Below are 42,777 nucleotides of genomic sequence, written 5' to 3'. Positions count from 1 at the left end.
GCTCGCGGGGTGGGGGCTTTTTTTTTGTAACTCGCCCCTGCCGCCGGGGGGGGTGTGGCGCCCGCCCCACCCCCCCCGGGCGGGACAGCCGAAAACGTGGGAAGGCAGCAAAGCGCAGCGGACCGGCGGGACGGGCGACCACGTGGGAATAGGCCATACACTCGTTTGCCGTGGATACGACCCTTCAGGACCCCCTAGTGGGTCAGCTGCTCGACGGCCGCTACCGCGTCCAGGCGCGCATCGCCGCAGGGGGTATGGCTACGGTCTACCAAGCCATGGACACCCGGCTGGACCGTCTGCTCGCGCTGAAGGTGATGCACCCGACACTTGCGACGGACGGGGCGTTCGTCGACCGCTTCATCCGCGAGGCGAAGTCCGTGGCGCGGCTGTCGCATCCGAATGTGGTGGGCGTCTTCGATCAGGGCACGGACGGGACGTACGTCTATCTGGCGATGGAGTACGTCGCCGGCTGCACGCTGCGCGATGTGCTGCGCGAGCGCGGCGCCCTCCAGCCGCGGGCCGCGCTGGACGTCCTGGAGCCGATCCTGGCCGCTCTGGGGGCCGCGCACCGCGCCGGTCTGGTGCACCGCGACATGAAGCCGGAGAACGTCCTGATCGGCGATGACGGCCGGGTGAAGGTGGCCGACTTCGGGCTGGTGCGGGCGGTGGACACGCACACCACCGCCTCGACGGGATCGGTCCTGGGGACCGTCTCGTATCTCGCCCCGGAGCAGATGGAGCACGGCACCGCGGACGCCCGGGTCGATGTCTACGCCTGTGGTGTGGTGCTCTACGAGATGCTGACCGGCGGCAAGCCGCACAACGGCGGCTCCGTGGCGCAGATCCTCTACCAGCACCTGCACGAGGACGTGCTGCCGCCTTCTGGGCTGGTGCCCGGTCTCGCGCCGCAGCTGGACGAGCTGGTGGAGCTGGCCTGTGCCCGTGATCCGCAGCAGCGCCCGCAGGACGCGGTGGCGCTGCTGTCCCGGGCGCAGGAGGCCCGTGCGCAGCTGACCGACGCCCAGCTGGATGTCGTGCCGCCGCAGGCCCACGAGGTGCCCGCGGGCGGCCTCGGCGCCGGGGTGGGCGACGGCTCGGAGCGTACGGACGTGATACCCCGCGTCGAGGGCGTACAGCCGCCGCTGCCGGGGACGGACGAGGCGGAGCTGAACCGCACCAGCCGGCTGGAGGTGCCGCCGTCGGAGCAGACGACCCGGCTGCGTCCGGTGCCGGCGCCCGAGGAGCCCCGTCGCGGGCTGCTCCAGCGGCGCAAGCTGGCCACGGTCATCGCGGCGGTGCTGCTGCTCCTCGGGGTCGGCACGGGGGTCTGGTACATCAACTCCGGCCAGTTCACCAGCGTCCCGGCGGTGCTGGACATGCCGCAGGCCAAGGCCGAGCGAACGCTGCGGGACGAGGGGCTGGACGTGAAGGTGGTGCGCGACTTCAGCGCGAACGTGGACCGCGGCCATGTGATGAAGACGCACCCGGCCACCGGCAAGCAGATCCGGGGGACGGGCACGGTCACGATCACCGTTTCCCGGGGCCCGAACATCGTCGCCGTCCCGGACCTGTCCGGCACCCCGGTCGCGGACGCCAAGCGCAAGCTGCGCGACCTCGGGCTGAGGCCGGGCACCGAGCGGCGTGAATTCAGCGACGATGTGGCCAGGGGCTCGGTGATCCGTACGGACCCGGCCGCGGGCAGCAAGCGGCATCCCGATACGGCGGTGGGGCTGACCATCAGCCGGGGCGCCGAGGTCCAGGTGCCCGGTGTGCTCGGCAGCGAGCGGGCGGACGCCGCCGAGACGCTGCGGGCGGCGGGCCTGCGGGTGCGCTTCGCCGACGAGCCGGTCTTCTCCACCCAGGACAAGGGCACCGTCGCCCGGCAGACGCCGGCCGAGGGCAAGAAGCTGGGCAAGGGCGACACGGTCACCCTCACGCTGTCCAAGGGCCCGGAGATGGTCCCGGTCCCGGATGTCACCGGCAAGAACGAAGAGGACGCCAAGAAGCAACTGACGGATCTCGGCTTCCAGGTCGAGGTGGACAAGCCGTTCCTGTTCCCGCAGGACGAGGTCGACTCGCAGTCCGTGGAGGCAGGCAAGAAGGCGCCGAAGGGCGGCACGATCACCATCAAGATGAAGGGCGCGCTGTAGCCGGTGCGGCGGGGCCGCGCGGTCCGGCGGACGGCGGCCCCGCCGCACCTGGCACCCTGGGAGGGTGAGTACCTCCCCCTCCTTGAAGAGTGACGGGCAGCGCGCCCGTGCCCGTAATCCGGTCGGCGGTCATGTGCCGGTGGCCGGCGGTCTGGCGAAGACCGGCATTCCGTACGCCCAGGAGATGGGCGACGAGGTCGTGCAGGTCTTCGTGGCCAATCCGCGCGGCTGGGCGACGCTCCCCGGCAACCCCGAGCAGGACGAGGCGTTCCGGGCGGCCTGTGCGCAGCAGGGGATTCCGGCGTACGTCCATGCGCCGTATCTGATCAACTTCGGTTCGCACACCGAGGCAACCGTCGAGAAGTCCGTGGCGTCGCTGCGCCACTCCCTGCGCCGCGGCCGGGAGATCGGGGCGCTCGGGGTGGTCGTGCACACCGGCTCGGCGACCGGCGGACGGGCCCGTGCGGTGGCGATGGCGCAGGTCAGGGAGCGGATGCGGCCGCTGCTCGACGAGCTGACGCATCCCGACGACCCCTGGCTGCTGCTGGAGCCGACGGCCGGGCAGGGCGCGTCGCTGTGCGCGCGGGCCGAGGACCTCGGTCCGTATTTCGACGCGCTGGACCGGCATCCCAAGCTGGGGGTCTGCCTCGACACCTGCCATGCGTTCGCCGCCGGGCACGACATGGCGGCGCCCGGCGGGATGAAGGCGCTGCTGGACGAGCTGGTGGAGGTCACCGGCGAGGGCCGGCTGAAGCTGATCCACGCCAATGACTCCAAGGACGTGGCCGGCGCCCACAAGGACAGGCACGAGAACATCGGCGCGGGGCACATCGGCGCGGAGCCGTTCGGCGAACTGTTCGTCCATCCGGCGACGGCCGGGGTGCCGCTGGTCGTCGAGACACCGGGCGGCAAGGAGGGCCATGCGGCGGACGTGGCCCGGCTCAAGGAGCTGCGCGCGCCCTGAGCCCGTCGGCCGGGACCACTGCCTCGCGTTGGGGGTTTTCATGGAGCAGGCACCGCACGAGCACGGGGCAGCCGCACCCGACACCCGCGCCCCGGCCGCCCCGCACGCCACCTCCGGCCCGGCCGGCTGGGGGCCGGCCGCCCGGGCGACCCTGCACTGTCTGACCGGCTGTGCCCTCGGCGAGATCCTCGGCATGGTGATCGGCACGGCGCTGAGCTGGCACAACGTCCCGACGATGATTCTGGCGATCGTGCTGGCCTTCGTCTTCGGCTATGCGCTCACCGTGCGCGGCGTGCTGGCGGCGGGCGTCGGCCTCCGGGCGGCGCTCCGGGTCGCGCTGGCCGCCGACACGCTCTCCATCGCGGTCATGGAGCTGATCGACAACGGTGTGATCGTGCTGTGGCCGAGCGCCATGGACGCCCAGCTCTCGGACGCCCTGTTCTGGGGCGCCCTGGCCGCGTCCCTGGTGCTCGCCTTCGTGGTGACCACGCCGGTCAACAAGTGGATGATCGGCCGTGGCATGGGGCATGCGGTGGTGCACCGCTACCACCACTGATCACGGAGCCCGCCGGGTCACGGAAACCCGTCCCGGGGGCCACGGCTCAGAGCTCGGGGCCGTCGCCGGGCTCTTCCTGGTACGAGTAGCGCTGCTCCCGCCACGGGTCGCCCAGGTTGTGATAGCCGCGTTCCTCCCAGAAGCCGCGGCGGTCGGCCCGCATGTATTCGATACCGCGGACCCATTTGGGCCCTTTCCAGGCGTACAGATGCGGCACGATCAGCCGGACCGGGAATCCGTGCTCCGCGGTGAGGAGTTCACCGGAGCGATGGGTGGCGAAGAGGCAGTTCTCCGCGGCGAAATCCTCGATCCGCACATTCGAACTGAAGCCGTACTCGGCCCACACCATGACATGGGTGGCATCGGGTGCCGGTGGCGCCAGCTCCAGGATTGTCCGGGTGCGCACCCCACCCCATTCGGCTCCCAGCATGCTGAATTTCGTCACGCAGTGCATATCCGCGACGACCGTGCTGTACGGCAGCGCCGTGAATTCCTCGTGCGACCAGCAGTGTTTCGCCCCGTCGGCGGTGGCGCCGAATGCCCGGAACTCCCAGCGGTCGGCGCGGAACTTCGGCACCGGCCCGTAATGCGTGACCGGCCAGCCCCGCTGGAGCCGCTGCCCCGGAGGCAGCTCAACAGGCTCCTCTTCGCGGCTTTCCGGCTGACCCATGCCCTCCATGTTGTCAGACCGGAAGGGGTGCCGATGACCAGGGAGGGAGAGATTCGGGCAACTCGCACTAAGCATGCACTTACTGGACGCCTCACTCCGGGCGGTGCGAGGATGCGCGGCACCTGCCCAGTTCTCGCGTGGAAGGAGCCCGCTGACATGCAGGGCGACCCTGAGGTCATCGAATTCCTCAACGAGCAGCTGACCGCCGAGCTGACCGCGATCAACCAGTACTTCCTGCACGCCAAGATGCAGGAGAACTTCGGCTGGACGAAGCTCGCGAAGTACACCCGCTCCGAGTCCTTCGACGAGATGAAGCACGCGGAGATCCTCACGGACCGGATTCTCTTCCTCGACGGCCTGCCGAATTACCAGCGGCTGTTCCATGTCCGGGTGGGTCAGACCGTCACCGAGATGTTCCAGGCCGACCGGCAGATCGAGGTCGAGGCCATCGACCGGCTCAAGCGCGGTATCGAGCTCATGCGCAACAAGGGCGACATCACGTCGGCGAATATCTTCGAGGACATCCTCGCGGACGAGGAGCACCACATCGACTATCTCGACACCCAGCTGGAACTGATCGAGAAGCTCGGGGAAGCGCTCTACATCGCCCAGGTCATCGAGCAGCCGAGCTGAGCGAGCGGCCGGATGCCCGCTCTCCGCGGTGGCGCGACCGGCCCGGGCAGATCACCCGCGGCCCTGAGGGCTACGCGGCCTCCGAAAGCGCCGCGGGCGCCACTGCGCCCGCCTCCGCGGCCAGCGGCTCGGGCGCGCCGCTGTCGATGAGCTCCCGGCGCGGGCAGTCCCCGCGCCCGAGCAGCGACTGGATACGGCGCACACAGCCGCCGCAGTCGGTGCCGGCCTTGCAGGCGGAGGCGATCTGGCGGGGCGTGCAGGCGCCCGTGTCCGCGTGCTCGCGGACCTGCTTCTCGGTGATCCCGAAGCAAGAGCAGACGTACACGCGGTTCACCTCCGGTGGGGTGCCCCACCGATCCGGGTGATCTTGAGTGAGGTAACCCTTACCTTACCTGGCCCGGCCGGGGCTGCACAACGCAGTGGGGCGCGGATCACAGGATCCACGCCCCACCTCTGCTATGTCCCTGACCGTCGGTGCAGGTCAGCGGCCGATCGCCTCACTGATCGCGGTACATCTCCGCCACCAGGAACGCCAGGTCGAGCGACTGGCTGCGGTTGAGCCGCGGGTCGCAGGCGGTCTCGTAGCGCTGGTGGAGGTCGTCGACGAAGATCTCGTCGCCGCCGCCCACGCACTCGGTGACATCGTCACCGGTGAGCTCGACGTGGATGCCGCCCGGGTGCGTGCCGAGGCTCTTGTGGACCTCGAAGAAGCCCTTGACCTCGTCCAGCACATCGTCGAAGCGCCGGGTCTTGTGACCGGAGGCGGCCTCGAAGGTGTTGCCGTGCATCGGGTCGCAGATCCAGGCGACCTGCGCGCCGGAGGCGGTGACCTTCTCGACCAGCTCGGGGAGCTTGTCGCGGATCTTGTCCGCTCCCATGCGGGTGATGAAGGTCAGCCGGCCCGGCTCCCGCTCCGGGTCGAGGCGCTCGATGAGCGTCAGCGCGTCCTGCGCGGTGGTCGTCGGGCCGAGCTTGACGCCGATGGGGTTGCGGATCCGCGAGGCGAACTCGATGTGCGCACCGTCCAGCTGACGGGTGCGCTCGCCGATCCAGACCATGTGGCCGGAGACGTCGTAGAGGTTGCCGGTGCGCGAGTCGACGCGGGTCAGCGAGGACTCGTAGTCGAGGACCAGCGCCTCGTGGGAGGCGTAGAACTCGACGGTGCGGAACTCCTCCGGGTTGACCCCGCAGGCGTTCATGAAGTTCATCGCGCGGTCGATCTCGCGGGCCAGCGCCTCGTAGCGCTGTCCGGAGGGCGAGGACTTCACGAAGTCCTGGTTCCAGGCGTGCACCTGCCGCAGGTCGGCGTAGCCGCCGGTGGTGAAGGCGCGCACGAGGTTCAGGGTCGCCGCGGAGGCGTGGTACATCCGCTTCAGCCGCTGCGGGTCCGGGATCCGGGCCGCTTCGGTGAACTCGAAGCCGTTGACGGAGTCGCCGCGGTAGGTCGGCAGCGTCACCCCGTCGCGCGTCTCGGTGGGCTTGGAGCGCGGCTTGCTGTACTGGCCGGCGATCCGGCCGACCTTGACCACCGGGACGGACCCGGCGTAGGTCAGGACGGCGCCCATCTGAAGGAGCGTCTTGAGCTTGTTACGGATGTGCTCGGCGGATACGGCGTCGAATGCCTCCGCGCAGTCGCCGCCCTGAAGCAGGAACGCCTCACCACGGGCGACCGCTCCCAGGCGCTCGCGCAGCTGGTCGCACTCGCCCGCGAAGACGAGCGGCGGATAGGACTCGAGCTCCGCGATCACATCGCGCAGAGCCTCTTGGTCCGGCCAGTCAGGCTGCTGCGCCGCGGGCAGGTCGTGCCAGGTGTTGCCACCGGCGTGGGTTTCAGCGTTCACGGTCACAAGCCCCACATTACGGGGTCCCGGCAGACTGTCCGTCCCGGCATCCGGACTTTGAGACGCACCGCACTCGAAGGGTCCGGTAGGGTGCCCCCCATGTGCACGCGACCTGCGATGAACAGCAACTGGTGGTGGACCGCTCATCCGGCGGCCCACTGATTCGCGCGCACATCCCACACTTCGCGAAGGCCGCCCGAGGGGCGGCCTTCAGCCTTTTCCGGCGGCCGTTCCTCCCCTCCTGGAAGGAACCCCCGCCATGCACCGCGAGCCCCCCGCCCCCACCGGCGCCGCCGCGCTCGTCCAGCGGCTGCTCGACCCCGCCTGCCCGCCGTTCGCCCTGCTGCACCGCCGTACCCCGGGGCGGGAAGCCGCCGCCCCCACCGTCGAGGTGCTGACCGGCGAGGTGACGGAGGTCGAGCGGCTGGCGGACATCCCGCTGGGCGAGGGCGTGCCGGACGCGCCGGTGACCGACGCGCTCGCGCTGATCCCGTTCCGGCAGATCCGCGAGCGCGGCTTCCAGGCCCATGACGACGGCACCCCGCTGGCCGTGCTGCGCCCGCGGGAGACCGCCGAGCTGCCCCTTGACGACCTCCTCGCGGCGCTGCCCGCCCATGACGTGCGGGTGACGGACGGGGCGTTCGATGTGGACGACGACGCCTACGCCGGGATCGTCGGGCGGGTGGTGCGGGACGAGATCGGCAGCGGCGAGGGCGCGAACTTCGTCATCCGCCGGACGTTCAGGGGCGAGATCGCGGACTTCTCGGCGGCCGACGCGCTGGCGCTGTTCCGGCGGCTGCTGGCCGGTGAGCGCGGCGCGTACTGGACGTATGTGGTGCACCTCCCGGGGGTGCGCACGCTGGTCGGCGCCAGCCCCGAGGTGCATGTCCGGATGTCCGGGGAGACGGTCGTGATGAATCCGATCAGCGGCACCTACCGCTACCCGGAGGGCGGCCCCACCGCCGAGAGCCTGCTGGCGTTCCTCGACGACCGCAAGGAGGTCGAGGAGCTGTCCATGGTGGTGGACGAGGAGCTGAAGATGATGTGCACCGTCGGCGACAAGGGCGGTGTGGTGATCGGGCCCCGGCTCAAGGAGATGGCGCATCTCGCGCACACCGAGTACGAGCTGCGCGGCCGGTCCACCCTCGATGTGCGCGAGGTGCTCCGGGAGACGATGTTCGCGGCGACGGTCACCGGGTCGCCGGTGCAGAACGCCTGCCGGGTGATCGAGCGGCACGAGCCGGTGGACGCCGACGGCCGGGGGCGCGGCTACTACGCGGGGGCGCTGGCGCTGATCGGGCGGGACACCGGCGGCGCGCAGACACTGGACTCGCCGATCCTGATCCGTACCGCCGACATCTCCGCCGGCGGGCGGCTGCGGGTGCCGGTCGGCGCCACCCTCGTGCGCGGCTCCGACCCGCACGGCGAGGTCGCCGAGACCCACGCCAAGGCCGCGGGGGTGCTGAGCGCCCTGGGGGTGCGTCCAGCGCGGCCGGCACCCGCGCGCCCGGCGGACGGGGGGCGGCCGCCGCGGCTGGCCGACGACCCGCGGGTGCGGGCCGCGCTGGACGCCCGCCGGGCCGATCTGGCGCCGTTCTGGCTGCGGATGCAGACCACCGCGCCCACCGCCGAGCTGAGCGGGCACGCCCTGGTCATCGACGCGGAGGACACCTTCACCGCGATGCTGGCGCATCTGCTGCGCACCTCGGGGCTGACCGTCACCGTGCGCCGCTTCGACGAGCCGGGGCTGCGCGCGGCCGCCCGGGCGCACCGGGGCCCGGTGGTGCTGGGCCCGGGGCCGGGCGATCCGTCGGACGCCGCCGACCCCAAGATGCGCTTCCTGCGGTCGCTGACCGCCGAGCTGGTCGCCGGGCACCGCCACGGTCTCTTGGGGGTCTGCCTCGGCCACGAACTCCTCGCCGCGGAGCTGGGGTTGGAGATTATCCGCAAGGAGGTGCCGTTCCAGGGCGCGCAGGAGCGGATCGAGTTCTTCGGGCGCGAGGAGACGGTCGGTTTCTACAACACCTTCACGGCCCGCTGCGACGACACCACCGCGGCCGAACTGGCGATGCACCGCGTGGAGTTGAGCCGGGACGCGGCCACCGGCGAGGTGCACGCCCTGCGCGGTCCGGGCTTCGCGGGGGTGCAGTTCCACCCGGAGTCGGTGCTGACCCTGGACGGCGCCGCGGTCACGGCGCAGCTTTTGGCAGCTGTCCTCGTGTGACCAGCATGTTCTCGTTGGTGCGGTGGGCCAGGTAGTCCTCGACGTTGGCCACGGTGGCCTCGATGATCTGGCCCACCGCGTCCTGGGTGAAGTACGCCTGGTGCGAGGTGACCAGCACGTTCCCGAAGGTCATCAGGCGGGCGAGGGTGTCGTCGCTGATGATGTCCAGGGACTTGTCGAAGAAGAAGAACGCGGCCTCCTCCTCGTAGACGTCCAGGCCGACGCCGGTGAGCCGGCCGGCCTTGAGCGTGTCGACCAGGGCCACGGTGTCGACCAGCCCGCCGCGGCTGGTGTTGATCAGGATCGCGTCGTCCTTCATCGCGGCCAGCGCGGCGGCGTCGACGAGATGCCGGGTCTCGTCCACCAGCGGGAGGTGCAGGCTGACCAGATCCGCCTCGGCGAACAGCCGCTCCCGGGCGACGTACTTCATGCCGAGCTCGACACAGTGCGGGTTCTCGGTGCGGTCCCAGCCCAGCAGGTTCATGCCGAAGCCATGGGCGATCCGGGTGAAGGCCGTGCCGATCCTGCCGGTGCCGAGCACCCCCGCCGTACGCCCGCGCAGATCGCGGCCCATCAGGCCGTCCAGCCGGAAGTCGAAGTTACGGGTGCGGTTGGTGGCCCGGAGGAGCCGCCGCTCGACGGCCAGCGCCAGCGCCCAGGCGAATTCGGCGACCGCGTGCGGCGAGTAGTGGGCGACCCGGCCGACGCTCATCCCGAGGTCGGCCGCGGCCTCCAGATCGATGTTGTTGAAGCCGGTGGAGCGCTGGGCGATCATCTTCGTCCCGCCGGCCGCCAGGGTCTGGAGCACGTCCGCGCCCAGGTCGGCGTTGACGCTGGAGCTGACGATCTCGTATCCGCGGGCGATGGGGGCGGTGTCGCGGTTGAGGAAGACATCCAGGCTGCGGACCTGGTGACGGCCGGCGAAGGCCCGCTCCAGGAACGGCTGCTCATCCGTCTGCACGCCGAAGGCGACGATCTCCACGAGCTCTCCCGGTTCTTCCGCCGGTTCGAAATCTCCCGCTCCGTGAGCGAGAGGCCGGATATGCCGCGTACGGCGAATATACGGCCCCTCGCCCGGCGACGCCGCCCGGGATGCGGGGCGGCGGGAGCGGTGGGCGGCCGGGCCCGTTCGGCCGCGCTCAGCCGAAGAACACCCCGGCCTCGGCGTACAGCGCCGGGTCGACGGTCTTCAGCTTGGCGGTGGCCTCCGCGATCGGCACCCGGACGATGTCCGTGCCGCGCAGCGCGACCATCGTCCCGAAGTCGCCGTCGTGCACCGCGTCGATGGCGTGCAGCCCGAAGCGGGTGGCCAGCCAGCGGTCGAAGGCGCTCGGCGTACCGCCGCGCTGGGTGTGCCCGAGGACCGTCGTCCGTGCCTCCTTGCCCGTCCGCGCCTCGATCTCCTTGGCCAGCCACTCCCCCACACCGGACAGCCGGACATGCCCGAAGGAGTCCGTGGAGTCGTCCTTGAGCACCATCTGTCCGTCCTTGGGCATCGCGCCCTCGGCGACGACCACGATCGGGGCGTAGCGGACCTTGAAGCGGGAGTCGATCCAGCGGCAGACCTGCTCGATGTCGAAGCGCTGCTCCGGGATGAGGATGACGTTCGCCCCGCCGGCGAGACCGGAGTGCAGCGCGATCCAGCCGGCGTGCCGGCCCATCACCTCGACGACCAGGACCCGCATATGGGATTCGGCGGTGGTGTGCAGCCGGTCGATGGCTTCGGTGGCGACGCCGACGGCGGTGTCGAAACCGAAGGTGTAGTCCGTGGCCGACAGATCGTTGTCGATGGTCTTGGGGACGCCGACACAGGGGACGGCGTATTCCTCGGAGAGCCGGGCGGCGACGCCGAGGGTGTCCTCGCCGCCGATCGCGATCAGCGCCTCGATCTCGTGCTTGGTGAGCGTCTCCTTGATCCGGCGGACGCCGTCGCTCTCCTTGAAGGGGTTGGTCCGCGAGGAGCCGAGGACGGTGCCGCCGCGCGGCAGGATGCCGCGTACCGCCGGGATGTCCAGCGGCACGGTGTCGCCTTCCATGGGCCCGCGCCAGCCGTCCCGGAAGCCGACGAACTCGTATCCGTACTCCTGGGTGCCCTTGCGGACGATGCCCCTGATCACCGCGTTCAGACCCGGGCAGTCGCCGCCGCCGGTCAGTACTCCGACCCGCATCGCTGCTTCACCTACATCCCGTCAGTGGCCGCACGCACACGGCCGGGTTCGATCCGACCCCGGTCACGCTAATGGTGATCTGGGTCACTCAGGGATGGGACAAACGGTGCTGCCGGTGATTTGTCGGGGAGTTGGGGCGAGGCGTTCACCCGTACGAGCGGACCGCAGCCGGCCGCGACCGGTCCGGCCGGTGAACGCGCCGGTCACGCCTCGTCGAGACCGCGCTCGATGGCGTACCGCACCAGCTCCACGCGGTTGTGCAACTGGAGCTTGCCGAGGGTGTTCTGGACGTGGTTCTGCACCGTGCGGTGCGAGATGACCAGGCGTTCGGCGATCTGCTTGTACGAGAGTCCCTTGGCGACCAGCCGCAGCACCTCGGTCTCCCGGTCCGTCAGCTGCGGTGCGCCCGGCTCGTCCGGCGTGGCCGGGGCCGGCTCGGTCGCCAGCCTGCGGTACTCGCCGAGCACCAGACCGGCCAGGCCCGGGGTGAACACCGCATCGCCGGCGGCCGTGCGCCGGACGGCGTCCAGCAGCTCCGCCGTGCTCGCCGACTTCAGCAGATAGCCGGTCGCCCCGGACTTGACCGCTTCCAGGACATCGGCGTGCTCACCGCTCGCGGACAGCACCAGCACCCGCAGCTCCGGACGGGCGCCGACCAGCTCCTGGCACACCCGCACGCCCGGCAGCCCCGGCAGATTGAGGTCCAGGACCAGCACATCGGGCGCGGCGGCCTGCGCCCGGCGCACCGCCTGGAGGCCGTCACCGGCCGTCGCGACCACGTCGAACCCGGCCTCCGCCAGATCCCGCGCGACCGCGTCCCGCCACATCGGGTGGTCGTCGACCACCATGACCTTCAGGGCCGTCTGCTCGCTCATGCCGGCACCCCGCCCCGCGCGGCCTCGTCCCGCTCCGTGCTGTGCTCGCTCACGCTCTCGCCTTCCCCCGCCTTCCGCCCTCGGGCGCCGTGCCCTTGGGGACCGTCAACTCCACTTCCGTGCCCTGGCCCGGGACCGAGACCCACTCCGCGGCGCCGCCCAGGTCCCGCAGCCGGCCGCGGATCGACAGGGCCACCCCCATCCGGCCCTCGCGCTCGGCGTCCGCGAGCCGGCCCTCGGGAATCCCGGGTCCGTCGTCGCGGACCGTCACGATCACCGCCCGCGGCTCGTCCTCCACCAGGATCCAGGCACGGGCCCCGTCCCCCGCGTGCACCCGCACATTGTCCAACGCCGCACTGACAGCGGCCGCGAGCTCGGCCGCCGCGGCGGCCGGCAGCACGACCGGGGCACCGGGCTCGGAGAACGTCACCCCGGCCCCCGCGAAGGGCGCGAGCAACGCCCGGACGTCGCACGGCCCGTCACCGGCCGGCTCCGGGGCCGGTGCGGTCGGGGCGGTCGGGGCGGCGGCGTCGCCGTCGTCCGGCTCGCTCCCGTCGGCCGGGTGCGGCACGGTCGGCGCCGCACCGTCCGGCCCGCCCCCGCGCGGCGGCGTCACCAGCCCGCCGGCGACCAGGGTCCGCAGCGCGACCTCCTGCTCCCCGGCCATCCGGCCCAGTTCGGCCGCCTCGCCGCCGATCGCGGCGCCGCGCCGCTGCACCATCGCCAGGACCTGGAGCACGCTGTCATGGATGTCGCGGGCCAGCCGCTCCCGCTCCCGGGTCGCGGCCTCTATCTGGAGGGCACGGGCGAGGGTGCGCTCACTGGCCCGGGCCACCTCGACGACATAGCCGATGGCGACGCTGGCCACCCACACCAGCACCACGTTGTGGACGGTGTCGCGGGCCGGCTCCTGGCGCTCGATGAGGTTGGCCACCGCCACCGCGCTGGACGCCACCGCGGCCCAGCGCCAGCCGCCCTTGATCGCGAAGCCCAGGACGGCGCCCGCCGTCCAGATGGAGGGCAGCGTCGGCGACCCGTCCATGATGCGGGCGTGCGTGTCGACCAGCGGGGTGAGCAGGATGCCGCCGACCGCGAAACCGAGGTCGCCGAGCAGGAAGTGCCGGGTGCAGCGCTCCGCGGAGGTCGTCCGGCGCCAGGTCAGCACCATCCAGACGGTGAGCGCGCCCATGTAGGCGACGGCGCCCAGCGGGTGCTCGTACTCCGGGTAGGCGAGCCCGACCAGGCACAGGGCGTAGACGAGGGTCAGGATCCGGTAGCCGGTGAGCGCACGCCACAGCGGCAGCTCGACGGACATCCGCAGCACCTTCGGCGGTTTGCTCCTGCCCTTGGCCGCCGGGCCGCCGCGCACGGCCCGTATCTCCGCATCCGTCATTGCCGGCTTCCCCCCGTCGCCGGACGCATCCGCGCCCGGACTCGGCTCTGCCCGCCTATTCGGCGGCTGCCTTCCTGGCCTGCTCCGCCTCGGCCTGCTGCTTCGCCTCGGCCTTCGCCGCCTCGGCGATCTGCCGCTTGGCCGCGGTCGCGTAGATGTCGACGTACTCCTGGCCGGACAGCTTCATGATCTCGTACATGACCTCGTCGGTGACCGACCGCAGGATGAAGCGGTCGCCCTCCATGCCCTGATAACGGGTGAAGTCCAGCGGCTTGCCGATACGGATGCCCGGCCGGATCATCTTCGGCACGATCTTGCCCGGCGGCTGCACCTTCTCGGTGTCGATCATCGCCACGGGGATGACCGGCGCGCCGGTGGCCAGCGCCACCCGTGCCAGCCCGCCCGGCTTGCCGCGGTAGAGCCGGCCGTCCGGGGAGCGGGTGCCCTCCGGGTAGATGCCGAACAGCTCACCGCGCTCCAGGACCTCGATACCGCTCTTGATGGCCGCCTCGCCCGCGCCGCGGCCGCCCGAGCGGTCGACCGGCAGCTGGCCCACGCCCTTGAAGAACGCGGCGGTCAGCTTGCCCTTGACGCCCGGGGAGGTGAAGTACTCGGACTTGGCGATGAACGTGACCTTGCGGTCGAGCACCGCGGGCAGGAAGAAGGAGTCCGAGAAGGACAGGTGGTTGCTCGCGAGGATCGCCGGACCCTCGGCGGGGATGTTCTCGATGCCTTCCACCCAGGGCCTGAAGGCAAGCTTCAGCGACCCGCCGATGGAAAACTTCATTGCGCCGTAGATCAACCGACTGCCTCCTGTGTGTGACGCAAAGACCTTAACCTGCCCCGGTGGCGCACTCGCGCCGCGGCCGCCGCCGGACCTACCCGCTTGCCGTCACTTTGCGTACCCTGAGGTAACTCGCCAGCCCCTCATCGATCGGAGTCCCCCGGTGCCGCTCCTTCCCGGAGCCGAGCCGTTCCGCCGTGACGGCGGAGAGGTCGGCGTCCTCGTGTGCCACGGCTTCACCGGCTCCCCCCAGTCCGTCCGCCCCTGGGCCGAATACCTGGCCGACCGGGGACTGACGGTCGCCCTCCCGCTGCTGCCCGGTCACGGCACCCGCTGGCAGGACATGCAGATCACCACGTGGCAGGACTGGTACGCCGAGGTCGACCGCGAGCTGCGCGCGCTGACCGAGCGCTGCTCCAAGGTCTTCGTCTGCGGCCTGTCGATGGGCGGTGCGCTGGCGCTGCGGCTGGCCGCCAAGCACGGCGACGCGATCAGCGGGGTGGCGGTGGTCAACCCGGCCAACAAGCTCCATGACGCGGCCGCCCCGCTGCTCCCGGTGCTGCGGTACCTCGTACGGACCACCAAGGGCGTGGTCAGCGACATCGCCAAGCCCGGCGCCGAGGAGGTCGGCTACGAACGGGTGCCGCTGCACGCCGCGCATTCGCTGCGCCGGTTCTTCGGGCAGGTCGACTCCGAACTCCCGGGCGTCACCCAGCCGTTGCTGGTGATGACCAGCCCGCAGGACCATGTCGTACCGGCGGCGGACTCCGAGCGGATCCTCGCCCGGGTCTCCTCCACCGACGTCCGCCAGACGCTGCTGGAGCGCAGCTACCACGTCGCGACGCTGGACCACGACGCCGAGCAGATCTTCCGGGACACCTTCGCCTTCATCGCCCGGCTCGCGCCGGAGGCGGCGGACGCGGCGCAGGAGGGGACGGCGGCCAGTGGCGGAGCGTAGCCCCCACGACCCCCGGGACCCGCTGGACGAGGAGGCCGCCTGGGCCGAGATCGTGGCGGGCTACGGCGAGCAGCCGTCGTTCCCCGCGGGCGACGGCGACGGGACGGACGAGGCGGCCGGTAAGGACGGCACGGCCGAGAAGCCCGAGGGCGCCACCCCCTCCGACACGGCGGGGAAGGACGGCAAGGGAGCCGGGGACGGCACCGGCGACGCCGCGCGTCCGGGCAGCTTCGTCGTCTTCGCGCCGGGCGTCGGCCCACGCAACTGGACCCCCTCGGAGGCGTCCGACGACGACTTCGACGAGACCGACGAGGGCCACTTCACCCCGCCCGAGCCGCCCCCGCTGCCGAAGGCCGATGTCACCGCCAAGTTCGCCTGGCTCGCGGTCATCGGCGGCCCGCTGCTGCTGGTCGCCATGGTGCTCCTCCAGCAGCCGGTGACGTGGTGGATCACGGTCCTGGGCATCGGTGGCTTCCTCGGCGGCTTCGCCACCCTGGTGGCCCGGATGAAGGACGACGACGAGGACGACAACGACCTGCCGGGCAGCGGCGCGGTGGTGTGAGTCAGCCGGTGGCCGGCACCCGCAGTGCGGCCAGCACCGGCAGATGATCCGTGGCGGCCCGCAGGTCGGCCTCCCGTACGCCTGCCAGCCCGTGCGGCACACCGCAGCCCAGGACCTCCACGCCCGCCGTGGTGAAGATCGCGTCGATCCGCTGATGCGGGTCGTGCGGCGTGGAGGTGAACTCCCCGCCCCACGGCTTGGCCGCCCAGGCGTCCGTGAGCGCCCCCGCCAGCCGCCGGAAGCTGCGGCCCGCCGGCCGGTCGTTGAGGTCACCCCCGGCGACGGCGTACGGCACGTCCAGGGCGGCCAGCCGCTCCAGCAGCAGCCCCGCCTGCGTGTAGCGCTCCCGGTCGGCGAGGCTGAGATGGCAGCTGAGCACCCCGAGCCGGGCCCCGCCGATCCGGACCACGGCGATCGCGAAACCGCGCTGGTGCAGCCCGGGGGTGCGGGGCAGCAGCACCTCCTCCGTACGCTCCACATGGGCGCGCAGGGTGGACAGGATCATCGGGCCCGCGGTCGTCCCGCCGCCGGTGACGTACACCAGACCGGCCGCGCGGGCCAGCCGCTCGGCGGCCTTGCGCCAGCGGAAGAACCGCGGCGCCTCCTGGATCAGCACGAGATCGGGTGCGCAGGCCCGGATCACCCGGGCCAGTGCGGCCCGGTCGTCGCGCAGCGAGCGGATGTTGTAGCTGAGCACCCGGATCACGGCCGCACCGCCGTGTCCTGATGCCCCGGCGTCGGGGCCGGGCTCGGTGGCGGAAGCGGGGAGCGAGATCACGGCGGCAGGTCCTCTCACCGGGAGGGTCACGCGGGCCAACATAGAGCACCGTCCGCCGCTCCCCCACGGGGCGCGACGGACGGTGCCGTACGGATGGGCGGGCGCCGTGCGCGCCCGGTGGCGGTCAGCCCTGGCGCGCCAGGTCGGCCGCGCCGACCAGACCGGCCTTGCCGCCGAGCTGGGCGGCGAGCACCTGGGCGTGCGGCCGCCACTGGTTGCCGACCAGCCAGCGGCGGAAGGACTTGCGGATCGGCTCCAGGACCAGTTCGCCCTCGTCCGAGACGCCGCCGCCGACGATGAACGCGGACGGGTCGAAGAGCGAGGCGAGGTCGGCGAGCCCGGCGCCGGCCCAGCGGGCCAGTTCGCGGAACGAGTCGATGGCGACCGGGTCACCCTGGCGGGCGGCCTCGCTCACGTGCCGGCCCTGGATGCCCTCGGAGGTGCCGTCGCCGAGCGACAGCAGGATCTGGGCGTTCTCGGGGGTGGCGAAGGCGCGCTGGCGGGCGTAGCGCAGCAGGGCGCGGCCGGAGGCGTACTGCTCCCAGCAGCCCTGGTTGCCGCAGCCGCACAGCAGACCGTCCGGCACGACCCGGATGTGCCCGAATTCCGCGGCGACGCCGAAGCGGCCGCGGCGCAGCTTGTTGCCGATGATGATGCCGCCGCCGAGGCCGGTGCCGAGGGTGATGCAGATGACGTCGCTGTGCCCCTGGCCGGCGCCGAACTTGTACTCGCCCCAGGCCGCCGCGTTGGCGTCGTTCTCGACCACCACGGGCAGGCCGACGCGCTGTTCGACCTTGTCCTTGAGCGGTTCGTGGCGCCAGTCGATGTTCGGTGCGAACAGGACCGTGGCGCGCTTCTCGTCGACATAGCCGGCGGCACCGATGCCGACGGCCTCGACACGATGGCCCGCGCCGACGGTGCGTACCGCCTCCGCGATGGCCTCGGTCAGCGCATCGGTGGCATGCGGAGTCGGCACCTGGCACGTCTCAAGGATCGAGCCCTCTTCGTCGACCACGCCGGCCGCGATCTTCGTGCCGCCGATGTCGACGCCGATGGTGAGTCCCATGTGTCCCTCAGTTTTTCGCTCGAACCCCGCCGGGACCCACCGTACCGGAGGCCGGGGTGCCGCCCACGTTCTTCGGGCTGTAGGGGTGGGGACACCCCCCGTACACCGGCGGCCCGGAGGGCTCAGTCGAGGTCGATCCGCTCGGTGCCGGTGGGGCCGTCGTCGTCGCGCGGATCGTCCTCGCGGCGGGCGTCGGGCCGGTCGCCGAGGTCCTCACGGGTCCAGCGGCGCTCGCTGCCCTCGACGGCGGAGCGGTAGGCCGCGAGCAGCTCGGAGCCGGCCGCGGCGAGGTGGTCGAAGATATCGGGGTTGCGCTCGATGACCGGCTCGACGGCCGCCTTGGCCTGCTTGAACAGCTGGTTGACGGCGCCCTGTGCGGCGATCCCGCCGAGCGCGCCGGGCAGCTGGATACCGGCGAGCTTGTCGGTCACCGCCTCCGCGAGCTTGCGCAGTTCCTCGGCGGCGCTGCCCGGCTGCGGGCCGTGGGCGGCGCGGTGCCGGGCCTTCTCGGCCGCGAGGTCCTCGGCGCAGGCGGTCGCCCAGGCGTCGGCATCGGACTCGGCCTGGCGGTCGGCGGGGCGCTCGGTGGCATCACTCATGGGGAACTCCGTGACTCCTGCTGCGAGGCGGTACGGCGAAGCAGTGCGGGACGGGCACGTCGGGGCGGGGCCCACCCTCGACGTTACCCGAACGGTGGTAGCGCGTTCAGTCGCTCTTGGGCCACAGATCCGGATCCGGGGTGAAGCGGATCTCCAGGGCGCCGTCACGCAGTCCGGCGCCGGAGACGGTGCAGCGGCGCAGCGCGGAGGGGAGCGTACGGATCCGCCGGAAGCGGCCGACGGTGACCACGATCTCGTCGCCGCGGCGCACCAGGCCGAGGCCCCGGCGCTCGGCACCGGGCAGCGGCACCCGCCAGACGAGGATGCCGTCGGCGGCCAGCCGGTCCTCGACGGTCCAGGGGTCGGGGTGCGGCCCGTCGGCGGGCTCGGCCGCGCCGATCCCGCCCACCGGTCCGCCGATCAACTCGTCGAGCTCGTCGACGCCCTGGGGGTCGCGGCCCAGGTGCGGCACCTCATGGACGGGGAGGTCGGGGAACTCCTCGCGCAGCGCCTTGAGGGCGGTCTGCTGGCTGCCGGAGAGCGCGGCGAGGAACGGGTCGGCCGAGCCGGTGGGCAGCAGCCGGTTGACGACCACGCCGTCGGTGCGCCGGCCGTGCAGCGCGAGTCCGGCGCGGATGCTGCGCAGCGTGGCGACGGCGACCGGACCGGCCTCGGTGACCAGGCGTACGGAGGTGCCGGGGTCGTCGATCGTCCGCTGGACGGCGGCGAGTTCGGTCTCCCAGCGCTCGGCGGCGTCGTACAGCTTCTGGGCGGGCATCGGGACGCCGGCCAGCTGGGCGAGCACCGGGCGCAGCGCCCGGGCCGCCTGCCGCTCGGGCGGCAGCAGCCGGCGCAGATAGCGGCGCACCTGGGCCGGCAGGGCGAGCAGCCGGACCGTTTCGGCGGCCGAGGGCATGTCGACGACGACGAGGTCCCAGGCGTCCGAGGCGTGTTCGGCGCGCAGCGCGTGCAGCAGCGCGAAGTCCTCGGAGCCGGGGAGTTCGGTGAGTTCGTCCTCGTCGAGCGGGGCGGCGCCGAGCAGGTCGAGGGCGGCGCCGGCGCGCTCCTGGAACGCGAGGAACTCCTGGCGGAACCGGTCGCCGGGGTCGATACGGCGGGCGTGCAGACCGGGGGCTATCGGCGTGGGCGCGTCGGCGCCGAGGGGCGTGCCCAGCACCGTTTCCGGTGCGCTGCTCCCCGTGGTGAGCAGCAGGGCCCGCTCGCCGCGGCGGGCGCCGGCCAGGGCGGTCGCGGCGGCGAGCGTGGTGCGGCCCGCACCGCCGGAGCCGGTGACGAGGACGGTGCGCACGCTCAGAGCTTCTTGGCCTCGTCGGCGGGCGTCTGCGGGCCGTCGTGGCCGCTCTCGACGCGCTTCTTCAGCCCGGCCAGCGCGCGGTCGATGATGACCTTCTCGGCCTTGCGCTTGATCATCCCGAGCATCGGGATCTTGACGTCGACGGTGAGCTGGTAGGTCACCTCGGTCCGCACGCCGTCGCCGAGCGCGGAGAGGCGGTAGGAGCCGTCGAGGGCGCGCAGCATCTGGGACTTGACCAGGGACCAGCTGACCTCGTTCTCACCGGTCCAGGTGTAGGCGAGGGTGTGGTCGTCCTTGATCGCTCCGGCGTCCAGCAGCAGGCGCACCTGCTCGGCGCGGCCGCGGTCGTCCTTGGCGAGCACCTCTGCCTCTTTGACCTCTCCGGTCCATTCCGGGTACCGGTCAAAGTCGGCGATCACTCCCATCACTTCGGCGGGTGCCGCCTCGATCGTGATGCTCGAGCTGGTGTGTTCGGCCATCGCCGTGACTCCTCCATGCCGATTCATGTCGGTCCGCCGACTTGCTGAAACGCGGTGTCTCTGCTGCTGAAGGCTACCGCGCGGGGGAACGCGGGCGGACACCAGCAGGCCCGGAACGACGGGGCGGGGCGGCCGGCCGGCCCGCTCCTGCGGGCTCACGACCAGAGGTGTCCGGGCTCACCACTCCAGGACATAGGGCGTCCCGGTCGCGTTGAAGTGGCCGACATTGACGCATTCCGTGCCCCCGATCCGGGCCCGGCGGACCAGCGGCTGGTGCACATGGCCGAAGAGGGAGTAGCGCGGCCGGGTGGTGCGGATGGCGTGCAGCAGGGCCGCGCTGCCGCGCTCGAAGCGGCGGGCGACGGTGTCGTAGCAGAGCTCGGGGACGTCGGGCGGGATATGGGTGCACAGCACGTCCACCTCGCCGACCGCCTCGATCTTGGCGGCGTACTCCTCGTCGCTGATCTCGTAGGGCGTGCGCATGGGGGTGGTCAGGCCGCCGCCGACGAACCCGAAGACCCGGCCGCCGATCTCCACCCGCTGGCCGTCCAGGACGGTGGTGCCCGGTCCGGCGTACTCGGGCCACAGGCGCGGTATGTCGACGTTGCCGTAGGTGGCGTACGTGGGAGCCGGGAAGGCGGCGAAGAGTTCGGCGTACTGCCGGCGGACCGCGCCCTCGATGACCGACTCCCGGCTCACGCCCGTACGGTCCAGTGCGCCCCACAGCTCGCGGCCCAGGGCGCGGGCCTCCTCGAAGCGGCGGGCGGTGCGCAGTTCGACCAGTGCGTCCGCGTTGGCGACGCCGAAGAGGTCGGGGAAGATGCCGCGCGAGTGGTCCGCATAGTCAAGGAAAAGGACCAGGTCACCGAGGCAGACCAGGGCATCGGCGCCGGCTCCGGCCGCCGCGAGGTCCCGGCTGTTGCCATGTACGTCACTGACCACATGCACACGCATGGCGTCACCCTAGATCTCGTGCGCGGCCGACGGGAGACGGGGCCCCGGACCCGGAGTTACTTTCGGGTCACCTACCCATTGGTCTAGTCTGCGCGGGTCAGTCCCCATGGCGTGTCCCGCAGCTGTGACGCATCGAACATCTGGCCGTTCCCCCCTATCCCAACTGCGATACCGATGGGTAACGTCCGGGCAGTCCAATCCCCCTTGCATGATCGTGGACCGCCGCCGGTGCAGCACACAGCGTCGTGGCGCCGGCGCTTTTGAGGAGCAGCAGTCTTGCGCGAGTTCAGCCTTCCGGCCCTGTACGAGGTCCCCGCGGACGGCAATCTGACGGATCTCATCCGCCGAAATGCCGCGCAGCACCCGGATGTTGCCGTCATGGGACGCAAGGTGAACGGAGCGTGGCAGGACGTCACCGCCGCCACCTTCCTCGCCGAGGTCCGCGCCGCCGCCAAGGGCCTGATCGCCTCCGGGGTCCGGCCCGGCGACCGGGTCGGTCTGATGTCGCGCACCCGATATGAGTGGACACTGCTGGACTTCGCCATCTGGAGCGCCGGCGCGATCACCGTCCCCGTGTACGAGACCAGTTCCGCCGAGCAGATCCAGTGGATCCTCGGCGACTCCGGCGCGGTGGCCTGCCTGGTGGAGAGCCCCACCCACGAGGCGACCGTCGAGTCGGTCCGCGACCGGCTGCCCGAGCTGGAGAACATCTGGCAGATCGAACGGGACGCCATCGCCCGGCTCCAGGCCGCGGGCGCCGACATCTCCGACGACGAGGTGGAGGCGCGCAGCGCGCTCGCCGACGCGGACTCGCCCGCCACCATCGTCTACACCTCCGGCACCACCGGCCGCCCCAAGGGCTGTGTGCTCAGCCACCGCAGCTTCTTCGCCGAGTGCGGCAACATCGTCGAGCGGCTGCGGCCGCTGTTCCGCACCGGCGAGTCCTCGGTGCTCCTCTTCCTCCCCATCGCGCATGTCTTCGGCCGGCTGGTGCAGGTCGCCGCGGTGATGGCGCCCATCAAGCTGGGCCACGCCCCCGACATCAAGAACCTCACCGACGACCTCGCCTCCTTCCGCCCGAAGCTGGTCCTGGGCGTGCCCCGGGTCTTCGAGAAGGTCTACAACTCGGCGCGGGCCAAGGCGCAGGCCGACGGCAAGGGCAAGATCTTCGACAAGGCGGCGGACGTCGCGATCGCCTACAGCCGCGCGCTGGACACCCCGGCGGGCCCGACGTTCGGTCTGAAGCTGAAGTACAAGGTCTTCGACCGGCTCGTGTACGGCCGGCTGCGCGCCGTCCTCGGCGGCCGCGCCACCCACGCCATCTCCGGCGGCGCCCCGCTCGGTGAACGCCTGGGCCACTTCTACCGCGGTATCGGCTTCACCGTCCTGGAGGGCTACGGCCTGACGGAGTCCTGTGCGGCCACCGCCTTCAACCCGTGGGACCGGCAGAAGATCGGCACCGTCGGCCAGCCGCTGCCCGGCTCGGTCGTGCGGATCGCCGACGACGGCGAGGTGCTGCTGCACGGCGAGCATCTGTTCACCGAGTACTGGAACAACCCCTCGGCCACCAAGGAGGCGCTGTCCGACGGCTGGTTCCACACCGGCGACCTCGGCACCCTCGACGAGGACGGCTACCTCGCCATCACCGGCCGCAAGAAGGAGATCCTGGTCACCGCGGGCGGCAAGAACGTCGCCCCGGCCGTGATCGAGGACCGGATCCGGGCGCACGCCCTGATCGCCGAGTGCATGGTCGTCGGCGACGGCCGGCCGTTCATCGGCGCGCTGGTCACCCTCGACGAGGAGTTCCTGCCCCGCTGGGCCGAGGAGCACGGCCATCCCGCCGATGTGACGCCGTCCCAGATCGCCGAGGACCCGGAGCTGCTGGCCGCCGTCCAGCGCGCGGTCGACGACGGCAACGCGGCCGTCTCCAAGGCCGAGTCGGTGCGCAAGTTCCGTATCCTGCCGACCCAGTTCACCGAGGAGTCGGGCCATGTCACGCCGTCGCTGAAGCTCAAGCGGAACGTGGTCGCGAAGGACTTCGCGGAGGACATCGAGGCGCTCTACCGCGCGTAGGGACCGGCCCCCGCCGGGCCGTTCGGCGCACCCGCAATCCGCCGTCGTGGCCACGCCACGGCGGCGGATTCTCATGGGACCCGGGCCGCGGGCGGCTCGCTCAGAGGAGTTCCTTCAGCCGCTCCGCCAGCAGGTCCCAGCGCCACTTCTCCTCCACCCAGGCGCGGCCGCGTTCGCCCATAGAGCGGCGCAGCGCGGGGTCCCGGAGCAGGGTGACGATGCGGTCGGCGGTGGGGGCCGGGGACCCGCCGGGGACGACCCAGCCCGTCTCGCCCTCCAGGACGGCGTCCGGGGCGCCGCCCGAGTCGCCCGCCACCACGGGCAGGCCGGTGGCGGATGCCTCCAGGTAGACGATGCCGAGGCCCTCGACATCGAGCCCGCCGCGGCGGGTGCGGCACGGCATCGCGAAGACATCGCCGGCGCCGTAGTGGGCCGGCAGCTCCTCCCACGGGACCGCGCCGGTGAAGCGCACCGATTCCGCGACGCCCTTCTCCTGGGCCAGCGCGTGCAGTTCCTTCTCGTACGGGCCGCCGCCGACGATCAGCAGCACCGCGTCCGGCACCGCGGCCAGGACGGCCGGCATCGCCTCGATCAGGGTGTCCTGGCCCTTGCGCGGGACCAGCCGCGAGACACACACCACCACCGGCCGCCCGGTGAGCCCGAGCCGGTCCCGTACGGCGTCACCGCCCGAACCGGGGTGAAAGGTCTTCTCGTCGACGCCGGGCGGGAGTTGGACCATCCGCGCGGCGGCCTCCGGGGTGAGCGCACCGGCGATCCGCGAGCGGGTGTACTCGCCGAGGTAGGTGAGCGTGTCCGTCCCCGTACCGATCCGGCGCAGCAGCTGCCGGGCGGCCGGCAGCTGCGCCCAGCCCGCCTCGTGGCCGTGCGTGGTCGCCACGATGCGGCGGGCGCCGGCCGCCCGGAGCGCGGGCGCCATCAGCCCGAGCGGCGCCGCCGCCCCGAACCAGACGGAGGAGCAGCCGTGTTCCCGCAGCAGCCCGGTGGCCCGCCGGGTCACCCTCGGGGTGGGCAGCAGCATCGTCGTACGGTCCCGGATCACCGGGAACGGCTGATCGGCGTCGAAGGCGGCGGTGGCCGCGCGCCCCTCCTCGCTGCGCTTCCAGGTCGAGGCGTAGACGATGACCTGGGTGGGGTCCAGGCGCAGTGCCATGCTGTGCAGGAATGCCTGGATGCCGCCGGGCCGCGGCGGAAAGTCGTTCGTGACGATCAAGGTCTTGTGCACGATGGTCTCTCGGCGGTCGGTCTCGGCGGTCGTGGCCCGACAGTACCCGCCGGCGCCGGGTGGGCGGCCGGCCACCCCGCCACGCCCGTGCCTGCTCTACGGTCATGACAGCCGCGCCCGGCATCATGCAGCAGGCACGAGCGGGCAGCGCGGTACGCACGGGACAGTGAGCAGGGCGCCGGGTCCACGGCCGCGAGCGGCGCCGGCGGCCGACGGCAGGCGGCCGACGGCAGGCGGCCGACGGCAGGCGGCCGACGGCAGGCGGCCGACGGCAGGCGGCCGACGGCAGGCGAGAACGACGAGGTGACGATGGACAGGATCAGCAGAGCGCGCGGGGTGTGGCTCCCGGTCGCGGTCTGGGCCGCGACCCGGGCGGTGGTCCTGCTGTGCGTCCTGAGGGTGCTGGTGCTGCCGGGGCCGGACGTCACCACCGATGTCTCGGTGATCTACCAGGGCTGGTCCGGTGTCCTGAAGACCGGCACCTTCCCGCTGAACGATGTGACCTGGCAGTACCCGCCGGCCGCGGCGCTGGCGATCCTCTCCCCCGGTCTGCTGCCGTTCCTGGACTACGCCACGGCCTTCTTCACCCTGATCCTGGTCACGGACGCGGCGACGCTGGCGCTCCTGCTGCGGGCCGGCCGCCGTGCGGAGCACCGGGCGGCCGGCGCCTGGGTGTGGATCGCGGGGGTGGCGCTGCTGGGCCCGACGGCCTACGCCCGCTACGACCTGATGGTCACCGCGGTCGCCGTCGCCGCGCTGTTCGCCGCCGTCCGGCGGCCGCGGGTGGCGGGCGCGCTGATCGCCTTCGGGGCGCTGCTGAAGGTCTGGCCCGCGCTGCTGCTGACCGGGGCGGCGCTGCGCGGCCGCCGGGCCCGCGCGCTGTGGCGGACCGCGGCCGGCACCGCGGCCGGGCTGACCGTGCTCCTCGTGGCCGCCGCACCGGGCGCGCTGGCCTTCCTCACTTTCCAGCGCGACCGCGGTACGGAGGTCGAGTCGCTCGGCGCGCTGGTCTTCCATGTCGCCCGCCACTACGGGTGGGACGGTCAGGTGCTGCTGAACTACGGCTCGCTGGAGTTCCTCGGCCCGGGTGTCCCGTTCGCCGGCACCGTGGCGCTCACCCTGAGTCTGGCCGCCGTGGGCTGGCTGTTCCTGTGGCGGGTGCGGGTCCGGGAGCTGCGCCCCGGGACGCTGTGCGAGGCCGCCTTCACCGCCACCCTGCTGTTCACGACCACCAGCCGGGTGATCAGCCCGCAGTACATGCTGTGGCTGGTGGGGCTCGGCGCGGTCTGTGTGACCGTACGTGCCGCCCGGCAGACGCTGCCGGTGGTGCTGGTCCTGATCGCCACCGGGGTCACCCTGCTGGAGTTCCCCGTCGGGTTCGCCCAGGTCGTCGCGAGCGATCCGTGGGGCATCGCGCTGCTGGCCGTACGCAACGGGCTGCTGGTCGCCGCGTCGCTGATCGCCTGCCGGCGGCTGTGGGTCTCTACACGGGGCGACGGACGCGGGCCGAGCGGGCGCGGGCGGACCGGGCGCGGGCGGACCGGCATCGCCGGCGTGGTGCGCGCCCGCCGTCCGGTCGCCGGGGCCCCCGCCGCTCCGCCGGAGCTCACCGGCACCGCCCCGCGGCCCCGGACGGAGGGCGCGCCACCGTCGCCGTGAGCCCGTCCGCCCCGCTCAGCGCGCCAGCTGTTTCCGTACGAAGGCGCGCCACTGCCGGGTGAACTCCGCCATGCTGACGCCCAGTTGGCTGCGCATGGCGTGGTCGGTCCGCTCGGCGCGGGCCTTCGGCCGCTCTCCGGGGCGGGCGACCGGGGTGGCCGAACGGGAGCGCGAGGAGGCCGCCGTGGCCGACGAGGCCGCCTCGATCGGGGCCCCCGCGCTCCCCGCCGAGACCTGGGCCGCGCTCTTGCCCGCCGCCCGGTAGAAGGCGAGCAGCTTGGCCTCGCCCCACTTCTCCGCGATCATCCGGCAGGCCAGCCAGCTGCCCTCGTACGCCTTCGCCAGCCGGTCGGCGCCCGCCTTGAAGCCGAAGTCCTCATCGGTCGGCAAACGGGCGGGGAGCTTGCCGGCGGCGACCGCGTGGGTGAGTTCGGGGGCGGTGAGGGCGGCCTTGCGGCGGATGCCGCGGTAGGCGGCCCAGTCGGCGAAGCCCTCGGAGAGCCACAGCGGGGTGGCCGGCGTGGTGGCCGTACGGGTGGCGACATGGGCGGTCTCGTGGGTGAGGACCACCCGGCGGCCCAGGTCGTTGAGCTCCTCGTACGCGTCCGGGTTGATGATCACGCGGTCCGCGGGCGCGGTCGTCGAGACCCCGGCCTCCCCGGTGGTGACCGCCGCGATCCCCGCGTAACCGGACGGATCGTCGCTGCCCATCAGCTGCGCCATCCCCTCCACCGACTCCGGCGCCTCCACCACGACCTTCTGCGACCACTTCCCCTTCCAGGCCGCGGAGACCGCGGGCACCGCCCGGTCCACCCGGTGCGCCAGGTCCTTCAGCCGCGCCCGCCGCGCGCCGCCGCCGAGCACCAGGCTGTACCGGCCGCGGACCAGCTTCACCGGCCCCTGGTCCCACAGCTGGCGGGTGCCGCTGCGGCCGGCCGCAGCGCCATCGGTGTCCGAGGAGATCAGCCAGCGGCCGTCGCGCTCGGTCAGGGTGAGGTACTGGACGGCGTGCACCGGCGCGGTGTCGAAGCCCTTGAGGCGGTAGCGCAGCCGCACCTTCGCGGCCAGCCGCGTCCGGTCGCCGTCGGCCGGGAGCGGGAAGGCGTCGGTGGAGTCGAGGTCGTAGTGCCAGTCGGCCAGCGGCACGCCCTTCAGGTGGGCGAACATCGCGCGCTGGCGGTCGCGGTAGCCGGTGGCCCGCGGGTCGACGGAGGCGAGGAAGCCCGCCGCGTCCTGCCGCTCGACGGCCCGCGCGCGGGCGACGAGCATCCGCTGGACGTCGGGGAAGCGGGCCGGTGCCGGCGGGGCGCCCGCGGGCCCGCAGCCGGCCAGCGGGGCGAGCAGCGCGAGAAGAAGGGCGGCGCAGCCCGCCGCCCCGGCCCGCGACGGCCGGCGTCTCGCCCACTGGTGTGACATGCGGACGATCGTAGATCCGGCCCGGCCCGGGCAAAAACGCGGAGATCCGCCTCAGGGCCTGGTGACGGCCGAGATCGGCATCATCCCGACGGGGTCGTAGCGGACCCGTGCGCCGGGGTAGGGCGCGTGCACCACTTGGCCGTTGCCGACGTACATCCCGACATGGCTGGCGTCCGAACGGTAGATGACCAGGTCACCGGGGCGTGCCTGGCCGATCGGCACCTGCCGGCCGGCGCCCCGCTGGGCCTGGGAGGTACGCGGGAGGGAGACTCCGGCCCGGCCGTAGGCCCATTGGGTGAGTCCGGAGCAGTCGAAGGACGAGGGGCCGCTGCTCCCCCAGGCGTACGGGCGGCCGACCGCGGCGCGCACCGCGGCGACGGCGGCGGCGGCCCGCCCGGAGGCCGGTGCGGCGCCGCCCAGGTCCGGGGCCGCCTCGCGGTGCCCGTCGCTCCGGGAGGCCCGCTCGTAGGCCGCCCGGTCGCTCTTGGGGAGCGCGTTCAGCAGCCGTCGCGCGGTGGCCAGCTTGCGCTGTACGGCCTTCTTGTGGCGGGCGACGGCCTTGCGACCGGCCTCCAGCTCGGTGAGCTTGCGGACGGTCTCCCTGCGCTGCTGCTCCAGGCAGCGCTGGGCCGCCTGGAGGCCGTGCAGCTCATCGGCCTGCCGGTGGCCGAGCCGGTCGAGCGCGGAGGCTTTCTCCAGGTAGGTGTCGGGCCTTTCGGAGAGCATCAGCCGGACCGTGGGGTCGATCCCGCCCGACCGGTACTGGGCGGCGGCCAGCGCGCCCAGCCGGCCGCGCATCCGGTTGACCCGCTCCTGGGCGCGGGCGGTGCGGTCCTGGAGGGCCGCCACCTCATGGCGCAGCTTCTTGGTCCGGGCCTGTGCGCCGTTGTACTTCTCGGTGGCCCGCTCCGCCTGGACGTAGAGACTGTCGACCCGGGCGGTCGCCGCCGCCCGGCCCGCGGACGGGCCGTCCGCGGGGTCCGCGGCGGCCGGTGGCGCCGACAGCGCGGCGGCCGCGGTCGCCAGGGCGGCCGACACCACGGTCACTCCGGCGAGGGTGGTCTGGGCGTGCTGCGAGGTACGGCGGTGGGACACCACGAGAGCCGCACTCCTTCCATGGGGGTCCCCCCTGCTCGAGCGCAGCCGAGAGCTCGGGGGAAGCCCCGCCGCCCCGGGAGGGCGCGCGGTGAACCGGATGCTGCGCGGGCAGAGAGTACGGGCCCGTGCACACCTGCCCAAAACCCTCATACCTCGGCAAAAAGCCGCCCCGCCGGTGACTGTGCAGGTCACCGGCGGGGCGGCAGGTCAGCGGCCGGGGCCGCAATTCGCCCGTTCGGGCGGCAGGTTGAGGGGGGTGTGCGGCTTCTCAGACCCGCACGCCATACATGAACGGCATGTTGTTGATCGACTCGTAGCGCACGTTGGCGCCCGGCTTCGGTGCGTGCAGGACCTGGCCGTTGCCCGCGTAGAGGCCGATGTGGTGCAGGTCGCTGTAGAAGAGCACCAGATCGCCGGGCTTGAGGGCGCTCTGCGAGCTGATCCGGGTACCGGCGCTGGCCTGTGCCTGCGAGGTGCGCGGCAGCGACTGGCCGGCCTGCTGGTACGCCCAGGAGGTCAGACCCGAGCAGTCGAAGGACGACGGGCCGGTGGCGCCCCAGACGTACGGCGAACCTATCTTGGACTGCGCGGCCTGAAGGGCGGCCGCACCGCGGCCCGAAGCCGGAACGTCATCGCCGAGGTCGACCCGCTCGTTGCTGCGGTTGGCGCGGTTCTCCTCGGCCTGCATGGCCGCCCGCTCCTTGGCGGTCATCTTGTTGAGCAGCTCCTGCGCCTTGCCGAGCTTGCCCTTGATCTCGTCCTTCTTGTCACCGAGCGCCTTGCGGGTCTCGGAGAGGTCCTTGATCTTGCCCGCGGCCTCCGCGCGCTCCTGGGCGAGCCGGCGCTGCTTGTCCGCGATGGTCTTCAGCTGGTCGGCCTGCTTGCCGCTCAACTGGTCGAGCGTGGCGGCCTTTTCGAGGTAGGTGTCCGGGTCGCCGGAGAGGAACAGCTGGACCGAGGGGTCGATGCTGCCACTGCGGTACTGGCCGGAGGCGACCGCGCCGAGGCCCTTGCGGAGCTGGTTGAGCTCCCCCTGACCGCGGGCGACCTTGTCCTGGAGGTCGTCGACCTCCTTCTGGAGCTTCTCCTGCTGCTCCTTGACGCCGTTGTACTTCTCGGTGGCCTGCTCGGCCTCCCCGTAGAGCTTGTCGACCTCGGACTTGACGTCCTTCTTCGACTGCTGGGGGTCGGCCTGGGCGGCCTGGGACGAGAGGGCGACGGCCGCCGCGGCGGTGGCGGTGAGCACGGTCACGCGGGTACGGCTCGGCTGCTTGGGTCGACGGTGGGACGCCACGGGGGCGAGCTCCTTCTTCCTCCAGCCGCCTACCGGGAAGTGGGGGGGGTGAGACCCCGGCTCCGCGTGAACGCCGCGGACTCGGCGGTTCCTTCACTGTTCATCCCGGTTGGATGATCATCTGCATGAAGGTTCGGGGCTGACCTTAGTAACGGAGTTGTGATCGCTTCAAATCCTCACGGGAAAATTCTGCGCCACCAACCCCATCCTTTACCAACATCACACAGGCAGTAAGCGCCACTTGACGCTCAGAGACGAGTGCAGGGGAATTCCCGCGTCCGGCGGCCTCGACGAGGGGCGTGCGTCAGGTACGGGCAAGTCGCTTGAGAAGCAAGGCGGATGCGACCGGGCGCGCGCCGGCCTTCGCCACACCGTCGGCCACTTCCCGGTCCGTGGAGACCACGACGACCGGACGGCCGGGCGGTTCGGCCCTTACCAGCTGACGAATCAACTCATCGGCCGTTACGCCCGGTTTGCTGAACAGCACCCGGACCCCGCGCGGCGGTGCGAGCAGCACCGGCGCCGCCAGCTCCGCCCCGTCGAAGACACAGGTCATCTCGGCACCGGTCTGCGCCGCCAGCACCGCGAGACCGCCCAGCAGCCGCAGCCGCTGCTTTTCGAGCGGCATGGTCGGATAGCCGGTTTTGGTGACGTTGTAGCCATCCACCACCAAATGCGCCTGCGGCAGGGCGAGAAGCTGGTCGAGCAGCGCCGGATCCATCTCCGACAGCGCCCGGGTCGCGATGTCCTTGGGCGTCATCCGCCCCGGCGCGACCGCCTCGACGGTGTCCGCCGGGTGCACGTTCGCGGGCGGCAGGGCCAGTTCGCGGCGCAGCCCCTGGGCCGCGTCCAGGACCGTGTCCAGCAGCAGCCGCAGCCGCATGTCCTCGACGCTGCGGCCCTCGCGGGCGGAGCGCCGGCTGGTCTCCAGCGCCGTCTCGGCCTCGGCGATCCGGCCCTTGAGCCGGCGCACTTCACTGTCCGCGGAGGTCTTCTCGGTGGCCGCCCGGTCCCGCTCCTCCGTCAGCGCGGCCTCGGCCTTACGGACCGCCGCCTCACCGCGCTTGACGTCGCTCAGCGCACTGCGCAGCTTGCGCCGCAGCGACTCGTTCTCCTTGCGCACCGCGTCCAGGTCCACCCGGATACGGTCGGCCTCCGTACGGGCCTCGCCACGCGCCTGCGCCAGCTCCTCGCGCAGCCGGGCCAGCTCCCGCTCGGCCTCCTCGCCGGCCCGCTCGGCGCGCGCCCGCTGGGCCTCCTCGCCGGCCGCCGCCACGAGCTTGACCCAGCCCTCGGGCCGCAGCACATAGGCCGCCGCCGCGACATCGAGCGGATCGGCGGCCGCGGGCGGGTTGCCGTGCTCCAGCGCCGCGGCCAGCTCCGGCTGCGCCTCGTGCAGCTTGCCGGCGATCCGCTGCCGGAAGACCGCGTCGCTCTCCAGCGCCGCGGCCATCGCGTTTCCGGCGAACTTGGCCCGACGAGTCGGGGTGAACCGGGCGTACTGCCGCAGCGGGGGCGGGAGTTCGGCGACCGTCAGCGCGCCGAACGACTCCGCGGTGAGCGCCACGACACGGCGCCGTACGCCCTCGGGCAGCGGTCGGTCGAGCACCTCGTCCGCCGCACCCTCGGGTACGTCGTCACGCTGGGCCCCCGGCTCCCCTTCTGGACGGTCCACCACGGCTGCATCGCTCCGATCTCAGGCGTTCGCGCCCGGACGGTCCACCAGCTCGATCTGGTCGACCGCGTTGCACCAGCGGCAGCGCACGGACTCGATGCTCTCACTGAGGACCTCGCGCTCCTCCACCTTCGGGTCCCCGGCCAGGTCCAGGTGGACGTACTCCACCACCTTGGCCTGGCGGGTCACGTCGAAACGCGTGAGGTTGCCGCACAGCGTGCAGCGCCACCGGGTTTCGGCCGTCGGCAGGGGAACAGCCATCGTGTCGTCCTCTTTCATGCTCTTCGTCATGTGCTGCTGCGCGGTTCACGCGGTGCGCCGTCGGACTGCGGAAGTACGCAAAGTACTGCCTGTAACCCTACGGCCTGACGGGGGGCGGGTGCGGGCCCCGCCCGGGTGCCGGGACCCGGCGAGGCGCTCTGTCCCGATTGCCCGCATTGAGCCATGATCACTTCATGACGGCGCCGGCCCCCTCTCCCCGTTCTCCCCGCTCGTCCGGTCTCCTCCCCCGCCGTCCGCACCCCACCCGGTCCCTGACCGCGGTGTTCTCGCGGATGACGAATGTGCTGATCGGCCTGTGCTGCGCGGTCTTCGTGCTCGGCCCCGCCTCCGGCCTGAACCGGATATACGGCACCGGCGACGCCCTGCTGAAGGCCCAGACCGCCTATTTCGAGCGGTGGGGCGTGATCCCGCTGGATCTGTGGAGCGGCTCGGTACGGGCCCTGGTCACGCCGCTCACCGCGTTGTTCGTGCACGGCAGCTGGCTGCACCTGCTCGGCAACATACTGTTTCTCTACGTCTTCGGCGCGATGGCCGAGGCGCGCATGGGCCGGCTGCCGTTCACCGCCTTCTACCTCATCATCGGCTACCTGGCGCTGCTCGGCTACGCGGCCGCCCACGCCGACTCGGGCCAGACCCTGGTCGGCGCCTCCGGCTCGATCTCCGGCGTACTGGGCGCCTTCCTCTACCTGTTCCCGACGGCCCGGGTCACCAGCCTCTTCCCGTTCCTGTTCTTCCTGCCGCTGCGCTTCCCCGCCTGGCTCGTCCTGCTGTTCTGGTTCGTCCTCCAGTGGCAGGCCGCACAGGACGACCCCCGCGGACCGGGCGTCGCCTACCTCGCCCATGTCATCGGCTTCGCCCTCGGCTTCCTCTACGCATGGGCCCGCTACGGGAGGGATAGTGTGGGGGCCACCAGGGCGAACGACCGGGCGACCGAGGAAGAGAGCCAGCCGTGATCACGTCGATCGTGCTCATCAAGACCAACGTGGACCAGATCCCGGAGATCGCCGAAAAGATCGCCGCGCTGGACGGCGTCAGCGAGGTCTACTCGGTCACCGGCGCCCACGACCTCATCGCGATGGTCCGCGTCGCCGCCCACGACGACCTCGCGGACGTCATCCCCGGCCGCATCAGCAAGGTCCCCGGCGTCGCCTCCACGGAGACGCATATCGCGTTCCGCACGTATAGCCAGCATGACCTTGAGGCCGCCTTTGCGATCGGGCTGGAGGCCTAGCCCGTCTTTTTCCCACGTTTTCGGCTGTCCCGCCGTGGGTGTTGCTCGCCGTTGCGCCTGCGGCGGGCCGGTCCGCTGCGCGGGGCTGTGGGTGCGGTGACGGGCCTCCGGGGCCTGGTGTGTGGACTGCTTCGCTTTACGTCCACACACCAGCCCCCTCCGGCCCGTCCCCTCCCGTTGGGGGAGTGAGTGACGGTGGGTGGGGGCGGGCCACCCATGCCCCTGACCATGCCGAAGCCCGCGCCGTGCCCGTGCCCGTGCCCATTGCATGTGATCTACGAGCCGCACCGGACCACTTACCGGTCCCTCGCCAAGGTTTTTCCCACCCGTCACCGCACCCGACAGCCCCGCGCAGCGGACCCCGCCCGCCGCTGGGGGTACCTCCCACGCCCTTCAGGCAGTGGGGGAGCAACGGCGAGCAACACCCACGGCGGGACAGCCGAAAACGTGGGCCAAAGGCAAAGCGCAGCGGAAAGCCAAAAACGTGGGAATCAATCCGCGCTTCGCGCGGGGACGCAACGGCCGTCCTCCGTCTGGTAGTTCCAGCGGGCGCCGTTCGTCACCAACTCCTTGACCGCTTCGAGGAAGCGGTCGACATGCTCATCGGGCGTGCCGGCGCCGAAACTGACGCGGATGGCGTTGAGGGACTTCTCGCCGGGGGCCGCCTCGGGGGCGCCGCACTCGCCGGGGTCCTGGGGCTCGCTGCCGAGGAGGGTGCGGACGAGGGGGTGGGCGCAGAAGAGGCCGTCGCGGACGCCGATGCCGTACTCGGCCGACAGGGCGGCGGCGAAGTGGGAGCTGTTCCAGCCTTCGACGACGAAGGAGAGGACGCCGACGCGTGCCGCGTCCTCGCCGAAGAGGGAGAGCACGTTCACCTCGGGTACCTCGGCCAGGCCGGCGCGGAGGCGGGCGATCAGCTCCTGTTCGCGGGCGACCAGGGCGTCGAAGCCGGCCTCGGTCAGGGCCTGGCAGGCCGAGGCGATGGCGTAGGCGCCGATGACGTTGGGCGAACCGGCCTCGTGCCGGGCCGCGGTGGTGTGCCACTCGACGTCCACCCCGCCGTCCGTGCGCCGGGAGACCTTGCGGCTGGCGCCGCCGCCGGCCAGGTACGGCGCGGCGTCCCGCAGCCAGTCCGCGCGGCCGGCCAGCACCCCGGCGCCGAACGGCGCGTAGAGCTTGTGGCCGGAGAACGCGACCCAGTCCACGTCCAGCTCGGCGAGGTCCACCGGGTGGTGCGGGACGAGCTGTGCCGCGTCCAGCACGATCCGGGCGCCGTGCGCATGCGCGGCGGCCGCCAGCTCCCGCACCGGCCACAGCTCACCGGTCACATTCGACGCACCGGTCACGCAGACCAGCGCCGGACCGTAGGGCTCGCGGGTGGCCAGCGCCTTCTCCAGGGTGTCCACGGCCTGTTGCGGGGTGCGCGGTGCGTTGAGGTAGGTGACCTCGACGTCGGAGCGCTGCTCCCACGGCAGCAGCGAGGCGTGGTGCTCGGTCTCGAAGACGAACACCCGGGTGTTCTCGGGGAGTACGGCGGCGAGCAGGTTCAGCGAGTCGGTGGTGGAGCGGGTGAAGACGACCTGGTCGCCCTCCCGTCGCCCACCACCGCCCTTGCCGGACCGGGCTTCGCCCGGGCCCCCTTCGATGCGGCAGCCGAGGAACTCGGCGATGGTGCGGCGGCTGTTCTCGAAGAGGTCGGTGGACAGCTGCGAGAGGTATCCGGCGCCGCGGTGCACGCTGCCGTAGTACGGGGCGTAGGCCGCCACGTCGTCCCAGACCCGCTGGAGGGCGGGGGCGCTGGCGGCGTAGTCCAGCGCGGCGTAGTCGACCTCGCCGCCGGTCACGAGCGGGACGAGGACATCCCGGCCGAGAACCGGCAGCGGGGCACAGACGGAGCGGTCGGCGGCAACGGCGGAAACAGACATGGCGAACTCCCGTGAGAGGTAAGCGAATTCGCCGCGTGCGGGGGTGCGGGAGGGCGCGCCGGGGCACCGCGGCGGAAAGGAAAAAGGGATGCGGGAAAGGGGCCGTCGGGCCCTATCGCATTCGCTGATTCACGGAAGTTCTCCCTCGGGGACCAGGATCCCTGGCGAGGGATCCGCGCTTGCCGCAGACCTCGCTGCCTACGGCCTGGTCATCACCCGGGGCACCCCGCCACGGAAGGAGGGTTGCCGGACAGCGGGCCGGGGCCTGCATCGCTGTCACTCGTGACCTGGGCAGAATCATGCCACACGGGCAAAGAGGCGCAAGGCCCGGTCCATATGACGGACGGGGCCTTGCGTCACACCCTGCGTTACCGCGCGCTCATGTGTTGCTGGCGGCCACCCAGCGCTCCAGCGCCCGCTTGGCCGCGCCGGAGTCGACCGAGGCGGCGGCGCGCTCGATCCCGGCCCGGATCTGCTCGGCCAGCGGGGCGTCCGCCGGCTCCAGGGCGACCAGCGCCGCCGCGGCGTTCAGCAGCACCGCGTCCCGCACCGGGCCGGTCTCCCCGTCCAGCAGCCGGCGGGCCACATCCGCGTTGTACGAGGCGTCCGCGCCGCGCAGCGCCTCCACCGGCACCAGGGGGATGCCCACGTCCCGGGGGTCGAAGGACTCCTCGCGCACCGTGCCGTCCCGGACGATCCACACCCGGGAGGTCGCGGTCGTGGTCAGCTCGTCCAGGCCGTCGTCGCCGCGGAACACCAGCGCCGACGAGCCGCGCTCGGCGAGCACCCCCGCCAGGATCGGCGCCATCCGGGCGTCCGCGACACCGGTCGCCTGGGCGCGGACCTTCGCGGGGTTGGTCAGCGGGCCGAGCACGTTGAAGGTGGTACGGATGCCGAGCTGGGCCCGCGCGTTGGCGACGTGCCGCAGCGAGGGGTGGAACTTCACCGCGAAGCAGAAGGTGATGCCCGCTTCCCGGGCGACCTCGGTGACCCGCTGCGGGGTGAGGTCGAGATTGACGCCGAGCTTCTCCAGGACGTCGGAGGCGCCGCTGGCCGAGGAGGCGGCGCGGTTGCCGTGCTTGACGACCTTGGCACCGGTGCCGGCGACCACGATCGAGGACATCGTGGAGATGTTGACGGTCTTGGCGCCGTCACCGCCGGTGCCGACGATGTCGACGCTGGGACCGGGGACCTCGATCAGCCGGGCGTGCGCGTACATGGTGCGCACCAGGCCGGAGATCTCGGCGACGGTCTCGCCCTTGGCGCGCAGGGCCACCGCGAAGCCGGCGATCTGGGCGTCGCTGGCCTCGCCCCGCATGATCTTGTCCATCGCCCAGGCGGTGTCGTCCGCGCTGAGGTCGCGGCCGGCGAGCAGGGCGTTGAGGAGCTCCGGCCAGGTGTGGGCCGCCACGCTGTCGCCGCCAACCGGGGTCACAACGTTCATGGTCCACTCTCCTGGATTGTGTCCTGCCTATGCCGTCACCCTATCGAGCCGCCGGACACGCCGGAGGGCCCCGTCCGATCAAACGGACGGGGCCCTCTGGGTGGCGTACTACCTACGGTGCGCCAGGAAGCGCTGCGGTGATCAGTGGTGGCCGTGGCCGCTGCTGATCTCCTTGTACTCCTCGACCGTGGCCTTCGGGATGACGTTGTCCTCGCCGTAGTAAGCCTTGGAGAGCTTGGCGCGCAGCTTCTGCGAGCGCGACAGCTTGCGCTCCACACCGTTCTCGTCGACCTCCGGGCCCAGCTCGAGCGGCGCGGGCTGCTCGTGCTGCGTGAGCAGGTGCAGCTGCTCCTGGTCGAGCGGCTCGTGGACCTCGATGAACTCACCGTGCGGCAGGCGCTTGATGATGCCGGACTCGCGGCCGTGCAGCACCTTGTCCTTGTCGCGCCGCTGAAGGCCCAGGCAGATCCGCTTGGTGGCGATGAAGGCCAGCACCGGTCCGACGAAGAACGCGATCCGCACGAACCAGGTGATCGAGTTGATCGACAGGTGGAAGTGCGTCGCCCACAGGTCGTTACCGCCACCGATCAGCATCACGAAGTACGCGACGAGCCAGGCGACACCGAAGCCGGTACGGGTCGGGACGTTGCGCGGGCGGTCCAGGATGTGGTGCTCGCGCTTGTCGCCCTTGACCCAGGACTCGATGAACGGGTAGACCGCGATCGCGACCAGGACCAGCGGGAAGACCAGGATCGGGATCAGCACACCGAAGTTGAGGGTGTGGCCCCAGAAGTTCCACTCCCAGCCCGGCATGACACGCACCAGACCCTCGGCGAAGCCCATGTACCAGTCGGGCTGGGCGCCGGTGGACACCTGGTCGGGCCGGTAGGGGCCGATCGCCCACACCGGGTTGATGCTGGCGATCGCGGCGATCACCGAGATCACACCGAAGACCAGGAAGAAGAAGCCTCCGGCCTTGGCCATGTAGACCGGCAGCAGCGGCATGCCCACGACGTTGTTGTTGGTCTTGCCGGCACCCGGGAACTGCGTGTGCTTGTGGTAGAAGACCAGGATCAGGTGCGCCACCAGCAGGCCGAGCATGATGCCCGGCAGCAGCAGGACGTGCACCGTGAAGAACCGCGGGATGATGTCGTGCCCCGGGAACTCCCCGCCGAAGATGAAGAACTGAAGGTACGAACCGACCAGCGGCATCGCCAGGATGACGCCCTCGATGAACCGCACACCGGTACCGGAGAGCAGGTCGTCGGGGAGCGAGTAGCCGGTGAAGCCGGTGAACATGCCCAGCACCAGCAGCAGGAAGCCGAACAGCCAGTTGACCTCGCGCGGCTTGCGGAAGGCGCCGGTGAAGAACACCCGCATCATGTGGACCATCATCGCGGCCAGGAAGACCAGCGCGGCCCAGTGGTGGATCTGGCGGATCAGCAGGCCGCCGCGCACGTCGAAGCTGATGTCCAGCGTCGACTCGAACGCCTGGGTCATCCGGACGCCCTGCATGGGCACGTAGGAACCGTGATAGGTCACCTCGGCCATGCTCGGGTGGAAGAACAGCGTCAGATAGACACCGGTCAGGATGATGATGATGAAGCTGTAAAGCGCGACCTCACCCAGCATGAAGGACCAGTGGTCCGGGAAGATCTTGCGCATGTTGGACTTGGCCAGGCTGTAGATGCCCAGCCGGCCGTCCGCCCAGTCGGCGATCCGCTCGCCCCGTGGCGCCTGGCCACGGCGCGTGGTGGTCGCGCTCGTCTCGTTACTCATCCGCGCTCCCAGAAGCTCGGGCCGACGGGCTCCTCGAAGCCGCTTGCGGCCTCCAGGAAGCCGTCCTTCTCCGTGATGTGCAGCTGCGGCAGGGCGTGTCCGGCCGGACCGAAGATCACCCGACCGCCGTCAGAGAGGTCGAACGTCGACTGGTGGCAGGGGCAGAGCACGTGGTGCGTCTGCTGCTCGTACAGGCTGATCGGGCAACCCACGTGGGTGCAGATCTTCGAGTACGCCACGATGCCCTCGTGCGACCAGGACAGCTCGTGCTTGTCCTTGATGTTCTGCGGCTGGATCCGCACGAGCATCAGGGCGTCCTTGGCGATCTTCTCCGCGAACTCCTCGTCGTCCTCCTCCAGGCCCTCGGGCATGGCGAACGTCAGGGAGCCGACCGCGATGTCCTCGGGACGCAGCGGGAGGTTGGTGGCCTGGTTGACCAGGCGGATGCCCTTCTTCCAGCCCGTGGTGCGCAGCTTGTTCCCGGGCAGCGGCCCGAGGTCACGCAGCAGCACCACACCGGAGAGCGGCACCAGGGCCAGCGCGCCGAACATCGTGTTGCGGATCAGCTTGCGGCGGCCGACCTGCGACTCCTTCGCCCCCTGGGCGAAGTCCGCCATGACCTTGGCCTTGACCTCCGGCGCCGCCTCGATCGGGTGGCGCTCGTCGGCGACCTCCTCGTCCGACATCAGCGTGCGGGCCCAGTGGACCGCACCGGCGCCGATGCAGAAGAGCGCCGCGCCCAGCGTCAGACCGAGCGCGAAGTTCAGCGCGCTGATGTGACCGAGCGGCCAGATGTAGACGTTCTGCTCGATCGGGATCGCCACGTACGAGGCGATGAAGGCGACCGTGGCGATCATGGACACGACGAAGAGAAGCGCCACGGTGCGCTCGGACCGCCTGGCGGCCCGGTCGTCGATGTCCTGGGCACGGTGCTCGTGGGGCGGCAGACCCGGGTCGGCGAACGGGTTCTCCGCCGTGGTCACCGCACCTTCGTGAGCCGTCTCCCGCTCACCGGGAAGGGTTTCTTCTGGCACGTCTTCGTGTCGTCCAGTCTCACTCATGACTTCTTGGCCTTCGTAGTCCGGGCTGCGACCCAGATGGCGACCGCGATCAGCGCGCCCAGGCCGAAGATGTAACCGAAGAGACCCTCACTGACCGGACCGAGACCACCGAGGTCGAGGCCGCCGGGGCTCTCGGATTCATCGCCGTTGACGGCGCCGAGGTACGCGATGATGTCCTTCTTGTTCTGCTTCGACAGCGAACCGTCACCGAAGGAGGGCATGTTCTGCGGGCCGGTTTCCATGGCCTCGTAGATGTGCTTCGGGTCCACGCCCTCGAGCGTCGGTGCGTACTTGCCGTTGGTCAGGGCGCCGCCCTTACCGGTGAAGTTGTGGCACTGCGCGCAGTTGGTGCGGAACAGCTCGCCGCCCTTGCCGATGTTGGCGCCGTCGGGGCTGTACTGCTCCTTGTCCGGCACGGTCGGGCCGGCGCCCAGCGAGGCGACGTAGGCCGCGAGCTGGTCGATCTGGGCGTTGGTGTAGATGTTCTTCTTCCGCGGCACCTGGGCGCCGGGCTGCTGGGCCGGCATCCGGCCGGTGCCCACCTGGAAGTCCACGGCTGCGGCGCCGACGCCGACCAGGCTGGGGCCGTCGGAGGTGCCCTGACCGCCGGTGCCGTGGCAGCTGGCGCAGCCGACGGCGAAGAGCTTCTTGCCCTCCTTGATGGCAAGAGACTGGGCGGTGTCATCGGCCTGAGCCTTGTCCGCCGGCGCGAACGCGGCGTACAGCCCCCCAGTGACCGCCAGCGCGAAGAGTAGGACGACGAGCGCCGCCAGCGGATGGCGCCGTCGTGCGGAGAGCTTTTTCACGGATTACCCCGGTGTCAGGATCTTCTGCGTCGATGCTTTGGATATGTCTGTCTGATACGAGCCGGTACGGGTCCGGACTACTTGATCAGGTAGATCGTGGCGAAGAGGCCGATCCAGACGACATCGACGAAGTGCCAGTAGTAGGACACGACGATGGCCGCGGTGGCCTGCGTGTGGGTGAACCTCTTGGCCGCGTACGTCCTGCCCAGGACCAGCAGGAAGGCGATCAGACCGCCCGTCACATGCAGTCCGTGGAAGCCGGTGGTCAGGTAGAACACCGAGCCGTACGGGCCGGACGAGAGCGACAGGCCCTCGTGCTTGACCAGTTCCGTGTACTCGAAGACCTGACCGCCGATGAAGATCGCACCCATGACGAAGGTGACCACGAACCAGGCCCGGAGCTTCTTGACATCGCCACGCTCCGCCGCGAAAACGCCGAGCTGGCAGGTCAGAGAGCTGAGCACCAGGATCGTGGTGTTGGTCGCGGAGAACGGAAGATTCAGCGCACTGGCGGATTCCTTCCAATACTCGGAGCCGGTCACCGATCGAAGGGTGAAGTACATCGCGAAGAGGGCCGCGAAGAACATCAGCTCGGAACTCAGCCAGATGATGGTTCCGACGCTGGTGAGGTTCGGCCGATTGACCGACGGGTGCGCGTGCCCGGTTTCTACTGTCGTTGCTGTCGCCACGACCGACATTATGTCGGTCGCTTATCCCGCCCTCACTCCGGGGGGTGCCGTTCGGTGTGTCAAGGGCGTATGCCCTGCTCGTACGGACCGTTCCGGTGATCGCTCGAAGGAGGGACGCACCCGGCCGGCCGCCGTGCCGCGGGCCCGCCGGCGCCGGTCCTGACGGGCCGTCGGGCAGATCTTGGATCCGGTCAACCCCTCCTGCCGGCGCCCCTTGCGGGAGTAGCATCCGCCCCACCCGATGCTGTGCCGCTACGAAGCGTGGAGGAACGATGCAGGCGACTGCCACGGTGCTGGTCTACAGCGACAACGCCAACACCCGCGAGCAGGTCCGGCTGGCGGCCGGACGGCGCCCCGCCGCCGATGCCCCGCAGATCGAGATCCTGGAGTGCGCCACCGCACCGGCCGTCCTGACGGCCCTGGAGCAGGGCGGCATCGACGTCTGTGTGCTGGACGGCGAGACCGCGCCCGCGGGCGGCATGGGCGTCTGCCGGCAGATCAAGGACGAGATCTACCGGTGTCCGCCGGTGCTGCTGCTGATCGGCCGCCCCCAGGACGCCTGGCTGGCCACCTGGAGCCGGGCGGACGCAGCGGTGACCCATCCGGTGGACCCGGTGGCCTTCGCCGACACCCTGGCCGGGCTGCTGCGCCGCAGGAACCTCGTACAAGCCTGAGCGGCCTGCTGGGCGGCGCTCAGATCCGCGGGCGCAGCCGGGCCTCACCGACCGGGTTCTGTACCCGCTCGGTCGCTCCTGTGGTGCTGGATGCCTTGTTCTTCAGCGCGCTGCCGTCCCGCCATTCCTTCCAGGGCATGTTCCAGTCGCCGAAGCCGTTGCCGAACGGCGTCATCATCTCGCCGCCGCTGTTGAGGACCTTGACGATGTCGCCGACCCGCACGGTGTTGAAGAACCACTGGGCGTTGCCCGTGGACATGCCCGTACAGCCGTGGCTGACGTTCGCCGCGCCCTGCGATCCGACGGACCAGGGTGCGGCGTGGACGTACTCGCCGCTCCAGGTCACCCGGGTGGCCCAGTAGACCGGCAGATCGTAGGAGTCCCCGCTTCCGGCGGCGATGCCGACGGTCGAGCTGCGCATCCGTACGAAGCTCTCCTTGCCGAGGACGACCTTGATGCCGTTACGGGTGGAGAAGCCGGGCTTGCCGGTGGTCACCGGGATGGTCTTGATCGACTCGCCGTTGCGCCACACCGTGAGCTGGTGCGTAGCCGCGTCCGTGATCGCCTCCACCCGGTCGCCGGTGGTGAGCTTCACGGGCTTGGACGGGCCTCCGTAGAGCCCCTTGGCGATCTTCAGGCCGGCCAGGTTGCTGTGCACCGAGATCGTGGCGTGGGCGGGCCAGTACTCCTTCGGGCGGAAGTGCAGCTTCTTGTCGTCCACCCAGTGCCAGGCGCCCTGCACCCGCGGCATGGAATCGACCTTCAGGGCGCTCTCCACGATGGCGCGGGCCTTCGGGTCCTTGACGGGCTGGCTCAGCTCCGCGGTGACCGGCTGGCCGACGCCGTACTCGCCGGCCTCCGGGCCGAAGGCGGCGGTCAACTGGCCGTCCGCCTCCTTGGTGTTGACCACGAGCGTCTTGCGGCCGGGCTCACCGTCCTCCTCGGTGCTCACCCGCACCGTGTAGCGGGAGCCGGCGGCCAGCGGCGCGGTGGTGCGCCAGTGCCTGCCGTCGGCGCTCAGCTCGCCCTGGACGAAGCGGCCGGTGGCATCGGTGGCCGTGACGTCGGTGATGCGCGCTTCGTCCCCGTTGACGGACACCTCAAGCGGCTTGTCGGGGTCCGCCTTCTTGTTGCCGTCCGGGGTGTTGGCCGAGATCTGGTCGGCCGCGTCGTAGGGATTGGCGGAGAGCGCTTCCGAATCCGAGCCCCCGCACGCGGTGGCGCTCACCGCAAGGGGTACGAGCAGGAGGCCGCAGCTCAGCACCGTCCGGGTTCGAGGTCTGTGACTCATGCCCCAAAAATATGAAGAATCACCTGTCTCAGCGCGCTGGAGGACTGCAAACGGGGGGCCCGTGCCACCAAAAGCGGCGGGGGGGGGGGGCCCCGGGGGGGGGGGCGGGGGCGCCCCCCCCCGCCGCCCGCGGCGGGCCGCGGCTTGTAAAAAAAAAACCAAACCACC

Annotated in this window: 39 protein-coding genes and 1 riboswitch; of the genes, 12 read left to right on the top strand and 27 right to left on the bottom strand. The window is 71.5% G+C overall.

Features of this window, described 5'->3' with window-relative positions; translation table 11 throughout:
- The first annotated feature begins 170 nt into the window (after positions 1–170).
- The 3 genes from pknB to ACFWJW_RS30415 all read left to right on the top strand — a co-directional run bounded on the left by pknB (position 171) and on the right by ACFWJW_RS30415 (position 3,670).
- Positions 171–2,150: a Stk1 family PASTA domain-containing Ser/Thr kinase gene (gene pknB / locus ACFWJW_RS30425; protein ID WP_387247388.1), complete on the top strand. Its 1,980-nt coding sequence runs from the start codon at positions 171–173 to the stop codon at positions 2,148–2,150.
- 64 nt (positions 2,151–2,214) lie between these two features.
- Positions 2,215–3,114 carry a deoxyribonuclease IV gene (locus tag ACFWJW_RS30420; RefSeq protein ID WP_387247387.1) on the top strand — a complete coding sequence of 300 codons (900 nt, stop codon included), beginning with the start codon at positions 2,215–2,217 and terminating at the stop codon, positions 3,112–3,114.
- Positions 3,115–3,154: 40 nt separating this feature from the next.
- Complete coding sequence (locus ACFWJW_RS30415; protein WP_387247386.1) at positions 3,155–3,670, top strand: DUF4396 domain-containing protein; 516 nt, start codon at positions 3,155–3,157, stop codon at positions 3,668–3,670.
- A gap of 46 nt (positions 3,671–3,716) precedes the next feature.
- Here ACFWJW_RS30415 and ACFWJW_RS30410 read toward each other — a convergent pair whose 3' ends face one another.
- Positions 3,717–4,349 (bottom strand): sulfite oxidase-like oxidoreductase, encoded by a 633-nt coding sequence (locus ACFWJW_RS30410; protein WP_387247385.1) that lies wholly within the window; start codon positions 4,347–4,349, stop codon positions 3,717–3,719.
- Between the two features lie 147 nt (positions 4,350–4,496).
- Here ACFWJW_RS30410 and bfr point away from each other — a divergent pair, with 147 nt between their 5' ends.
- The gene (bfr, locus tag ACFWJW_RS30405; protein WP_018093517.1) at positions 4,497–4,973 is read left to right on the top strand and encodes a bacterioferritin; all 477 of its coding nucleotides are present in this window, start codon (positions 4,497–4,499) and stop codon (positions 4,971–4,973) included.
- Positions 4,974–5,043: 70 nt separating this feature from the next.
- Here the strand turns inward: bfr and ACFWJW_RS30400 are convergent, their stop codons facing one another.
- Together ACFWJW_RS30400 and ACFWJW_RS30395 are read right to left on the bottom strand one after the other, a co-directional pair.
- On the bottom strand, positions 5,044–5,298 hold the full coding sequence (locus tag ACFWJW_RS30400) for a bacterioferritin-associated ferredoxin (protein ID WP_387247384.1): 255 nt from the start codon (positions 5,296–5,298) through the stop codon (positions 5,044–5,046).
- A 172-nt stretch (positions 5,299–5,470) separates the two neighbouring features.
- A complete protein-coding gene (locus ACFWJW_RS30395) occupies positions 5,471–6,814 on the bottom strand; it encodes a class II 3-deoxy-7-phosphoheptulonate synthase (RefSeq protein WP_387247390.1) in 1,344 nt (447 codons plus the stop codon).
- 259 nt (positions 6,815–7,073) lie between these two features.
- Between ACFWJW_RS30395 and ACFWJW_RS30390 the strand changes: the two genes are divergently transcribed.
- Positions 7,074–9,038 (top strand): anthranilate synthase family protein, encoded by a 1,965-nt coding sequence (locus ACFWJW_RS30390; RefSeq protein ID WP_387247383.1) that lies wholly within the window; start codon positions 7,074–7,076, stop codon positions 9,036–9,038.
- Here the strand turns inward: ACFWJW_RS30390 and ACFWJW_RS30385 are convergent.
- The 5 genes from ACFWJW_RS30385 to ACFWJW_RS30365 form a co-directional block, all read right to left on the bottom strand.
- Positions 9,004–10,020: a 2-hydroxyacid dehydrogenase gene (locus ACFWJW_RS30385; RefSeq protein ID WP_387247382.1), complete on the bottom strand. Its 1,017-nt coding sequence runs from the start codon at positions 10,018–10,020 to the stop codon at positions 9,004–9,006. The two genes, ACFWJW_RS30390 and ACFWJW_RS30385, sit on opposite strands and share 35 nt — an antisense overlap.
- 157 nt (positions 10,021–10,177) lie before the next feature.
- On the bottom strand, positions 10,178–11,206 hold the full coding sequence (locus ACFWJW_RS30380; RefSeq protein WP_387247381.1) for a 6-phosphofructokinase: 1,029 nt from the start codon (positions 11,204–11,206) through the stop codon (positions 10,178–10,180).
- A gap of 203 nt (positions 11,207–11,409) precedes the next feature.
- Positions 11,410–12,081, bottom strand: coding sequence for a response regulator (locus tag ACFWJW_RS30375; protein WP_387247380.1), 672 nt, complete (start codon positions 12,079–12,081; stop codon positions 11,410–11,412).
- Positions 12,082–12,130: 49 nt separating this feature from the next.
- Complete coding sequence (gene macS / locus ACFWJW_RS30370; RefSeq protein ID WP_387247379.1) at positions 12,131–13,474, bottom strand: MacS family sensor histidine kinase; 1,344 nt, start codon at positions 13,472–13,474, stop codon at positions 12,131–12,133.
- A 55-nt stretch (positions 13,475–13,529) separates the two neighbouring features.
- Positions 13,530–14,261 (bottom strand): lysophospholipid acyltransferase family protein, encoded by a 732-nt coding sequence (locus ACFWJW_RS30365; protein WP_387247378.1) that lies wholly within the window; start codon positions 14,259–14,261, stop codon positions 13,530–13,532.
- Between the two features lie 160 nt (positions 14,262–14,421).
- On the opposite strand from ACFWJW_RS30365, the gene ACFWJW_RS30360 reads away from it, so the two are divergent.
- Both ACFWJW_RS30360 and ACFWJW_RS30355 read left to right on the top strand, forming a co-directional pair.
- Positions 14,422–15,216: an alpha/beta hydrolase gene (locus tag ACFWJW_RS30360; protein ID WP_387247377.1), complete on the top strand. Its 795-nt coding sequence runs from the start codon at positions 14,422–14,424 to the stop codon at positions 15,214–15,216.
- Complete coding sequence (locus ACFWJW_RS30355) at positions 15,203–15,778, top strand: hypothetical protein (protein ID WP_387247376.1); 576 nt, start codon at positions 15,203–15,205, stop codon at positions 15,776–15,778. Before ACFWJW_RS30360 ends, ACFWJW_RS30355 begins: the two co-directional genes overlap by 14 nt.
- Before the next feature lies 1 nt (position 15,779).
- Here the strand turns inward: ACFWJW_RS30355 and ACFWJW_RS30350 are convergent, their stop codons facing one another.
- The 6 genes from ACFWJW_RS30350 to ACFWJW_RS30325 all read right to left on the bottom strand — a co-directional run bounded on the left by ACFWJW_RS30350 (position 15,780) and on the right by ACFWJW_RS30325 (position 20,969).
- Positions 15,780–16,598 (bottom strand): endonuclease/exonuclease/phosphatase family protein, encoded by an 819-nt coding sequence (locus tag ACFWJW_RS30350; RefSeq protein WP_387247375.1) that lies wholly within the window; start codon positions 16,596–16,598, stop codon positions 15,780–15,782.
- Between the two features lie 82 nt (positions 16,599–16,680).
- Positions 16,681–17,622, bottom strand: coding sequence for an ROK family glucokinase (locus ACFWJW_RS30345; RefSeq protein ID WP_235467499.1), 942 nt, complete (start codon positions 17,620–17,622; stop codon positions 16,681–16,683).
- Between the two features lie 122 nt (positions 17,623–17,744).
- Positions 17,745–18,221 (bottom strand): DUF5304 domain-containing protein, encoded by a 477-nt coding sequence (locus ACFWJW_RS30340; RefSeq protein WP_387247374.1) that lies wholly within the window; start codon positions 18,219–18,221, stop codon positions 17,745–17,747.
- 106 nt (positions 18,222–18,327) lie between these two features.
- Positions 18,328–19,530, bottom strand: coding sequence for an ArsA family ATPase (locus tag ACFWJW_RS30335; RefSeq protein WP_387247373.1), 1,203 nt, complete (start codon positions 19,528–19,530; stop codon positions 18,328–18,330).
- A 2-nt stretch (positions 19,531–19,532) separates the two neighbouring features.
- Positions 19,533–20,015, bottom strand: coding sequence for an SRPBCC family protein (locus ACFWJW_RS30330; RefSeq protein ID WP_387247372.1), 483 nt, complete (start codon positions 20,013–20,015; stop codon positions 19,533–19,535).
- 177 nt (positions 20,016–20,192) lie between these two features.
- Positions 20,193–20,969 (bottom strand): metallophosphoesterase, encoded by a 777-nt coding sequence (locus ACFWJW_RS30325; RefSeq protein ID WP_387247371.1) that lies wholly within the window; start codon positions 20,967–20,969, stop codon positions 20,193–20,195.
- A 276-nt stretch (positions 20,970–21,245) separates the two neighbouring features.
- Between ACFWJW_RS30325 and ACFWJW_RS30320 the strand changes: the two genes are divergently transcribed.
- Positions 21,246–23,042, top strand: a complete 1,797-nt coding sequence (locus tag ACFWJW_RS30320) for an AMP-dependent synthetase/ligase (RefSeq protein ID WP_387247370.1) — start codon at positions 21,246–21,248, stop codon at positions 23,040–23,042.
- A gap of 100 nt (positions 23,043–23,142) precedes the next feature.
- On the opposite strand, the gene ACFWJW_RS30315 is transcribed toward ACFWJW_RS30320, so the two are convergent.
- The gene (locus tag ACFWJW_RS30315) at positions 23,143–24,285 is read right to left on the bottom strand and encodes a glycosyltransferase family 4 protein (RefSeq protein WP_387247369.1); all 1,143 of its coding nucleotides are present in this window, start codon (positions 24,283–24,285) and stop codon (positions 23,143–23,145) included.
- 309 nt (positions 24,286–24,594) lie between these two features.
- Here ACFWJW_RS30315 and ACFWJW_RS30310 point away from each other — a divergent pair, with 309 nt between their 5' ends.
- Entirely contained in the window at positions 24,595–25,944 is a 1,350-nt protein-coding gene (locus tag ACFWJW_RS30310; protein WP_387247368.1) for a glycosyltransferase 87 family protein, read from the top strand.
- 15 nt (positions 25,945–25,959) lie between these two features.
- Here ACFWJW_RS30310 and ACFWJW_RS30305 read toward each other — a convergent pair whose 3' ends face one another.
- The 5 genes from ACFWJW_RS30305 to ACFWJW_RS30285 all read right to left on the bottom strand — a co-directional run bounded on the left by ACFWJW_RS30305 (position 25,960) and on the right by ACFWJW_RS30285 (position 31,688).
- On the bottom strand, positions 25,960–27,360 hold the full coding sequence (locus ACFWJW_RS30305) for a hypothetical protein (protein WP_387247367.1): 1,401 nt from the start codon (positions 27,358–27,360) through the stop codon (positions 25,960–25,962).
- Between the two features lie 51 nt (positions 27,361–27,411).
- The gene (locus ACFWJW_RS30300) at positions 27,412–28,458 is read right to left on the bottom strand and encodes an NlpC/P60 family protein (protein ID WP_387247366.1); all 1,047 of its coding nucleotides are present in this window, start codon (positions 28,456–28,458) and stop codon (positions 27,412–27,414) included.
- A gap of 268 nt (positions 28,459–28,726) precedes the next feature.
- Positions 28,727–29,752, bottom strand: a complete 1,026-nt coding sequence (locus ACFWJW_RS30295) for an NlpC/P60 family protein (RefSeq protein WP_387247365.1) — start codon at positions 29,750–29,752, stop codon at positions 28,727–28,729.
- A gap of 304 nt (positions 29,753–30,056) precedes the next feature.
- A complete protein-coding gene (locus ACFWJW_RS30290) occupies positions 30,057–31,430 on the bottom strand; it encodes an NYN domain-containing protein (RefSeq protein ID WP_387247364.1) in 1,374 nt (457 codons plus the stop codon).
- 18 nt (positions 31,431–31,448) lie between these two features.
- On the bottom strand, positions 31,449–31,688 hold the full coding sequence (locus ACFWJW_RS30285) for a hypothetical protein (protein WP_387247363.1): 240 nt from the start codon (positions 31,686–31,688) through the stop codon (positions 31,449–31,451).
- 293 nt (positions 31,689–31,981) lie between these two features.
- Between ACFWJW_RS30285 and ACFWJW_RS30280 the strand changes: the two genes are divergently transcribed.
- Positions 31,982–32,662: a rhomboid family intramembrane serine protease gene (locus ACFWJW_RS30280; RefSeq protein WP_387247389.1), complete on the top strand. Its 681-nt coding sequence runs from the start codon at positions 31,982–31,984 to the stop codon at positions 32,660–32,662.
- Entirely contained in the window at positions 32,659–32,940 is a 282-nt protein-coding gene (locus ACFWJW_RS30275; RefSeq protein WP_085927294.1) for an Lrp/AsnC family transcriptional regulator, read from the top strand. Before ACFWJW_RS30280 ends, ACFWJW_RS30275 begins: the two co-directional genes overlap by 4 nt.
- 491 nt (positions 32,941–33,431) lie before the next feature.
- Here ACFWJW_RS30275 and ACFWJW_RS30270 read toward each other — a convergent pair whose 3' ends face one another.
- The 6 genes from ACFWJW_RS30270 to ACFWJW_RS30245 form a co-directional block, all read right to left on the bottom strand.
- Positions 33,432–34,865, bottom strand: coding sequence for an aminotransferase class V-fold PLP-dependent enzyme (locus ACFWJW_RS30270; RefSeq protein WP_387247362.1), 1,434 nt, complete (start codon positions 34,863–34,865; stop codon positions 33,432–33,434).
- Between the two features lie 170 nt (positions 34,866–35,035).
- Positions 35,036–35,153: riboswitch (SAM riboswitch) on the bottom strand.
- Positions 35,154–35,244: 91 nt separating this feature from the next.
- Positions 35,245–36,309, bottom strand: coding sequence for an anthranilate phosphoribosyltransferase (trpD, locus tag ACFWJW_RS30265; RefSeq protein ID WP_387247361.1), 1,065 nt, complete (start codon positions 36,307–36,309; stop codon positions 35,245–35,247).
- A gap of 141 nt (positions 36,310–36,450) precedes the next feature.
- Positions 36,451–38,088 carry a cytochrome bc complex cytochrome b subunit gene (locus tag ACFWJW_RS30260; RefSeq protein WP_387247360.1) on the bottom strand — a complete coding sequence of 546 codons (1,638 nt, stop codon included), beginning with the start codon at positions 38,086–38,088 and terminating at the stop codon, positions 36,451–36,453.
- Positions 38,085–39,149 carry a Rieske 2Fe-2S domain-containing protein gene (locus ACFWJW_RS30255; RefSeq protein ID WP_387247359.1) on the bottom strand — a complete coding sequence of 355 codons (1,065 nt, stop codon included), beginning with the start codon at positions 39,147–39,149 and terminating at the stop codon, positions 38,085–38,087. Before ACFWJW_RS30255 ends, ACFWJW_RS30260 begins: the two co-directional genes overlap by 4 nt.
- Positions 39,146–39,955 carry a c-type cytochrome gene (locus tag ACFWJW_RS30250; protein WP_387247358.1) on the bottom strand — a complete coding sequence of 270 codons (810 nt, stop codon included), beginning with the start codon at positions 39,953–39,955 and terminating at the stop codon, positions 39,146–39,148. The genes ACFWJW_RS30255 and ACFWJW_RS30250 overlap by 4 nt, the downstream gene beginning before the upstream one ends.
- Before the next feature lie 77 nt (positions 39,956–40,032).
- The gene (locus tag ACFWJW_RS30245; protein WP_387247357.1) at positions 40,033–40,653 is read right to left on the bottom strand and encodes a heme-copper oxidase subunit III; all 621 of its coding nucleotides are present in this window, start codon (positions 40,651–40,653) and stop codon (positions 40,033–40,035) included.
- Between the two features lie 263 nt (positions 40,654–40,916).
- Between ACFWJW_RS30245 and ACFWJW_RS30240 the strand changes: the two genes are divergently transcribed.
- Entirely contained in the window at positions 40,917–41,318 is a 402-nt protein-coding gene (locus ACFWJW_RS30240; protein ID WP_387247356.1) for a hypothetical protein, read from the top strand.
- Positions 41,319–41,337: 19 nt separating this feature from the next.
- Here the strand turns inward: ACFWJW_RS30240 and ACFWJW_RS30235 are convergent, their stop codons facing one another.
- The gene (locus ACFWJW_RS30235) at positions 41,338–42,609 is read right to left on the bottom strand and encodes an Ig-like domain-containing protein (protein WP_387247355.1); all 1,272 of its coding nucleotides are present in this window, start codon (positions 42,607–42,609) and stop codon (positions 41,338–41,340) included.
- Positions 42,610–42,777: the final 168 nt, after the last annotated feature.

The sequence above is a fragment of the Streptomyces sp. NPDC127097 genome, assembly GCF_042724075.1.
Classification (GTDB): domain Bacteria; phylum Actinomycetota; class Actinomycetes; order Streptomycetales; family Streptomycetaceae; genus Streptomyces.
This window is presented reverse-complemented; position numbering and strand designations above follow the sequence as displayed.

What these genes read in the sequence shown, in the direction of transcription:
- ACFWJW_RS30415 (WP_387247386.1), top strand. Translation starts at nt 3,155, where the DNA reads ATGGAGCAGGCACCGCACGAGCACGGGGCAGCCGCACCCGACACCCGC.
- ACFWJW_RS30410 (WP_387247385.1), bottom strand. Translation starts at nt 4,349, where the DNA reads ATGGAGGGCATGGGTCAGCCGGAAAGCCGCGAAGAGGAGCCTGTTGAG.
- bfr (WP_018093517.1), top strand. Translation starts at nt 4,497, where the DNA reads ATGCAGGGCGACCCTGAGGTCATCGAATTCCTCAACGAGCAGCTGACC.
- ACFWJW_RS30390 (WP_387247383.1), top strand. Translation starts at nt 7,074, where the DNA reads ATGCACCGCGAGCCCCCCGCCCCCACCGGCGCCGCCGCGCTCGTCCAG.
- ACFWJW_RS30380 (WP_387247381.1), bottom strand. Translation starts at nt 11,206, where the DNA reads ATGCGGGTCGGAGTACTGACCGGCGGCGGCGACTGCCCGGGTCTGAAC.
- ACFWJW_RS30375 (WP_387247380.1), bottom strand. Translation starts at nt 12,081, where the DNA reads ATGAGCGAGCAGACGGCCCTGAAGGTCATGGTGGTCGACGACCACCCG.
- macS (WP_387247379.1), bottom strand. Translation starts at nt 13,474, where the DNA reads ATGACGGATGCGGAGATACGGGCCGTGCGCGGCGGCCCGGCGGCCAAG.
- ACFWJW_RS30365 (WP_387247378.1), bottom strand. Translation starts at nt 14,261, where the DNA reads ATGAAGTTTTCCATCGGCGGGTCGCTGAAGCTTGCCTTCAGGCCCTGG.
- ACFWJW_RS30350 (WP_387247375.1), bottom strand. Translation starts at nt 16,598, where the DNA reads ATGTTGGCCCGCGTGACCCTCCCGGTGAGAGGACCTGCCGCCGTGATC.
- ACFWJW_RS30345 (WP_235467499.1), bottom strand. Translation starts at nt 17,622, where the DNA reads ATGGGACTCACCATCGGCGTCGACATCGGCGGCACGAAGATCGCGGCC.
- ACFWJW_RS30340 (WP_387247374.1), bottom strand. Translation starts at nt 18,221, where the DNA reads ATGAGTGATGCCACCGAGCGCCCCGCCGACCGCCAGGCCGAGTCCGAT.
- ACFWJW_RS30330 (WP_387247372.1), bottom strand. Translation starts at nt 20,015, where the DNA reads ATGGCCGAACACACCAGCTCGAGCATCACGATCGAGGCGGCACCCGCC.
- ACFWJW_RS30325 (WP_387247371.1), bottom strand. Translation starts at nt 20,969, where the DNA reads ATGCGTGTGCATGTGGTCAGTGACGTACATGGCAACAGCCGGGACCTC.
- ACFWJW_RS30310 (WP_387247368.1), top strand. Translation starts at nt 24,595, where the DNA reads ATGGACAGGATCAGCAGAGCGCGCGGGGTGTGGCTCCCGGTCGCGGTC.
- ACFWJW_RS30305 (WP_387247367.1), bottom strand. Translation starts at nt 27,360, where the DNA reads ATGTCACACCAGTGGGCGAGACGCCGGCCGTCGCGGGCCGGGGCGGCG.
- ACFWJW_RS30285 (WP_387247363.1), bottom strand. Translation starts at nt 31,688, where the DNA reads ATGGCTGTTCCCCTGCCGACGGCCGAAACCCGGTGGCGCTGCACGCTG.
- ACFWJW_RS30280 (WP_387247389.1), top strand. Translation starts at nt 31,982, where the DNA reads ATGACGAATGTGCTGATCGGCCTGTGCTGCGCGGTCTTCGTGCTCGGC.
- ACFWJW_RS30270 (WP_387247362.1), bottom strand. Translation starts at nt 34,865, where the DNA reads ATGTCTGTTTCCGCCGTTGCCGCCGACCGCTCCGTCTGTGCCCCGCTG.
- trpD (WP_387247361.1), bottom strand. Translation starts at nt 36,309, where the DNA reads ATGAACGTTGTGACCCCGGTTGGCGGCGACAGCGTGGCGGCCCACACC.
- ACFWJW_RS30260 (WP_387247360.1), bottom strand. Translation starts at nt 38,088, where the DNA reads ATGAGTAACGAGACGAGCGCGACCACCACGCGCCGTGGCCAGGCGCCA.
- ACFWJW_RS30255 (WP_387247359.1), bottom strand. Translation starts at nt 39,149, where the DNA reads ATGAGTGAGACTGGACGACACGAAGACGTGCCAGAAGAAACCCTTCCC.
- ACFWJW_RS30245 (WP_387247357.1), bottom strand. Translation starts at nt 40,653, where the DNA reads ATGTCGGTCGTGGCGACAGCAACGACAGTAGAAACCGGGCACGCGCAC.
- ACFWJW_RS30240 (WP_387247356.1), top strand. Translation starts at nt 40,917, where the DNA reads ATGCAGGCGACTGCCACGGTGCTGGTCTACAGCGACAACGCCAACACC.
- ACFWJW_RS30235 (WP_387247355.1), bottom strand. Translation starts at nt 42,609, where the DNA reads ATGAGTCACAGACCTCGAACCCGGACGGTGCTGAGCTGCGGCCTCCTG.